The 57104-nt window shown below is 65.5% G+C and carries 53 protein-coding genes and 1 tRNA gene (1 of these 54 only partly in view); 33 read left to right on the top strand and 21 right to left on the bottom strand.

Annotated elements, in window-relative coordinates; genetic code table 11:
• Positions 1 to 434, bottom strand: the 5' portion of a protein-coding gene (locus OHB26_RS05900) for a purine-nucleoside phosphorylase (protein WP_330183213.1). 346 nt of this gene lie to the left of the window's left edge; 434 of the gene's 780 nt are visible here — the first part of the coding sequence; its start codon is at positions 432 to 434; the stop codon falls past the left edge of the window.
• Positions 435 to 606: 172 nt separating this feature from the next.
• Here OHB26_RS05900 and OHB26_RS05895 point away from each other — a divergent pair, with 172 nt between their 5' ends.
• The 3 genes from OHB26_RS05895 (at position 607) to OHB26_RS05885 (ending at position 4233) form a co-directional block, all read left to right on the top strand.
• Positions 607 to 1314, top strand: coding sequence for an enoyl-CoA hydratase/isomerase family protein (locus OHB26_RS05895; protein ID WP_330183212.1), 708 nt, complete (start codon positions 607 to 609; stop codon positions 1312 to 1314).
• Between the two features lie 340 nt (positions 1315 to 1654).
• Positions 1655 to 2842, top strand: a complete 1188-nt coding sequence (locus OHB26_RS05890; RefSeq protein WP_330185514.1) for a M20 family metallopeptidase — start codon at positions 1655 to 1657, stop codon at positions 2840 to 2842.
• 227 nt (positions 2843 to 3069) lie between these two features.
• The gene (locus tag OHB26_RS05885; protein WP_330185513.1) at positions 3070 to 4233 is read left to right on the top strand and encodes a M20 family metallopeptidase; all 1164 of its coding nucleotides are present in this window, start codon (positions 3070 to 3072) and stop codon (positions 4231 to 4233) included.
• An 80-nt stretch (positions 4234 to 4313) separates the two neighbouring features.
• On the opposite strand, the gene OHB26_RS05880 is transcribed toward OHB26_RS05885, so the two are convergent.
• Entirely contained in the window at positions 4314 to 4793 is a 480-nt protein-coding gene (locus tag OHB26_RS05880; protein WP_330183211.1) for a gamma-glutamylcyclotransferase, read from the bottom strand.
• A 365-nt stretch (positions 4794 to 5158) separates the two neighbouring features.
• Here OHB26_RS05880 and OHB26_RS05875 point away from each other — a divergent pair, with 365 nt between their 5' ends.
• The 4 genes from OHB26_RS05875 (at position 5159) to OHB26_RS05860 (ending at position 10628) form a co-directional block, all read left to right on the top strand.
• Complete coding sequence (locus OHB26_RS05875) at positions 5159 to 6562, top strand: NAD(P)H-quinone dehydrogenase (RefSeq protein WP_330183210.1); 1404 nt, start codon at positions 5159 to 5161, stop codon at positions 6560 to 6562.
• Positions 6563 to 6761: 199 nt separating this feature from the next.
• Entirely contained in the window at positions 6762 to 7877 is a 1116-nt protein-coding gene (locus OHB26_RS05870) for a hypothetical protein (RefSeq protein WP_330183209.1), read from the top strand.
• A 96-nt stretch (positions 7878 to 7973) separates the two neighbouring features.
• Positions 7974 to 9305 (top strand): hypothetical protein, encoded by a 1332-nt coding sequence (locus OHB26_RS05865; protein WP_330183208.1) that lies wholly within the window; start codon positions 7974 to 7976, stop codon positions 9303 to 9305.
• 138 nt (positions 9306 to 9443) lie between these two features.
• Positions 9444 to 10628, top strand: coding sequence for an aminotransferase-like domain-containing protein (locus OHB26_RS05860; RefSeq protein WP_330183207.1), 1185 nt, complete (start codon positions 9444 to 9446; stop codon positions 10626 to 10628).
• Positions 10629 to 10824: 196 nt separating this feature from the next.
• On the opposite strand, the gene glpK is transcribed toward OHB26_RS05860, so the two are convergent.
• Complete coding sequence (glpK, locus tag OHB26_RS05855) at positions 10825 to 12321, bottom strand: glycerol kinase GlpK (RefSeq protein WP_330183206.1); 1497 nt, start codon at positions 12319 to 12321, stop codon at positions 10825 to 10827.
• 184 nt (positions 12322 to 12505) lie between these two features.
• Between glpK and glpD the strand changes: the two genes are divergently transcribed.
• Positions 12506 to 14242, top strand: a complete 1737-nt coding sequence (gene glpD, locus OHB26_RS05850; RefSeq protein ID WP_330183205.1) for a glycerol-3-phosphate dehydrogenase — start codon at positions 12506 to 12508, stop codon at positions 14240 to 14242.
• Between the two features lie 14 nt (positions 14243 to 14256).
• Here the strand turns inward: glpD and OHB26_RS05845 are convergent, their stop codons facing one another.
• Together OHB26_RS05845 and OHB26_RS05840 are read right to left on the bottom strand one after the other, a co-directional pair.
• Complete coding sequence (locus OHB26_RS05845) at positions 14257 to 14466, bottom strand: DUF397 domain-containing protein (RefSeq protein WP_330183204.1); 210 nt, start codon at positions 14464 to 14466, stop codon at positions 14257 to 14259.
• Positions 14456 to 15361, bottom strand: a complete 906-nt coding sequence (locus OHB26_RS05840; RefSeq protein WP_330183203.1) for a helix-turn-helix domain-containing protein — start codon at positions 15359 to 15361, stop codon at positions 14456 to 14458. Before OHB26_RS05840 ends, OHB26_RS05845 begins: the two co-directional genes overlap by 11 nt.
• A gap of 156 nt (positions 15362 to 15517) precedes the next feature.
• Between OHB26_RS05840 and OHB26_RS05835 the strand changes: the two genes are divergently transcribed.
• From OHB26_RS05835 to OHB26_RS05825, 3 genes are all read left to right on the top strand, one after another.
• A complete protein-coding gene (locus tag OHB26_RS05835) occupies positions 15518 to 15766 on the top strand; it encodes a hypothetical protein (RefSeq protein ID WP_330183202.1) in 249 nt (82 codons plus the stop codon).
• Between the two features lie 372 nt (positions 15767 to 16138).
• The gene (locus tag OHB26_RS05830; protein ID WP_330183201.1) at positions 16139 to 16390 is read left to right on the top strand and encodes a hypothetical protein; all 252 of its coding nucleotides are present in this window, start codon (positions 16139 to 16141) and stop codon (positions 16388 to 16390) included.
• 164 nt (positions 16391 to 16554) lie between these two features.
• Positions 16555 to 17004 (top strand): hypothetical protein, encoded by a 450-nt coding sequence (locus OHB26_RS05825; protein ID WP_330183200.1) that lies wholly within the window; start codon positions 16555 to 16557, stop codon positions 17002 to 17004.
• Positions 17005 to 17213: 209 nt separating this feature from the next.
• Here OHB26_RS05825 and OHB26_RS05820 read toward each other — a convergent pair whose 3' ends face one another.
• Positions 17214 to 17768 (bottom strand): hypothetical protein, encoded by a 555-nt coding sequence (locus OHB26_RS05820; protein ID WP_330183199.1) that lies wholly within the window; start codon positions 17766 to 17768, stop codon positions 17214 to 17216.
• Positions 17769 to 17847: 79 nt separating this feature from the next.
• On the opposite strand from OHB26_RS05820, the gene OHB26_RS05815 reads away from it, so the two are divergent.
• The gene (locus OHB26_RS05815) at positions 17848 to 18138 is read left to right on the top strand and encodes a hypothetical protein (protein WP_330183198.1); all 291 of its coding nucleotides are present in this window, start codon (positions 17848 to 17850) and stop codon (positions 18136 to 18138) included.
• A 249-nt stretch (positions 18139 to 18387) separates the two neighbouring features.
• Here the strand turns inward: OHB26_RS05815 and OHB26_RS05810 are convergent, their stop codons facing one another.
• Positions 18388 to 18996: a hypothetical protein gene (locus OHB26_RS05810; protein WP_330183197.1), complete on the bottom strand. Its 609-nt coding sequence runs from the start codon at positions 18994 to 18996 to the stop codon at positions 18388 to 18390.
• A 302-nt stretch (positions 18997 to 19298) separates the two neighbouring features.
• Here OHB26_RS05810 and OHB26_RS05805 point away from each other — a divergent pair, with 302 nt between their 5' ends.
• From OHB26_RS05805 to OHB26_RS05795, 3 genes are all read left to right on the top strand, one after another.
• Positions 19299 to 19793, top strand: a complete 495-nt coding sequence (locus OHB26_RS05805; RefSeq protein ID WP_330183196.1) for a hypothetical protein — start codon at positions 19299 to 19301, stop codon at positions 19791 to 19793.
• Between the two features lie 288 nt (positions 19794 to 20081).
• Positions 20082 to 20714 carry a hypothetical protein gene (locus OHB26_RS05800; protein ID WP_330183195.1) on the top strand — a complete coding sequence of 211 codons (633 nt, stop codon included), beginning with the start codon at positions 20082 to 20084 and terminating at the stop codon, positions 20712 to 20714.
• 207 nt (positions 20715 to 20921) lie between these two features.
• The gene (locus OHB26_RS05795; RefSeq protein WP_330183194.1) at positions 20922 to 21227 is read left to right on the top strand and encodes a hypothetical protein; all 306 of its coding nucleotides are present in this window, start codon (positions 20922 to 20924) and stop codon (positions 21225 to 21227) included.
• Positions 21228 to 21295: 68 nt separating this feature from the next.
• On the opposite strand, the gene OHB26_RS05790 is transcribed toward OHB26_RS05795, so the two are convergent.
• Positions 21296 to 21490, bottom strand: a complete 195-nt coding sequence (locus OHB26_RS05790) for a hypothetical protein (RefSeq protein ID WP_330183193.1) — start codon at positions 21488 to 21490, stop codon at positions 21296 to 21298.
• A 553-nt stretch (positions 21491 to 22043) separates the two neighbouring features.
• Positions 22044 to 22466, bottom strand: coding sequence for a hypothetical protein (locus OHB26_RS05785; RefSeq protein ID WP_330183192.1), 423 nt, complete (start codon positions 22464 to 22466; stop codon positions 22044 to 22046).
• Between the two features lie 249 nt (positions 22467 to 22715).
• Here OHB26_RS05785 and OHB26_RS05780 point away from each other — a divergent pair, with 249 nt between their 5' ends.
• From OHB26_RS05780 to OHB26_RS05770, 3 genes are all read left to right on the top strand, one after another.
• Entirely contained in the window at positions 22716 to 23129 is a 414-nt protein-coding gene (locus OHB26_RS05780; RefSeq protein ID WP_330183191.1) for a hypothetical protein, read from the top strand.
• Positions 23130 to 23227: 98 nt separating this feature from the next.
• Positions 23228 to 23299, top strand: a tRNA-Val gene (locus OHB26_RS05775).
• Between the two features lie 143 nt (positions 23300 to 23442).
• Complete coding sequence (locus tag OHB26_RS05770) at positions 23443 to 24447, top strand: DUF6301 family protein (protein WP_330183190.1); 1005 nt, start codon at positions 23443 to 23445, stop codon at positions 24445 to 24447.
• A gap of 130 nt (positions 24448 to 24577) precedes the next feature.
• Here the strand turns inward: OHB26_RS05770 and OHB26_RS05765 are convergent, their stop codons facing one another.
• The 3 genes from OHB26_RS05765 to OHB26_RS05755 all read right to left on the bottom strand — a co-directional run bounded on the left by OHB26_RS05765 (position 24578) and on the right by OHB26_RS05755 (position 29001).
• Positions 24578 to 25504, bottom strand: a complete 927-nt coding sequence (locus OHB26_RS05765; protein ID WP_330183189.1) for a TY-Chap domain-containing protein — start codon at positions 25502 to 25504, stop codon at positions 24578 to 24580.
• A 525-nt stretch (positions 25505 to 26029) separates the two neighbouring features.
• On the bottom strand, positions 26030 to 26377 hold the full coding sequence (locus tag OHB26_RS05760) for a hypothetical protein (protein ID WP_330183188.1): 348 nt from the start codon (positions 26375 to 26377) through the stop codon (positions 26030 to 26032).
• A gap of 290 nt (positions 26378 to 26667) precedes the next feature.
• A complete protein-coding gene (locus OHB26_RS05755; RefSeq protein WP_330183187.1) occupies positions 26668 to 29001 on the bottom strand; it encodes a hypothetical protein in 2334 nt (777 codons plus the stop codon).
• Between the two features lie 817 nt (positions 29002 to 29818).
• Between OHB26_RS05755 and OHB26_RS05750 the strand changes: the two genes are divergently transcribed.
• On the top strand, positions 29819 to 29977 hold the full coding sequence (locus OHB26_RS05750; protein ID WP_330183186.1) for a hypothetical protein: 159 nt from the start codon (positions 29819 to 29821) through the stop codon (positions 29975 to 29977).
• Between the two features lie 112 nt (positions 29978 to 30089).
• Here OHB26_RS05750 and OHB26_RS05745 read toward each other — a convergent pair whose 3' ends face one another.
• Positions 30090 to 30995 carry a TY-Chap domain-containing protein gene (locus tag OHB26_RS05745; protein ID WP_330183185.1) on the bottom strand — a complete coding sequence of 302 codons (906 nt, stop codon included), beginning with the start codon at positions 30993 to 30995 and terminating at the stop codon, positions 30090 to 30092.
• Between the two features lie 210 nt (positions 30996 to 31205).
• A complete protein-coding gene (locus tag OHB26_RS05740) occupies positions 31206 to 31442 on the bottom strand; it encodes a hypothetical protein (protein ID WP_330183184.1) in 237 nt (78 codons plus the stop codon).
• Positions 31443 to 31732: 290 nt separating this feature from the next.
• Between OHB26_RS05740 and OHB26_RS05735 the strand changes: the two genes are divergently transcribed.
• Complete coding sequence (locus OHB26_RS05735) at positions 31733 to 33688, top strand: hypothetical protein (RefSeq protein WP_330183183.1); 1956 nt, start codon at positions 31733 to 31735, stop codon at positions 33686 to 33688.
• Between the two features lie 366 nt (positions 33689 to 34054).
• Here the strand turns inward: OHB26_RS05735 and OHB26_RS05730 are convergent, their stop codons facing one another.
• Entirely contained in the window at positions 34055 to 34852 is a 798-nt protein-coding gene (locus OHB26_RS05730) for a DNA-formamidopyrimidine glycosylase family protein (protein ID WP_330183182.1), read from the bottom strand.
• Between the two features lie 12 nt (positions 34853 to 34864).
• Positions 34865 to 39919 (bottom strand): ATP-dependent helicase, encoded by a 5055-nt coding sequence (locus OHB26_RS05725; protein ID WP_330183181.1) that lies wholly within the window; start codon positions 39917 to 39919, stop codon positions 34865 to 34867.
• A 179-nt stretch (positions 39920 to 40098) separates the two neighbouring features.
• Here OHB26_RS05725 and OHB26_RS05720 point away from each other — a divergent pair, with 179 nt between their 5' ends.
• Entirely contained in the window at positions 40099 to 40644 is a 546-nt protein-coding gene (locus OHB26_RS05720) for a histidine phosphatase family protein (RefSeq protein ID WP_330183180.1), read from the top strand.
• 108 nt (positions 40645 to 40752) lie between these two features.
• Here OHB26_RS05720 and OHB26_RS05715 read toward each other — a convergent pair whose 3' ends face one another.
• Entirely contained in the window at positions 40753 to 41352 is a 600-nt protein-coding gene (locus tag OHB26_RS05715; RefSeq protein WP_330183179.1) for a TetR/AcrR family transcriptional regulator, read from the bottom strand.
• Between the two features lie 69 nt (positions 41353 to 41421).
• Here OHB26_RS05715 and OHB26_RS05710 point away from each other — a divergent pair, with 69 nt between their 5' ends.
• Together OHB26_RS05710 and OHB26_RS05705 are read left to right on the top strand one after the other, a co-directional pair.
• Positions 41422 to 42381: a patatin-like phospholipase family protein gene (locus OHB26_RS05710; RefSeq protein WP_330183178.1), complete on the top strand. Its 960-nt coding sequence runs from the start codon at positions 41422 to 41424 to the stop codon at positions 42379 to 42381.
• The gene (locus tag OHB26_RS05705; protein ID WP_330183177.1) at positions 42378 to 43229 is read left to right on the top strand and encodes an SDR family oxidoreductase; all 852 of its coding nucleotides are present in this window, start codon (positions 42378 to 42380) and stop codon (positions 43227 to 43229) included. Before OHB26_RS05710 ends, OHB26_RS05705 begins: the two co-directional genes overlap by 4 nt.
• 318 nt (positions 43230 to 43547) lie before the next feature.
• On the opposite strand, the gene amaB is transcribed toward OHB26_RS05705, so the two are convergent.
• Positions 43548 to 45077: an L-piperidine-6-carboxylate dehydrogenase gene (amaB, locus tag OHB26_RS05700; RefSeq protein WP_330183176.1), complete on the bottom strand. Its 1530-nt coding sequence runs from the start codon at positions 45075 to 45077 to the stop codon at positions 43548 to 43550.
• A 58-nt stretch (positions 45078 to 45135) separates the two neighbouring features.
• On the opposite strand from amaB, the gene OHB26_RS05695 reads away from it, so the two are divergent.
• The 5 genes from OHB26_RS05695 to OHB26_RS05675 all read left to right on the top strand — a co-directional run bounded on the left by OHB26_RS05695 (position 45136) and on the right by OHB26_RS05675 (position 50222).
• Positions 45136 to 45588 (top strand): Lrp/AsnC family transcriptional regulator, encoded by a 453-nt coding sequence (locus tag OHB26_RS05695; protein WP_067562135.1) that lies wholly within the window; start codon positions 45136 to 45138, stop codon positions 45586 to 45588.
• A 64-nt stretch (positions 45589 to 45652) separates the two neighbouring features.
• Positions 45653 to 46993: an L-lysine 6-transaminase gene (gene lat, locus OHB26_RS05690; RefSeq protein WP_330183175.1), complete on the top strand. Its 1341-nt coding sequence runs from the start codon at positions 45653 to 45655 to the stop codon at positions 46991 to 46993.
• Positions 46994 to 47288: 295 nt separating this feature from the next.
• A complete protein-coding gene (locus OHB26_RS05685) occupies positions 47289 to 48929 on the top strand; it encodes an acyl-CoA carboxylase subunit beta (RefSeq protein WP_330183174.1) in 1641 nt (546 codons plus the stop codon).
• A 227-nt stretch (positions 48930 to 49156) separates the two neighbouring features.
• Positions 49157 to 49468 carry an acyl-CoA carboxylase epsilon subunit gene (locus tag OHB26_RS05680; protein WP_330185512.1) on the top strand — a complete coding sequence of 104 codons (312 nt, stop codon included), beginning with the start codon at positions 49157 to 49159 and terminating at the stop codon, positions 49466 to 49468.
• A 76-nt stretch (positions 49469 to 49544) separates the two neighbouring features.
• Positions 49545 to 50222 (top strand): Maf family protein, encoded by a 678-nt coding sequence (locus OHB26_RS05675; RefSeq protein ID WP_330183173.1) that lies wholly within the window; start codon positions 49545 to 49547, stop codon positions 50220 to 50222.
• Here the strand turns inward: OHB26_RS05675 and OHB26_RS05670 are convergent.
• Positions 50148 to 50924 carry a helix-turn-helix transcriptional regulator gene (locus OHB26_RS05670; protein ID WP_330183172.1) on the bottom strand — a complete coding sequence of 259 codons (777 nt, stop codon included), beginning with the start codon at positions 50922 to 50924 and terminating at the stop codon, positions 50148 to 50150. The two genes, OHB26_RS05675 and OHB26_RS05670, sit on opposite strands and share 75 nt — an antisense overlap.
• Before the next feature lie 166 nt (positions 50925 to 51090).
• Here OHB26_RS05670 and OHB26_RS05665 point away from each other — a divergent pair, with 166 nt between their 5' ends.
• The 4 genes from OHB26_RS05665 (at position 51091) to OHB26_RS05650 (ending at position 54780) form a co-directional block, all read left to right on the top strand.
• Positions 51091 to 51990 (top strand): sulfurtransferase, encoded by a 900-nt coding sequence (locus tag OHB26_RS05665; protein WP_330183171.1) that lies wholly within the window; start codon positions 51091 to 51093, stop codon positions 51988 to 51990.
• Between the two features lie 143 nt (positions 51991 to 52133).
• Positions 52134 to 53927, top strand: coding sequence for an ATP-binding protein (locus tag OHB26_RS05660; RefSeq protein WP_330183170.1), 1794 nt, complete (start codon positions 52134 to 52136; stop codon positions 53925 to 53927).
• A gap of 110 nt (positions 53928 to 54037) precedes the next feature.
• Positions 54038 to 54433, top strand: coding sequence for a DUF1707 SHOCT-like domain-containing protein (locus OHB26_RS05655; RefSeq protein WP_330183169.1), 396 nt, complete (start codon positions 54038 to 54040; stop codon positions 54431 to 54433).
• Complete coding sequence (locus OHB26_RS05650; protein WP_330183168.1) at positions 54433 to 54780, top strand: hypothetical protein; 348 nt, start codon at positions 54433 to 54435, stop codon at positions 54778 to 54780. The genes OHB26_RS05655 and OHB26_RS05650 overlap by 1 nt, the downstream gene beginning before the upstream one ends.
• A gap of 188 nt (positions 54781 to 54968) precedes the next feature.
• Here OHB26_RS05650 and OHB26_RS05645 read toward each other — a convergent pair whose 3' ends face one another.
• Positions 54969 to 55169 carry a hypothetical protein gene (locus tag OHB26_RS05645; protein ID WP_330183167.1) on the bottom strand — a complete coding sequence of 67 codons (201 nt, stop codon included), beginning with the start codon at positions 55167 to 55169 and terminating at the stop codon, positions 54969 to 54971.
• Between the two features lie 80 nt (positions 55170 to 55249).
• On the opposite strand from OHB26_RS05645, the gene OHB26_RS05640 reads away from it, so the two are divergent.
• Positions 55250 to 56050 (top strand): biotin--[acetyl-CoA-carboxylase] ligase, encoded by an 801-nt coding sequence (locus OHB26_RS05640; protein ID WP_330183166.1) that lies wholly within the window; start codon positions 55250 to 55252, stop codon positions 56048 to 56050.
• A 147-nt stretch (positions 56051 to 56197) separates the two neighbouring features.
• Here OHB26_RS05640 and OHB26_RS05635 read toward each other — a convergent pair whose 3' ends face one another.
• The gene (locus OHB26_RS05635; protein ID WP_330183165.1) at positions 56198 to 57091 is read right to left on the bottom strand and encodes a serine/threonine-protein kinase; all 894 of its coding nucleotides are present in this window, start codon (positions 57089 to 57091) and stop codon (positions 56198 to 56200) included.
• Positions 57092 to 57104 lie beyond the last annotated feature (13 nt).

Genomic DNA, 57104 nt, shown 5'->3' with positions numbered 1-57104 from the left:
ACGAAATTGGCTCCGGCGATGGGGGTGCGCAGGGTGAGGTTGATGTGGTCGCTGATCAGCACCGGCTCACCGACATGCAGGTCGTCGCGGATGCCACCCGCGGCATTGGTGAGCAGGATGGTCTCCGCGCCCGCCGCCAGCGCGGTGCGCACATTGTGCACGACCTGCGCGGGCTCATGACCCTCGTAGAGGTGTTGGCGTCCCATGAGCAGCAGCACCGGCGAGTCATTGACCGCGACCGAGTGGATGGTGCCCTGATGTCCCTGCGCCGTGGGTGATCCGAAGCCCGGAACCTCGGCCATGGGGATCGAGGTGGCCGGGTCGCCGATCTCCGCGGCGGCCTCCTGCCAACCCGATCCGAGCACCACCGCGACCCGGTGGCGCTCCACTCCCGTTCGTTCAGCAATAGCCTTTGCGGCCTGCTCGGATAGCATGTCGCCCACCCTAGTCCTCGGCGATCTCGCATGCTCGGTCACGCCGCTGACCGGCCCGGTTCGCCCGGATTTCGCTGTCCCGCCCGCGGTGTCGCCACACGGTTGCCGCGCCGCGAACCACACTCCCTACCCGTCGGTAGGACTTCGCGCGCGCCCCCGCTAATCTGCACCCATGCCGTATTTGAAGCGTGATGGGGACGTGTTCGTGCTGTACCTCGGTGCCGAGGGTCAGAACATCGACAGCGAGAACCGTTTCCACCCGGATTGGATCACCGAGGTGCACGCCCTGCTCGACGAGGTCGAGGCGTCCGAGGGTCCGGCCGCGCTGGTGGTCACCGCGAACGGCAAGTTCTTCAGCAATGGCCTCGACACCGACTGGCTGTTCGGCAATTTCGACCAGAACTGCTGGTACCTCGATCGCGTGCACTCGCTGTACACCCGCCTGCTGGCCTTCCAGATGCCCACCATCGCCGCGGTGAACGGGCACGCCTTCGGTGCCGGTGCCATGCTCGCCACCTCCTGCGACTTCCGTCTGATGCGCGCGGACCGCGGTTTCTGGTGCCTGCCCGAGGTGCATCTGGGCATGCCGTTCACGGTCGCGATGAACGCCCTGGTCACCGGCCGCCTCACCAATCAGGTCGCGGTGGAGGCCATGACCACCGGCCGCCGCTACGGCGCGGACGATGCCATCGCCGCCAAGATCGTGGACGGCAAGCTGGATGCCGAGGCATTGCTGGCCGGTGCGGTGGCCCAGGCCGACGCCCTCAAGAACAACCGCAAGCCCAACCTCCCGGTCATCAAGCGCGCCCTGCACCAGCACATCCTCGCGGGCCTCGCCGTCGAGACCACCCCGGAAAACCTGGGCTTCAGCCCGAGCTGAGCAGCCGAAAGATACGACCTGCCCCGCCCCCCGATACAGGAGGCGGGGCAGTCGGTTCTCCGGAACGCAATTACTGATCTCGTGAGATCGGGGTAACTCCCCGGGTACCCCCAAAATCGTCTTGATGCCCAACCGCGGGCCGCGTGCACAACGGTCAACGGCTCCCAGGCCGTGCGCCGAAGTTGCGGGGAGGCGGAGGGGTGTAAGACTGTGGGTTATGCCACCATCGCGCGGCGGCGATGACCGGAATTCATTTCCCCCGATAAGTCGGTACGGATTGCCCGTGCCGTCATGGAATGCTGCGTCGGTGAATGTCTCCGTCGCTCCGGCTGATCCGGCCCTGTTCGGTGCTGCTGACAGTGCGATCGAAGTAGCTCGGGAGCAGCTGCTCGCGCTGTCGCATTCGATTCATGCCGAGCCGGAGTTGGCTTTCGAGGAATTCCACAGTGTCGCCAAGACCATCGAGCCGCTGCGTGAGCGCGGATTCCGAATCGAATCCGGGGTGGCCGATCTCCCCACGGCCTTCACCGCCGAGTACGGCCATGGTGACCTGGTGGTCGGTATCTGCGCCGAGTATGACGCGCTCCCGGAGATCGGACATGCCTGCGGGCACAACATCATTGCCGCTTCGGCGGTAGGCGCGGCGCTCGGCTTGGCCGCGGTCGCGGACGCCTGCGATATCACCGTGAAGGTCTTCGGCACCCCTGCCGAGGAGAGCGGCGGCGGCAAGGTCCTCATGCTCGACCGCGGCGTCTTCGACGATGTGGCCATGGCGATGATGGTCCATCCCGGTCCGGAGGACATCGCGGGCGCGCATTCGCTCGCCCTCGCGGATCTCTCGGTCACCTACAGCGGTCGCGAATCGCATGCCAGCGCCGCACCGCAATATGGGCGAAATGCCTTGGATGCCGTGACTATCGCTCAGGTTGCGCTCGGTTTGCTCCGTCAACATCTGCTCCCCGGACAGCAACTGCACGGTATAGTCGGCTCGGGCGGCGTGGCCCCCAATATCGTGCCCGGACACGCGGAACTGCTGTATTACCTACGGGCAGTCGACTCCGCGACACTCGACGATCTGATGCAACGCGCATCGGCTTGTTTCGAGGCAGGTGCCTTGGCGACCGGATGCACACATGAAATCCGGAAGCTCGCGCCGACATATACCGAGCTCACTCCCGACAGCGCACTACTGTGTGCCTATCGCGAGCAGATCCGCGATCTCGGACGCGAGCCGATAGCCCCGGAACTCGAGGCCGCACGGCCGCTGGGCAGCACGGATATGGGCAATGTCACCAATGTCATCCCCGGTATCCACCCGGTCATCGGCATCGATGCCGGGGGAGCGGTGACGCATCAGCCCGCGTTCGCGGCGGCGGCGGTCAACGCCTCGGCCGATCGGGCTGTCATCGACGGGGCAACGGCTTTGGCCCGCACCGCGATACAACTCGCGGGCGACAAATTTCATAGGGACAGGTTGTCGGAACGAGTCATGCAACGGCAGTTTCTTCGACAGGAGGACATTCGGTGAGCACAACCGGCCGGTCCGCGGCGCGAGCGTCAGGCCCGGAGGCGGCAGCCTGCGTAACCACGCAGGGCCACGGGAGCGCCGTATTGGACACAGTGCGAGCTTCGGGACATAACGCCGCAGGCACCTGCCTAACGCAGGGGGCTGCGAGCGTCGCGACGGGCAGCTCGGTGGGGGTCGATATGGGCTTTGAAACGGGCATGGTGGACATGGTGGATTTACCGGAGGACATGATCGGCGGACGGGCGATCGTCGATGCGTGGCTCGCGGACCACGCCGATGATCTGATCCACTGGCGACGCCATATCCACGCCAATCCGGAGCTCTCCCGCACCGAGTTCGGTACCACCGAATTCATCGAGTCCTGGCTGGTGAAGGCCGGTCTCGAACCGCGCAAGCTACCGGGCGGCACCGGGCTCATCGTCGATATCGGCCCGGACACCCCGCGGATCGGCCTGCGCGCCGATATGGACGCCCTGCCGCTGCAGGAGTACACCGGCCTGCCGTTCGCCTCGACCGTTCCGGGTGTCTCGCATGCCTGCGGGCATGACGCGCACACCACGATCCTGCTCGGTACCGCGCTGGCACTGGCCGAGGTTCCGAACCTGCCGGTCGGTGTGCGACTGGTCTTCCAGCCCGCCGAGGAGGTCATGCCCGGCGGTGCCATCGATATGGTCGCCGCCGGCGCCATGGAGGATGTGTCGCGCATGTTCGCGCTGCACTGCGATCCGCGCCTGGAGGTCGGACGCGTCGGAATTCGGGTGGGGGCCATCACCTCCGCCGCCGATACGGTCGAACTGGTGTTGGATTCGCCCGGCGGGCACACCTCGCGCCCGCATCTCACCAGCGATCTGGTCTACGCCATCGGCACGGTGATCACCGGCCTGCCGGGCCTGTTGAGCCGTCGTATCGATCCGCGCACCAGCACCGTCATGGTGTGGGGTGCGGTGTCGGCGGGCAAGGCGCCCAACGCTATTCCGCAGACCGGCATGCTCACCGGCACCGTGCGCACCGGCGATCACGCCACCTGGTCCCTGCTCGAGCCGATGGTCCGCGAGATCGTCGAGGGTCTGCTCGCGCCGACCGGTGTGCGCTGGCAGCTCAACTACAAGCGCGGTGTGCCGCCGGTGGTGAATGACGAACTGGCCGTTCGCATGTTCGAGGACGCCATCCGCGAGGTCGGCCCCGATGCGCTCGCGGACACCCAGCAGTCCGGTGGTGGTGAGGACTTCTCCTGGTATCTGGAAGAGGTTCCGGGAGCCATGGCCCGCCTGGGTGTGTGGTCCGGTCAGGGCGAACAACTCGACCTGCACCAGCCGACGTTCGATATCGACGAGCGCGCGCTGGCGGTGGGCGTCCGAGTCATGACGAATATCGTCCTGAACGCCCACTGACACAGGCATTCGCGGCGAACAAAGCGCCGGGCCGCACCCTCAGGGTGCGGCCCGGCGGCGTATGAGCGAGATGACGGAGTTTATGGGCCGAAGGTGCCCGGACCCACGTTCTTGCTGTTGCGGGTGCGCAGGGCGTGTACGTATTCGCTTGGGGCGCCCGCTTTTTCGGCTCCCTCGGCGATAACGCCGATGTAGCGAGCCGAGGGTAGGCCGCCTTCGTAGGCGTCGAGGACGTAGAGCCAGGCCAATACGGGCTGGGTGGCGTTGCCCTGGTTGGGGGTTACCCGGAGGCGGATCTTCTTATGGATGCCGAAGTCCGAGCCCTCCCAGCGGTCCAGGCTCGCCTCGTCCTCACCCGGGACGTCGTAGAGGACGACGAAAACCCGGGATCCGGGCTCCTCGACCACGGTCGCGAGCGGTCCCTCCCAGCCGATGTCGTCCCCGGCGAAGGTCAGGCGCCAACCCTCCAGCCAGCCGGTTCCGTACACGGGGGAGTGCGGACAGCGCTTGAGCATCTGCTCGGGATCCATGTTGGATCCATAGGCGGCGTAAATCGGCACTGTTAGAGCCTATCGAACATTCCCGAGCAAGCTCCCCTGATCCCCCTGTGTCTATTTGCCTCCGCTCCGTTCGGGCGGTTGGTATCCAATTTGCCTCCGCTTCGCTCCGGCGGTTGGTATCCAATTTGCCTCCGCTTCGCTCCGGCGGTTCGCGGCCCTGTGACCCCGGTTCTTCCCTCCTTCCGCTCCTCCGCTTCGCTCCCCCGCTCCACTCGGTCCAGAACCGGGGGCGGGCCGCGAACTTCGGGGGATGTGAATTGTGGGTTTTGCCACGCTTGAGGCGGTACGAGCTGTATGGATACCGCCCGTTAAGTTTGTAGGGCGGCATCGGAGATCCCGATAGCCCACCAGAAGCGAGGGAAACAATGACCCGCATTGCGATCATCGGAGGCGGACCCGCCGGATACGAGGCGGCTCTGGTCGCCGCTCAGCACGGCGCGCCCGTCACGCTGATCGACTGTGACGGCATCGGCGGTGCGTGTGTGCTCTGGGACTGTGTGCCGTCCAAGACGTTCATCGCCTCCACCGGTATTCGCACCGATCTGCGTCGCGCCCGGGATCTGGGTGTCACCGTGCATCCCTCGCAGGCGCAGGTGCGGCTCTCCGAGGTGAACTCGCGCGTGAAGGCGCTCGCGCAGGCGCAGTCCGCCGATATCAAGGTGAAGTTGCAGACCGCGGGCGTGATCGTGCTGAACGGTCACGGTGAACTGATCGATCAGGCGCCGGGTCTGGCCACCCATCTGGTGAAGGCGACGCTGGGTAATGGCCAGCAGCAGGTCATCGAGGCCGAGGTGGTCTTGATCGCCACCGGTGCGAGCCCACGGGTGCTGCCGGGTGCGGAGCCCGATGGTGAGCGCATTCTCAACTGGCGTCAGCTGTACGACCTCAAGGAGCTGCCCGAGACGCTGGTGGTGGTCGGCTCGGGTGTCACCGGTGCCGAATTCGTCTCCGCCTACACCGAAATGGGCGTGCAGGTGAAGTTGGTCTCCAGCCGCGACCGCGTGCTGCCCGGTGAGGACGCCGATGCCGCGCTGGTGCTGGAGGACGCGCTCGCCGAGCGCGGTGTGGAGCTGGTCAAGCACGCCCGCGCCGATGCGGTGGAGCGCACCGCCGACGGCATTGTGGTGAAGCTGTCCGACGGCCGCACCGTGACCGGTTCGCATGCGCTCATGACGGTCGGTTCGATTCCGAATACTCAGAACCTCGGTCTGGATCGCCTGGGTATCGAACTCGACAAGGGCGGCTACCTGCGCGTGGACCGGGTGTCGCGCACCACCGCGACCGGTGTGTACGCGGCCGGTGACTGCACGGGTCTGCTGCCGCTGGCCTCGGTGGCCGCCATGCAGGGCCGGATCGCCATGTACCACGCGCTCGGTGAGGGTGTGCAGCCGATTCGCCTGAAAACCGTTGCCTCGGCGGTGTTCACGCGCCCGGAGATCGCGACCGTCGGTGTCAGTCAGACCGCCATCGACAATGGTGAGGTGCCCGCGCGCACGGTCATGTTGCCGTTGAACACCAACCCGCGGGCCAAGATGTCGGGCCTGCGTAGGGGTTTCGTGAAGATCTTCTGCCGACCCGCCACCGGTGTGGTGATCGGCGGTGTGGTGGTGGCCCCGATCGCCTCGGAGCTGATTCTGCCCATCGCCCTTGCGGTGCAGAACAATCTGACGGTGAACGATCTCGCCCAGACGTTCTCGGTGTACCCGTCGCTGACCGGCTCGGTGACCGAGGCCGCGCGTCAGCTCATGCGCCACGACGACCTGGACTGACGGGTTAACTTCCGGTGTAATGCCGCCCGGCGGGTTGCCCACAGTACTCGGGTGTGATTCACTTCGCGACGGGAAGCGATCGGCAGGGCGGTCGCGAGAACGCCGGGGGGTCAACCCTTTCCGACGCGGCCGGTGCACAGCTCGTACTCGCCCCGCACGCACGATCGCGGCGATGAGGGACGAAGGAATAGGGCGAAAAGTGAAGCACCGCAAGCCGAATCGGATCAAGGCCAGCACCTCCCTGTCGTTGGCCGGAGCGGCCGCCGTGGTCAGCCTGCTGGGCACACCGGCCAATGCCGCCCCCGCGGACCCGAGCGTGGTACCCACCGCACCGGGTCAGCAGCCGGGCGATGGTCAGCCCGACGGGTCGCAGCCGACCACCGAGCCCGCCCCGGAGAATCCGCAGGCCGTGGTGGTTCCGGGTGCGAAGCCGGAGAATGTGCAGCCGGGCACCACCAAACCGCAGCGGAGCCAGCCGGGTGTCACCACCCCGGGCTCGCCGCAGCCGGGCACCACCCAGCCCGGTACGACGCAGCCGGGTGCCACCGTGCCCTCCGGTGAATCGCCCAAGACCGATGACACCCAGCCCGCCGGTGTCGCGCCCAAGGACTCCAAGCCGACCCAGCCCGGTGTCACCGTGCCGCGTGTCGCGCCGCTGCCGGTGCCCGGTCAGCAGGCGCCCGCCATCCCGGTGCAGGTGCCGCCCGCGCCCTCGACCACCAAGCCCGATACCCAGGCGAACAACCCGGGGACGGTGCAGCCGGCGGTCACCACCGATCAGGATCAGCCGGACACCTCGCTGAACACCCTCACCGGTGAGCCGTCGGTGCAGAAGCCGCAGTGGCAGGCTCCGGCCGTGGAGACCGCCCCGGCCGCGCCCGTGGTCGAGATGACCGGTCCGCACACCGAAATCGGCGCGAATGTCGACGGTGGCGCGACGCTGCCCGGTTTCGCCGCCAACACCCATCACTTCAGCAATCTGGACGGGTACGTCGGCACCATCGGCTACACCACCCCGGGTGGCACCGGTGAGGCCGGTATGTCGCTGGACTTCACCCAGGTCAACCAGATCAAGGTGACCGCCTTCGCGAGTGCTGGCGCGGGCGATGACCGCAAGATGGAGTTCATTCTGGACACCACGGTCGCCAATGCCGTGAAGGCCGATACCGAGAACTTCATTCGCCTGATGCCGGGTGGTGCCACAATCCTGGACGCGGCGGCTCAGATTGGTAGGCTTCCGGCGGGCGACATCCCCGGGCAGACCACCGACCTCGGCGGCATGACCACGCAGGTGGGCGGTTCGGTCCAGTACTGAGAACGCGGGCACGTCACGGTGCCCGGCAAGAGCTGAGTTGTCGCGTGGGGCGGTCGTGAGCGACCGCCCCACGCGTGTGTGGCGAAAGGACGTGTGATGGATTCCGGCCAGGACGAGTCGGCGGACCGCCCCGCATCGGGTGCCGGCGCCGGAGCGCCGAGCCCGGGGACCGAGCACGACGCCGCGGGGCAGGCGGGCGCGCAGCAGGACTCCGAGTTCGGGCCACCGGTATCGGAGTTCGGGCCCTCGCTCAATGACTTCGGGCCACCGGTCTCCGTATTCGGTTCCGGTGCAGACACTTTCGGTCCGCCGAGCGCGGAATTCGGTGCGCCGGTAGCCGATTTCGGATCCGTCGAATCCGATTTCGGGCCGCCGACGGGGCAGTTCCGCCCGGAGCCCGACGCGCCCGTGGCGGGGTGGGCGCCCGCGCCGGTTCCGGCCAGTCCCGAATTGGCGTGGCGGCCCGCCGATTGGACCGGCGACGCGGATGCGTTGTACGGCAACGGAGTCGGCGATTCCGAGCAGACCGTGCGTTATGGCGCCGAGGAGACGGTGCGGTACGACGCCGCGCCCGAACCGCCCGCGCCGAAGAAGTCCGGCTGGGCGACCGGCGGCGGGATAAAGACCTCGCAGATCGGTCGCGAGTCGGCCTGGCTGCGCTCCGCCGAATCCGGTATGCCCGAGTCGGATTCCGCTGCGCCGCAACAGGAGTCGCTGTCGTGGGCGGATGACCCGCTCACCAAGATGCTGATGCCCAAGAAGGCCGAGACCGGTAAAGCCGGGACCGGTAAGGGTGGCTCCAAGCAGGATTCGCTGTCCTGGTCCGATGATTCGATCGCGCAGCGCCTGGCCCCGAAAACCGCCGCATCGCAGAGCAAGCCGAAGAAATCGTGGATGCCGATCGCGGTCGGCGCGGGCGCGTTGGTGCTGATCGCCGTGGTCGCCCTGGTGGTCGTCTCGCTCACCCGTGGTGACTCCGGTACGACCGATGAGACGCAGGCCGCGTTCGGGCCCGGCGGCACGGTCACCACGGCCGCGCCCTCCTCGATCGCCGCGCTCAGCTGCCCGGCGAAGCGGGATGGCGCGCTCACCATCGGCAATGGTCCGGGCGGCACCGATTCGGGTACCGCGGCGATTCTGGGCTTCCAGCACGCCTTCTACGCCGACCGTGATGGTGCGAAGGCGCGTTCGTTCGTTGCCCCCGATTCCCCGACCGTCTCACCCGCCGAGACCATTCAGCAGGCCATCAACGAGGTGATCCCGAAGGGCACCAGTTACTGCCTGCGCATTACCGATCTGGGTGCGGAGGCGTTCGACGCCGATCTGACCGAGCATCGCCCGGACGGGACCACCACTGTCTACCGGCAGCGCATCATCACCGTGAACAAGGACGGCAGGCACCTGATCTTCACCATCGACGAGCGGTAATCCCGTTGTGGGCGGGCCCGGCTCCGGGCCCGTCGCCTCTTTGGCGCATCTCACAATGCGGGAATGAAATTTCACATTCTGGTAGCCCTGTGACACAGTGGAATTTCGCATACCCCGGCGTTCCCTCGGAGGTGTTTCATGTCCGCGATCACTCCACCGCTGTCCCGGCGGCTCGATGGCCTGCAGAGCTCCGCGATTCGCGATCTGCTCAAGCTCACCGCGCGCGCCGAGATCATCAGCCTGGCCGGTGGATTGCCCGATGCGCAGCTCATGCCCCGGGATCGGATCGCGGTAGCCGCCGACGCCGCACTCGGTGATCGCGCGGTACTTCAGTACACCGAATCGCCCGGCTGGGGTCCGCTGCGCGAGGTGCTGGCCGCGCGCGAATCCACGCGAATGGGCCGCACCATCGCGGTGGACGAGGTCTTCGTCACGCACGGTTCGCAGCAGGCGCTGTCCCTGCTCGCCGAGGTGCTGCTGGATCCGGGCGCGCTGGTCATCGTGGAGGATCCGGCGTATGTCGGTGCGCTACAGGTCTTCCGGGCCGCCGGAGCGCGCATTCTGGCGGTGCCGCTGGATGGCGAGGGCATGCGCGTGGATGTGCTGCGCGAGTTGCTGGCGCAGGGGGAGCGCCCCGCGTTCGTCCACACCGTAAGCAATTTCCACAATCCGGGTGGCGTCACCATGAGCCCGCAGCGCCGCCGGGAGTTGGCGGAACTGGCTACCGCACACGGCTTCTGGGTGATCGAGGACGATCCCTACGGTGAACTCTGGTTCGACCGTCCCGCACCCGCGCCGGTAGCGACCTACTCGCCCAATGTGATTCGACTCTCCAGCGCCTCCAAGATCCTCGCCCCCTCGTTGCGGGTGGGTTGGATGGTGGCCCCTGATCGTGTCTGTCGCGCCGTGGAACTGCTCAAGCAGGGTGCGGACCTGTGCGGGTCCGCCCTGACCCAGCAGATCGCCACCACGCTGCTCTCGGATACCGATTGGCTTGCCGCTCACGTGGATTCGGTCCGGCAGGTCTACGGCGAACGCGCCCGCGCCCTGGTGAACGCGGTCCGCACCACCTTCGGTGACCGCATCACCACCACCGATGCGGCCGGCGGCATGTTCGTCTGGGCCGATTTCCAGGACGGCACCGACACCCGCGCGCTGCTCCCGCACGCCCTGGACGCGGGCGTCGCCTACGTCCCGGGCGCGGCCTTCGCCGTCTCCACCGACTACGCCCACTCCATGCGCCTGTGCTTCACCACCTCGGACACCCCCGTCCTCGAGGAAGCCGTAGCCCGCCTCGCCAAGGCGCACGCCGCCATCGGCTGACCGATGACCCCGCCTCCCCAGTCGGCCGCCACTCCCCGACCACTGAATTCGCCCGTCGCCCAACCCGGCAACTGATCTGGTTCCGGTCGGGGTAACTCCCGGGGTACGGGCTAGCCGCCCTCCTCGTGACCGCCGGCGGCCGGCGCGACTGTTGTCGCACCCAGGTCCGGCTCAAAGTCGCCGAGAGGGGGACAGCTCACGCCCAGTTGTAGGTGCGCTCCACCGCCTTGTTCCACTCGTGCAGCAGGTGTTCGCGGTCGGCTTCGGCCATGGTGGGGTTCCAGCGCTTGTCCTCGGCCCAGTTGGCTCGGATGTCGTCGGGGGAGGCCCAGTATCCGACGGCCAGGCCCGCCGCGTACGCCGCGCCGAGGGCGGTGGTTTCGGTGACCACGGGGCGCACCACGGTGGCGGCGAGGATGTCGGATTGGAACTGCATGAGCAGTTCGTTGACGACCATGCCGCCGTCGACCTTGAGGGTCACCTTCTCCACATCCAGGTTCTGTGCGGCGGCGTCGGCGCGCATGGCGTCGATGACCTCGCGGGTCTGGAATGCGGTGGCCTCCAATACCGCTCGCGCGATATGGCCGCGATTGACGAAGCGGGTCAGGCCCGCGAAGACGCCGCGGGCGTCGGGCCGCCAGCGGGGTGCGAAGAGACCGGAGAAGGCGGGGACGATGTAGCAGCCGCCATTGTCGGCGACGGTGCTCGCGAGGGGTTCGATCTCATCGGCATTGCCGATCATCCCGAGGTTGTCGCGCAGCCACTGCACCAGTGAGCCGGTGACCGCGATGGAGCCCTCAAGGGCGTAGACGGCGGGCTGATCGGCGAAGCGATAGCAGACCGTGGTGAGTAGTCCGTGCTCGCTGAAGACCGGGGTGGTGCCGGTGTTCATGAGCATGAAATTGCCGGTGCCGTAGGTGTTCTTGGTATCGCCGGGGGACAGGCACGCCTGCCCGAAGGTGGCGGCCTGCTGATCGCCGAGAATGCCGGCGACCGGGGTGCCCGCCAGCGCGGTGGTGGTGATCTCGCCGTACACCTCCGAGGAGCTGCGAATGGTCGGCAGCATGGCCATGGGCACCCCGAATTCCGCGCAGATCTGCGAATCCCATTGCAGGGTGCGCAGATCCATCAGCATGGTGCGGGAGGCATTGGTGACGTCGGTGATGTGCTGGCCGGTGAGATTCCACAGCATCCAGCTGTCGATGGTGCCGAAGCAGAGCTCCCCGGCCTGCGCGCGGGCCAGCGCACCGGGCACCCGGTCCAGGATCCAGCGCAGCTTCGGTCCGGCGAAGTAGGTGGAGAGCGGCAGTCCGGTGCGGTCGGCGTACCGGTTCGGGCCTTGCGAACCGGCCAATTCCACGGTCAGCTCGGCGGTGCGGGTGTCCTGCCAGACGATGGCATTGTGAATCGGCTTACCGGTGGCGCGTTCCCACACCACGGTGGTCTCGCGTTGATTGGTGACGCCGACGGCGGCGACATCGCCCGCCCCGATACCCACCGTCTCGAGCACCTCGGCGATGACGAGTTCGGTATTGCGCCAAATGGTTTCGGCATCGTGTTCGACCCAACCGGGTTGCGGGAAGATCTGCTCATGCTCGCGTTGTGCGACCCCGACGATGAGGCCCTGGTGATCGAAGACGATGCACCGGCTGGAGGTCGTACCGGAATCGATGGCAGCCACATATCGACGCATTCGAGCAGGCTACCCGCCGAGAATGCGCGCACCGGGCCATGACGCGCGCCCCGCCGGACACCAGGGTCTGTGGTCGCACCGGGAACGATTAGTGTGGACTACGGTTGCTTGGGAGTAGCTGAGCGTCGACATCGATACGAACCGCCGCGCCGAACCTTCGCGGCGAAGGCCGGAGGAGTCGAGCATGACGAAGAACCCACGATCGCAGTTTCTAGGCCCCGAGCAGCGCGAAGAAGCCTGGGCGCGCTTGGGTGAGGACGCCTTCGATGTGGTGGTGATCGGCGGCGGCGTGGTCGGCGCGGGTATCGCGCTCGATGCCGCGACCCGTGGCCTGGAGGTTGCTCTCGTGGAGGCCCGCGATCTCGCCTCGGGCACCTCCAGTCGCTCCTCGAAGATGTTCCACGGCGGTCTGCGCTATCTGGAGATGATGGAGTTCGGGCTGGTCCGCGAGGCCCTGCACGAGCGCGAACTGTCGCTCTCCAAACTCGCACCGCATCTGGTGAAGCCGCTGCGCTTTCTGTACCCGCTCACCCACTACGGCTGGGAGCGGCCGTACGTCGCGGCCGGGCTTACCCTGTACGACACCATGGGCGGTGCGAAATCCGTTCCGGGACAGCATCATCTGACCAAGTCCGGGGCGCTGCGGCTCGCGCCCGGGCTCAAGCACAACGCGCTCACCGGTGGGCTCACCTACTACGACACCGTCGTCGACGACGCCCGGCACACCATGACCCTGGCGCGCACCGCCGCGCACTACGGCGCGGTTATCCGCACCTCCACCCAGGTGGTGGGCTTCCTGCGCGAGGCCGATCGCGTGGTCGGGGTGAAGGTGCACGACAGTGAGGACGGTCGCCGCACCGAGGTGCGCGGCAGTGTCGTCATCAATGCCACCGGTGTCTGGACCGATGAGCTTCAGGCTCTAGCGCATCAACGCGGTCGATTCCATGTGCGAGCGTCCAAGGGTGTGCACATTGTGGTCCCGCGTGACCGCATCGCCAGCGATACCTCCATCATTCTGCGCACGCCGACCTCGGTGCTGTTCGTCATCATGTGGGGCACCGATCACTGGCTGATCGGCACCACCGATACCGATTGGAATCTGGATCTCGCGCATCCGGCCGCCACCAAGAATGACATCGACTATCTCCTGGAACACGTCAACGATGTGCTGGTCACCCCGCTCACGCACGCCGATATCACCGGCGTCTACGCGGGCCTGCGCCCCCTGCTCGCAGGCGAGAGCGATCAAACCTCCAAACTCTCCCGCGAACACGCCGTCGCCCGCATCGCCCCCGGCCTGGTGGCCATCGCGGGCGGTAAGTACACCACCTACCGCGTCATGGCCTACGACGCCGTAGACGAAGCGGCGCAGGACATTCCGCGCCGCGTCCCACCCACCATCACCGACAAGGTGCCGCTGCTGGGTGCCGACGGCTACCACGCCCTCCTCAACCAGACCCCGCACCTGGCCGAGAAGTACGGCATCCACCCGTACCGAATTCAACACCTGCTCAACAGGTATGGCTCCCTCATAGAAGAGGTCTTGGGCCTGGCCGAAGGTAAACCCGAACTCCTGCAACCGATCGAAGCCTCTCCCGGCTACCTCCAGGTCGAGGCCGTCTACGCCGCGGCCGCCGAAGCCGCCCTGCACCTGGACGATATCCTCGCCCGCCGCACCCGCATCTCCATCGAATACGCCCACCGCGGCGTCGACTGCGCCGACCAGGTAGCGCGCCTCGTAGCCCCCGTACTCGGCTGGGACGAAGCCGAAATCACCCGGGAGATAGCGACATACGCGGCCCGAGTCCAAGCGGAAATAGAATCCCAAACCCGCCCCGACGACGCCTCAGCCGACGCCCTCCGCGCCGCCGCCCCCGAACCCCGCCCCCAAATCCTGGAACCGGTCCCGGTCGAAAAGTAGTCGGCCCGCCGAAATCACCCGCGCCGGTAGAACTCCCCACCGGCGACACCGGCGGTGAACGCATCCCACTCGCCCGGCGCGAACACCAGCGCCGGGCCGGCGGGATTCTTCGAATCCCGCACCCCAACTTCGCCGCCGGGTAGGAATGCGACCTCGACGCAGTCCTGTCCACCTGAGCTGTAGCTCGACTTGAACCATGTGGCCAGGTTCGGATCAGCGGTCACTGTCGTGCTCCCTTGCTATCTCGCGGATCAGATCGCGGCTCGGTTGGACATCGAGGGTGGCACGTTGAACCTGCGTGAATGCCTCGCGATAGATCCGTACGTCGGTCTGACGCTCAAAATACATTGCACCAGTGAAACTTTCAGCGAATACCACGTTGGGTTCCGTCAGCTTCCCGCGGGCATTCTTACCGAATTGAAAGATGATGAACGGCGGTAGCGGCATGCCCACTGGGAATCCCGCGCGAAAGGGCAGCAGTCGCACTTCGATGTTCGCGTGCGTGCTCAGGTCTGCGATGTGCCGCAATTGCGCCGCCATCACGTGCCGGTCGCCGACGACGGTACGCAGCGCGGCTTCCTGTAGGACTACGAAGGCATCGGCGGGGTCGCGTTGTCGGAGGATCACGTGCTGGCGTTGTGTCCGCAGCTCGATGCGGCGATCCAGCTCCGCCTCCGAATCGTTCGGAAAGTACAACCGATCCATAGCGCGTGCGTAGTCGGCTGTCTGCAAGAGTCCAGGCACGATCAGTGGTTGGAAGATGGTCAAAACCTTTGCGCCCGCTTCTAACCCGACGAATAGATTCGATTGCGCCGGAATCAGATCTTCATAGGCGTGCCACCATGACTTCGCGGGCTTCTGGTCTGCCAGCGACTTCGCGGTGGCGGTCTTCCCTGGGTCGAGTCCGTAGACCGCGCAGAGACTCAGAACATCCCGGACCCTCACCTTTTCGGTGAGGCCGCGCTCGAGGCGACTCAGAGTGGACTTGTTCCACTCCATTAGTGTCGCGGCCTGATCCACAGTGAATCCGACCCCCTCGCGGGCCTCACGAAGAAACCGGCCAAGTTGCCTGCGGGGCAGGGTGCTTCCCGACTCCGCTGGTTCGTCCTCATCAGTCACGCCCGCTCGCCTCTCGTTGCATTCTGCGATCGAGTTTTGTTGCGGAATGCGTCAATGATAAGCCGCTTTACGCAACACGACCTGGGCTTTCACGCAACTTTTCGCACAGCATCGCTTCCGTGTGTTCGGGCACGGGCGCGGGTGCATCGTCTGCGCATGACCTTCACCAGCCGACTCGACCAAGCACAGATCGCGGTCCTGGAATCACTGGACCCCGGTGGGATTCTCACGGTGCGCAGTCTCGCCCAATCGTCCGCACTGACCATGTGGCGCACCAGAAATGCCGTCTCGAAGCTCTCCTCACGCGGCCTGATCGTGGGCCGCCGCCGCGCCGGGCACGCCACGTGGGAAATCACCGATCGCGGCCGCCGCACACTCGCCACGCGCGGCCGCTACCACCGGTAGGGGCGCCCATGTCCACCCTGACCGAATTCATCGCAATCACCTTGTCCTGCATCGGCATTGTCGCCACGGTGCGCTGGAGCATCTCCACCGACAGCTCCCACCCCTCATCCGCCTCCCCACCCCGCTCCTGCTCGCCAACGGCCATCCCTTCCACCGCATCCCCCTGCGCAACTGCCACCGCCTCCACGGCAGACACCGCGCATAGCCCGGACCCATTGCAATGCACCAGATCCCGCATCCCGCACGCAGGACCGAATTCGAATCACGTCGCGCCCCCACTGATCGGGGCACCGGAACATGTGGCTGGCTCCGGGACGGCGATCTTGGAACGGTAGGTAGCGCTTTCCATTCCAACAGAAGGGTTTTCACACGATGACGGCTGTTCGCTCCGCCTTCCGCACCGGCCTGGTGGCCACTGCCGCGGCCGCCGCGATCATGGCGGGCTCCGCGGTCGCCGCGGCCTCGGCCGACGGCCTTCCCCTGGAACTCACCTCGCCGGTGAGCCAGCCGACCGCCGCCCAGCCGATCTACACGCCGGACAGCGGCAGTGCCGTGATCAACATCCTCAACCTCCTCACCGGCAGCGCCGATCGCCCCTGCAACACCCCCATCACCTGCGGCTGATCCGATTTCACCGCTTCCCTCCGATGTCATACGGGTCGGCCATAGTTCGGGTGGCACAGCACGGCACTACTGCTGCACTGTTCTGACCGAATCGGCCATCGTGGTACCACGGAAGACCAGCCGGCCGAACCGGTCTGAAGTCGATCGAACATCCGCAACTGCCGATGAGCGCGAAGCCCAGGTCGGCAGGCGACCAGATTGTCCAGGACGTGATCCACAGCGACGATTGGATGGTGATCAGTTTGGATTACTGCTCCTCATCACCGGAAATGCCCTCTGTGACAGTCGGTATCGCTATCGTTCAGTTGAACGACGGGTTCTTCTCTGATGGGGAGCTGAATCGCTGGCGTCTCATTCTTCGGGGAACTTACGACGCACAGCTCGGATGGGTGGATGATCCCGGAGATCCGGAGATTGGTTCGACGCTTCGATTGATCATCGACGACACCGTCAGCTGCCTGTGGGACGTGTGGGCGGGTCATGTCGTAGATCTGCAGTGGGAGCTCGACGCCAGTGTCCGCGCGGCGGTCGAACAGCTGAACGTCAGCCTGCCGTCCCACGTGCACCTCACCAACGAATTCGCCTACGACTGTATTCGTGAAACGGAACGGTAAACAGGAAGTGTTGCGCCGGAATGTCTCTCGATGAATGCCCGATTTCTGAGGCTTCCGGGACGTGAATTTCTGCTCACGGCAACGGGATACGACCGGCGGTCTCTCGAATCGTCACAGATCAGGGTATGAAAAGCGGCTCGAGCCGGTGCCAACGGAAGCTGGCACCGGCTCGAAAGCGATGGTGAGGTGGGGTTTACGGCTCTCAGCGGTCAGTAGCAGTTCGCCAGGTTGGTGTTCGGGATGACGTAGCACGGCCGGGTGTTGCTCGGCGCGCCGGAGCCGCTGAGGCCGCCGATCATCGCACCGCCCAGGATCCCGGCGGGTATCGCCATGAACCCGAAACCGAGGCTGATGACGGTGACCACGAGACCGAGGATGCCCCCGATGAGCGCGCCGGCCGCCGCATTGGCGCTGCCGGTTTGGGCGGTGCCCGCCGCGACGGCGGTGGCGGTCGGGTGTGCGACCAGTGCGGCGCCGTCGTCAGCGATGCTGGGGTTCAACGAGAGCACCTGATCGGTGCCGTCGATGGTCACCGAGAGCGGCATCGTGGAAGTGACGATGCCGTATCCGTCGAGGATGTTCACCGCGGCGTCGGTGAGCTGGAACGTGCCCCCGGTCAGGGTGGTGGTGACGGTCTGGTCCGTATCGGAGCGAACCACGTCGTAGTGGATGCCGCCCTGGTCTCCGGACAGCTGCGAAACAGCCTTCACATCCTGTGCGTTCGATTCCGGCGCCGCATACGATGTGCCCCCCGTGATAGCCATGGCGCCGATGGTGAGCGCAGCTGTGGCGACGATCTTTCTCATTTTCACAAGACCATCTTAGGCCGCGCGTGGGATCACGATGCTTGACAACGAATTCACTTTCGGCGCTGGTGGTTTCGCTCGTGCGATCACCAATCACACCCATGCCGATTTCGACTTCCACCCCCACACCGTCACGGTCGTGCACTTCGATGGCGTGGATCTGTCGCTGCCGCCGGAGGAGGGCGGGCAGGTGCGTTACGACGAGATCAAGGTCGGTTACGGGCCGTGCAGTGTCTCGATCTGCGATACCTCGCAGATCAGCTATGACGCGGGCAAGTTGAACGAGGCCGCCGCCCGCCTGGCCGAGGACGCCAAAACCGGTGTCTAACTAGGTAATTGGTTCGGCACGTGCCGCAAGATCGCCGGGCCCAATCATCTTTGGTCTCCACCTGCCGCAATAGGTGCTCCGACGAACGCACGGTCATGGCGCTTCCCGCGCTGACCGAACCGGCCAGCGCGTCGAGGCGGAAGATCAAGCGGCAGTGTCGGTCCGAGGTCAGCCGAACGTCCCACTCTGCCGATGATGCGGCACTGCGCTCGCACTCGGACGGCGGCGGAGCTATCTGTTAGCCGCTGCCTACTGTTGTTCGATGACTGTTGGTAGCGGGGCTGTGGTCCCGGCTGCCGTGCGGGAGTAGCACGGGGATGTCCCGCCGATTATGAGGACGTCGGTGCCGACGCCGTCAGTTGCGTTGCCGTGGCGGACGATCAGTTGATAGCCGTCGGAGGTTGCGGCGATCGACTGCACGGTGAGTTCTGTCTCGGTGACGTTCCACCGTTGGTCAGCCCAGTACTTGCGTACAGCTATGAGGTATTGGCCTGCCTGCCCGGAAGGGATTCCCGACACGTAGTACACGACCTGTGTCTTCACAGGGCCAGCGGTGTCGTTCAGGTCGCCATCGCAGGGGGCTGCGGTCATGGGCTGTATCAGTTGGTCGGCCGAACGGCCTTCGGCCAGCCGGTCGGGAGTGAGAGTGAGACGGACCCCTCGCGGCAGTGCGTTCAGGGTCGCCGTGAGGTACGACTCGATGCGTTGACGCGCGCTGGACTCTGTCAATGTCGGCGCGTCCGATTCAGTGGCCTTTGACGTGCAACCCGCGGTGGGCACCAGCATCGCCGCAATCAGCGCCGCCGCCAACCGGCCGCGTCCGACCCGGCGGATCTTCGTGATCACCTCGTCTGACATGGTGCAAACCTAGCTATTCCGCAGTCCTGGTTCAGGGACGCCGAGCCACCTGCACGGGCGTGTCGAAACGTCCCCTATTGCCGCATGGCGCGCTGGCCGAGTCGGCCAGCCCGAGGCGTGGAAGATCAACTGGGCCAGCCGATCCGGGGCCAGCCGAACGCACCATATTGCTGATGAGCGATGGTCCGCAGGACCGATTGACCCTTTGGCAAAGTCGCTGCGTGTTCTACTGGCTGAGAACTTCGACAGCGGCTGGTGTGCCTTGACCCTTCGCTGTCCAACATCCATCCCGTGACACGCTGATGTCGCTGTTCCCGTCTGTCCTCAGCGCGATCGCGGCCACAGTGGCGGCCGTTCTCGCCGGATTGAACCTCTACCTGTCGGGTCGACGTGAGCAGCGCAAATGGATACGCGAAGCCTTGATCGACGCATACGTCCAATACCTTGGTGCCAGCTTCCGCGGAGGGAGCCGAAAGTTGCGTGGTCTTCGTTCAGCCGGGGCAGCTTCGGACATCCTCGAGCAGGCGCGGCAGAAGTTGGAAGAGGCGCACACGCTTCAGAATGAGAATCTGACACGACTACGGCTGATTGCGCCGGAAAACGTTGTCAGGGCAGCGGAAGCACTGCACACTGCTGACCACTTGGCATGGGACGTCGCGTCCTCGCCCGATCAATCGAATGACAGTGAATGGCGTCGATCCCGCGAAGCTCAACGTGAAGCTCGCCACCGATTCATCAATGAAGCCCGCCGCTCTCTCGATCTCGGTCCGGGAACATCGATCGCCCGCTACGAGTAACCGCACGGGCAGTCCCGTTTCGGGCGAAACAGGCGACCACAGATACCCCGACTGAGATCAGGAACGAGCTGCGCCCCTCCGCGAATGCGTTGCTCGGGCGGCAGCGATCCGAGGCCAGCCGGAACGCACTGAACTGCCGCATAGTGCACCGACAGGACCGGCGAGCGTCGGGGGCTCGGATGACTGGATCGCGTTGCAGCCGATACGATCCGGTTCGGTGTGCTGCGGGCACGTTTGTAGGTGGGGGGCTGGATTGTGATGTTGCGGGGACTGCGGAGTCAGTCAAATGTGCTCGCCGGTGTGCAGCGTCGGCGCAGCGTTAGGTCCGTAGGCGGCATCGATCTGGTACGGCAGTCGCTGCTGGCAGGGGCTGCCGCCCGATTCGGCTATGCGATGCGAGCCAGACGTGGTGTCATCCTGGTCGTTTCGGCGCTGGTCGCCGTGGTCGGCTGCTCTTCGTTTTCGGGTTCGTCGGTCCATCTCACTTCGCCCTCGAAGTATGACGGCGCGAGGCTGTGTGATCGTTACCGGACGTTTCTCCAGAGCTCATTGTCGATCACCGACGCCGAGGTGGAGACCCTCACCTTCGAAGAGGGCGGCGTAGTCGGCTGGTCGACCATCTGTAATGGCCGCCACTCCGGGCTCGGCGTGATCGGCGCGCTCCAGGTGCACAACCCGCGGATAGACGACGGCAAAATCGATGACATTCCTACCGACTACCGACCAGTTCCCGGATTCGAGGGCAAGGCATGGGTAGGAGTCCCGATGCGATATTGGACGGAAGTCCACGTCCAGGACGGACTTTGGAGCGCAGAAATGCGATTCGTGAAGACGAGCCCCGAACAGGAACTGCTCAAGCCCGCCGATGCCCAAGCGGTCACCACCTTCCTGGTTCAGATTGCACACGACCTCAAAGGCTGATCCGGGTAGCCGCGACTGGGTAAGGCACCGGGTTTCAGGGCGTGTCGCCGCCTCGCACCAGAACGCACTCTCCTGCCGCTTACAAGGCTGTTTGGACCGACCGCCGCGGCCGTGATCGGACACATGGTCTTGCCGCGGAGGTGCACTATCAGCTGGGTCGCGGAGCGGCATGAAGCTGCTTGGCCCAATGCCATTCATGATCGTTTCATGGCCGAAGAAACACCGTGCGACGAGCCGTTCCGCTTCCCGGTTGAGGACGTGTTCACGCTGACGGGCCGCGGGACTGCGGTCGCGGGACATGTCGAGTCGGGCACGGTGAGGGTGGGTGATCGGCTCAGAGTGATTCGCGCCGACGGTCGGCCGGGTCCGTCAGGCACGTGCTCGTGGGTCGATGTGCCGTGCACGATCGGTCGACGAGCTCCAGCATCTACATCCATCGGCCTCATCTTCCGAGACCTTCAGAAGTCAGACTTTGAGCCCGGTGACGTGATCGTCGGCGAGATCGAGGTCTAACAGGTCCAGCCCGCAAAACATCCTCCACCGGCCGCGTAGCGGGCTGACCGAACCGGCCAGCGGCGCGGTTAGGGAGTGATCTCGTCACCAGCGGAAGACCACACTCGCCATCGGCTCAATGGCATGTAGACGGTGATGCCTTCCTGATTGTGCTCCACATGAACGTCGTCTGCGAGGCCATCGGCGCTCTCGTACTCCACGATCATGTAGTCACCCGCTGCGAGTCGTCGCTCGTCGCCCTGGATCTCGAATGTCACGGCCATCGGCTTGCCGCCAGCTACCTATGGCACCGGAAGACGAACGCACACCGCATTGAGCGCGGTTCGAAACGGCCAGCACGGCGCCATGGATGGTGGCGGCGCTTGCGAAGCCTTGCACGATACCTCGTGCGAATGGTTCGGGTTACTACACAATTGCAGAAAACCCGCAGGTCGATGACCTGCGGGTTTGCCACTATGTGGTCCTAACGCTAATCAACCCGAACCACCCGACGACGAACGGGCCGACAATCCAGCTCAAACCGGTCGGCACACGCCGGACAACGACGAGGGATTGATCGGCTGCTGACCTGGCCTATCGGGTGTCAGTGGTCAGTGGCGGCTCCCCGCTGACTGCCAGTTACATCAGCATTTCGGGCCGCGACCGTTAGCTTTCAGCTATCCAATGGCAGCTGCACAGAACGGAGGATCGCTCACCGTCCTGCATGCTGACTTCAGCGGAGTGAAGTGCACGCAATTGCCGATGTGACGCCGTAATGGATGTCCCCGGCGCGTCTGCCGAGGTCGGTTGATCTGGCTACGAATGGTGGTTGGTGCTTCATTGCGTGCGTGGCGTCGGTGGATGTCCCCACCAATGAATGCCGCGGTCGTCGACTCGCAGATTGCCCGCTACGGTCCCCAGTGGTTCGCCTATATCGAAATCAGCGACATCGCGGCCGTACCGTTTCGGGTCAGGGGCTGTAGTCAACTCCGGGTCGAACATGGTCGAGAACGTGTTGTCCCGAGGGTCGTAGGTTGAGCGTCGCAACCCGAGCAGGCCGTCGAAATACGGCGATCGATAGACGACCACGAAGGTCCATTCATCCTCGACCCAGGCATCCTCCACAGCGATGAGGGCGGCTTCCGTGATCGTGCTCGACATGAGCCGTCTCAGGCATGCAGAAAGGGCCTGCTCAGCCCACCGCGGAGATTCCACCGCAGCGAAGTGCTCGCCGAGCCGACGATGAGTCTCGGTGATCACACGCGGCGGAGGCTCACACCGATGGCTGGGCTCGGGATCCATATGGTCATTGTGCTGCCTTGGCGCTCGATCTCCGTGCACCAGCCCTTCCAGTAATGCGAGGCGATTCGGGGCGTGTCCACCGAACGCACTACATTGCCGCGACCCGCGTGTTCCGGACCGGCCACAGCGCCGGATCCGACGACGGCGTGTCTGCCGGAGGTCGTGATACGGCTGGCCGGTCACGTGCCACTGTGGTGAAGTATCCGCATGCTGGAGGAAGGGTCTGGTGCCTACGGGCCCACACATCGGTTGATGGTGAATGGGCGCGAGATCACGGATGTGAACGAACTCAGCGAACGTGAGTACCTCCGGCTGTTCGCTAAACGACCCGGCATGTACATCGGCTACGAGTCCGTGCGCGGTGTAGTGAGCTTCCTCAACGGGTTCGACTACGCTGCCCGCCACCATGGTGGACAGGGTCTGGACGGCTTCCGCGAGTGGCTACTCACCAACCATGTGCGCCGTGAAAGCAGCCTTGCCTGGTGGGCCCTCATCGAGAATATTGCGCTGCCGGACAAAGAATTTGGTACTAAGCGAACCCCTGAACAGGAAGCGCACGTCCTGGCCGTTCTATTCGATCTGCTCGATACCTTCCTCGCCGAGCGCGAAACGGCGGCGTAAAACGTCCGCTTTGCCGCGTAGCGCGCTGATTGAACCGGCCGCAACCAGCGAGTGAGAGCCAGCGGATCCAGGGTCATGGCAGTAATCTCGTCGACGGCCATGGAGTAGATCAGCGGTAGATCACCGGCACGACACGGCGGAGGACGCGGGTTCGAACCCCGCCTCCATGGCCCCCAAACACGAATGCGCGGTAATGCCGATTACACGACATTTGTGCAGCCTCTCTCATCGCACACGCCCTTGCCACATCGATGAGGATGACCATGAGTCATCGAGAATGTTGGTGTCGGATGGCGGGGCTACGGTCTCAGCCATGCGTGTCGATCTCGACGGCGCCGTCCGCGTTGCACGGCTGGCGGCGAGCTTCCGGTGGACTTGGACGTTCGCGGATCTGGAGCCTTTTTGCGCGGTAGCTGGATGGCGAGTCGCCGAGAGCTGGGCGCTGGAAACAACTCTCACCACCGATCTGGATGTTGATCCTCCTCGCGCGGACGCTTCAACATTTCTTGGACTGCGGCGATGGCGGCGTGGTCGATCCGTCATGAATTCGCTGACAGTCTGGGTATCTGACATCAGTGCGGAGCCTGATGTCGATGCGCAGGTCAACGCGGGCATGACCGCGCTGACGGAGCGGCTCACCACGGAGATTGGCGCGCCCGACAGTCCCGACGACTACTCGGCGACAGCTGCAAGGTGGGATCTGCCCGATGTCAGGATCAGGCTGGTCAGACGCGCTCCATACCGATTCCCCGAAGTACAGACCGGTGCTATCGCCATGCATTTGTCCAAGCCGGTCAAGCTGACACTTATCGACACTGTTCTCCCTGACTCGGATCAAGACCAGGTGGACGAGGACGACTGGGAAGTCATCGCCGCCCCGCCACAGGACTGGTCGGAGCTTGCCTCGCGTCTGGCGGGAGTTCTCGCCGACATGCCCTCCGACGCGTACCTGACCCTCCGCACACCCGATGGCAGATATGCCCAGTTCGTCGGGGGTCCCGACGACTTTTATTGCGAGGTGGTGTCGAACCGCTCGCTGGCCCCGGGGCGGCGCATACCGCCCGACCGCGAATCCCTCCTTTCCGCTCGGGGCTGGTCCGAGCCCCCGGACAACGGCACCGAGAATTGGGCGAAAGAGCTGCGTTATCCGGTGACTCGGCTTGCGTGCACGCAGCTCGCCGACGACGTTGTGCATGCATTGTCAGTGGTCTTGGGGGTAACTGCGCCCTCCGAGCTGGAGGTTTGGGCATGGAGAGACGTACTCGAACAAGGATTCGGCGCTGCGGCACTCGGATTACGTTTCGCCCCAAGGCCGTAGGTTGATGGGAGTGTCCAAGGCTCACCGCCAGAACGCACTATTCTGCCGCGACCCGCTCTGACCGAACAGCCAGCGCCACATCGGTTCCTTGGCCGGTGGCGGTCAGGTCATCTCGTCCGGACTACTGGGTTTATGGTGCGTACGAGTTGATGCCGAGTTGCCGTGCGACATAGGACATGGAGATCTCGGTGCGATCGCAGAAGGCATGGACGAGCACCTCACGCGGGCTGTCGATCCCGAACACCGTCCGGAAGGTTTCGACAGTCCGTCGGGGAGCATCGCGTAGCCGGGGCTTGTAGCAGGTTCGCGCTTCGGGGGCCGACCAGATCGGAATCCCCGGCATCGAGGTGGTGTCGTATTCCCAACCCAGCTCGATCATTCTGCGTTGGAATTCCGCAGCGTCGAGCCCTGCACGGTCAAGGTCGTCACCGGCCTGGGAGATCAGGGTGTAGCCGTTGAGCGTGAATTGGATGGCGGCGCCCGGGTCGCGTCCGAATTCTCCAAGCGCGATGGTCGAGTGACGTGGGAGGGTGTGCAGGACCCAGTCGAGACGGTCGGCGAACTCGTCCCAGTCGGTGCACTGGGCCGACAAGCCCCGAGCCGTCGGCATGTCGTGAGTCGCCAGGTGAGTGTGAAAACTGTTAGGGCCGTTGTCATCCCAAGCGCGGCATCGAAGCTGGGCGGGGTTCATACCCAACCCGTCGCGCATGACCGCCACCACCGACGCGGCGATAGCCGGATCACCGTGGAAATAGCGCCACCCGGTCTGCCATTCCGCAGCCGCCTCGGGCCATTCCCGACGTGGTTGTTCCCATCGCATGGTTTCGGGTTGTGCGCGAAGGACAGCAAGCGTGCGTTGGTGAACGATCGGATCCGTGGGAACAGGAACCGTGATCGCCAGGCCTTTGTCCTCGGAGGTGAAGTTGACGAAGAAACCGGTCTCGGGGTCCTGCAGTTGGTAGTAGGCCCACTCGTAGATGATGTCGCCATCATCGGTGATGTCGGGTGAGAGAAAGTCGGGCATAGCTTTGAGAATCTTGGTCCAGTCATCGAGCACGGTGCCATCCTCGCCCGAACGACCAGCACGCTGGCAATGACCCCGGCGTGGAGTCGAAAACTCAGTGGCGATGCTCAGGCAGAACTAGGTCGTGGTCGCCCATCACCGGCATGACATGAACACACTATTCTGCCGCTTCCCGCGCTGTTCGAACCGGCCAGCGCGGGCGAGGCGACGATCAACGGGCCGAGTCGATCCGGGGCCAGCCGAACGCACCATATTGCGGATGAGAGTGCATTAGTCTGCCCTGGTTCTCCGATGAGACAGGGACATTCGCCTGAGCGCACGCTGGTAATTCGCCGCCACAGACCGAGGATTAGGCCAGTTCGTTGACAGCCTGTCGATCGCAAAGTCCTGAGACTTTGCCATCGACAGTTGAAAGTGATATCTCACCATTTCGAGGCAGGTGTTGGAGTGTCGTTCTTGTGCCCATTTTCATCGGCATTCGCATTTGAGATATGAGGTGGCGCCGACGGTAAACCTGCGGCCTTTTCGGAAACCAAGTGTCTCGCTAATATGAGACCGTCATGATTTGTACTGCGCCCATACATTAGATGGATTGCCATCCGACTTGAAATAATTCTCAATTCCGCTATCGGTCGGAATGCCGAAGTGGGTGGGGTCGCCGGGGTCGGTCTCCGAATTCAGCACCTCCGACATGGCGTTCAACACGGCAGCCAAACGCGGCTGGTTGACCGAGTAGAGGTCAGGCTGGGCGCGACCCATCAGATCATATTGCATCCAGGAATCCGAGAATGCCACAACGCTTGTCGTGATATAATCCCTATAGGCGTCCGTTGTCAACTGTAGCAGATTGTCGCGAATGAGTGCTTGGCTATTTTCATTGATCTGATCATACTCGACCGACGTCATTACCGATCCAATTTCTCCAGCTGCCCGACCTATGCTAACTCTATCTGCGAGTTGCGACGCAACTTCCCCTAAAGGTGCGGATAGATCTACGACGAGCTTTTCCCGGAAGAGAGAGTTCCTTGGCTTTCCTGCTTCGGATACCTTGATCAGAATTGTGACCCTTTCCGGCATTAGACGATGGGCAAGAAGTACGGAACATGCTTTCACCAGGTCCTGGATGCACAGACTGACAGTATCGATACTTTCGTGATCGCGTCCCCAAGTCCAGCGAGCGACAGGTATATCCGTAATCACAATTCTCCTTCTGGCATGAATTTTCCATTCGACGGTATGAATACTATCCCGTCGGGCGTGCGAATGATAACTTGCACATGATTATCTAGGAAATTTCTCTCGAGCCGCTCCAGGTACGGCGCCAGATCTTGGAGCGGTACCGGCGCGTCCACTACGAACGTCTGATAGTCGGCGTAGGACTCTATCAGCTGACGTTGCCCCTTGAATATCTTGCCGACGACGTTCTTTGGGCTAGTTGACTCGGCTACTTTGAACTGCCATCCGTGTACGTTTCCCGCGAAGTCTCTAGCCATGACATCCAAGTCGGTGTGCTCCTCGGTGAAGATTCCCGGTTTGATTTCGTATTCTTTTTTGATCTCGAAGCTGAGATCTGTGAAACCTTTGTCCAATAGACGGTCTGCTAGCCGGATCTGTTCCAACGCACCCGGAATCATCACCTCTCCAGGCTTTGCAGTACCCGCTATAAACGCGTCGGCGTTCTTTCTAATGCTTGCTATGACCTGTGAGAAATTGGCGAGTTCCCTGAATCTGTTGGATGCAATAGCCTCCGCAATCTCCTGGCCTGCTGGATGGACGGCCAGGACGTCAAGGACCGTCTCGACATCATCGGCTTTGACGGCGGTGCCTTTCAACCCGTCTCTGACCTTTTGATCCCAACTTCCGCCCCGGTCAATTGGTCGCGGAGGATTATTTGGCTGCTCCCAGGACGATAGCTCGTTCGATCCGGTCTGTGCTATCGGGTCGGCTTCCCGGAGCGCACTAGCGCTCGGGTAGTTTCCGCCGTCACCAACCTGGGAGGGTGAGAGCTTCAGGTCGTCGAATTTCGGGAGGGTGTTGGGATCGAAGGGCTGATCGAAACCTGGATGCGGCGTACCTGATCCTGGGATCGGTGGACCTTCGAGTTCGAACGTGGGTAGGACTGATAGATCGGGTGCGGGCAGGTTGTCGTCGATCGGAGGTGTGGGTGCCTCGGACTTGATGACTGCCGTGGGATGGTCGACCGCTTGACCGACGTCCTTTCCAGCCTGGATGGCGGCTTTTTCTGTTGCGGTTGCAGCCGCGCTGCCGCCGCGTAGGACCGCGGCGGTGGGACCGTCGAGTGCGATTCCGGCGCCGAGGTCGAGTCCGATTTTGGTTTGCCAGTACTCGGGTCCGTGTTCCTTGAGGTCGTCCCAGCGGATTACGCCGCTGCCGAGGTTGGTGAGTGCGTCGGCGCGGAGTTGCGGGTTCGGGCTCGACCAGGTTTGGCCGAAGCTGGTTACTCCGCGGGCGAGTGTGCTCCAGCTGTGGGTGAATTCGGACCAGCCGCCACCGCCGGTCAGGTTGTTCTGGAACCGGCTCGCGCGCAGGCCGAGCTGCCACATTTCGCTCACCCAGTCGCGGGTGGCTTGCGCTTTGGGATCGACGGGGTCTTGTGTCCGCAGTGACGACGACGGTGCCAGGACCGGACGCTGCATAATGCTGGTCCGGGTGTGCCCGTCGGGTCCGGTGATCGAGGTGACTGTGGTGGCTGTGTCTGCTGTGCTGGTGGTGTGTTGCTGGATCTGGGTATTGGTCAATACGCCCACCACCGCCGCGGTCGGGTCCGAGGAATTCTGACCCGCCTGCTGTATGGCTTGGCTCCCGGCCTGGATGTCGGCGGTGGCCGGTCCGAGTCCGAGGAGGGAGTTGAGCAACACCGCCGAACTCGACCCGCCCCGAGTGTTCGAGCCCGCCGAGGCAGGAGGTGTAACCCCTTGTGGCACAGGCGGGATCGCGGCTGTGGTGGTGGCGTCGACCTGGACCTGGGTCAATGCGCCCAGCAATGCCGCGTTCGGGTCGGGGGTGGTGCGGGCTGCCTGTTTCAGTGCTTGGGTGCCGGCTTGTATGTCCGCGGGGGCGGGCCCGGTTCCGGTGAGCGCGTTGAGCAATGCCGAAGAGCTGGTGATGGGCTGAGCCGCTGGCGAAACCGGTGCGGGCACTGGGGCAACGACGGGAACCGTGTCGTTCGGCTGCGGCACGGGGACCGATTCTGTGTCAGGACGGGGTTGCGGTACCGGGGCGGCTTGGGTATCGGGCTGCGGCATGGGAACGGGTTGGGTGTCGGGGCTGGGCTGCGAGTTCTGCTCTGGCCGTAGGTGAGCGCCCGGGTTGGGGACGCTGCCGGGCTGTGGTACGACGAAACCGTCCTTGTCGAGCGTCGCGCCGGCCTCAGGATCCGCGACCAGCTTGGCTTGCGGTATCACCGCGGGTAGGTCCTGTCGCGCGGAAACCAGAACCAAACCAGCAAGACTGGATCGCCGAGCTGCCGAATCGGCGGATGCCCGCTCGATCATGTCCTGGGAGGTCATGAGGCGGGCGTACGTATCGACCGCCTCAGCTGCGGACTTCACGTTGTACGAATAGACCCGGCGACTCGCCTGACCCGATACCGACCTCGGGCCTTGGTCGACCGCGGCGGTGGGAGCCAGACTCGCCATCCATGCAGCCCCCCACGACGGGTCATAGGGAGCACTCATCACGACCGGCTTTCGCTTGAACGCGTGTGCTGTTGTCCTGTAACGGCTTTCGGGTCTATCGAGTGAAGGTGATCGCTGCCGGAGTGAATGGGTGTGGTGTTTTCGTTGTCGGACAAGAGGTTCGACCGTCCTTCTGAATCTGGGCATGAAAAAACCCAAGCCCTGCAACGGGCTTGGGTTCGAAAATGATCGGATACTCGTCCCTGGAGGCAGGGACAAAAGCGGGTGTGCCGCTATTGCGTGTTACCCGGGAGTCCTTTGTGCGGAATCTGTGTCACGAACTCTGTGCACGGGACTGTGGATCCGTTCGCGTGGTGAACACGGGCGTGTCCAGCCCTAGCCCTTCAACGACCGAGTCCCGGTCCTGGGTAGGTTGGTGTCGAAGAGGGCGAACAGCAGTGTGCCGAATCCCGTGTCCGAGTGATGCCCCCGGATATTCCGCATGAAGGCGCAGTTATGGCACTGCGAAGAGCTTGACCTAAGAGACGGTCGACGTCAAGTCCTTGGGCGTAACTTCATTAGAAGCGGCAGGTAGATCACTACCTTCATGCCCGGGTCGTTGGGAGGTAGTCCGTCACGCAACTGCCATGGGAGCAAGTCCACTGCTATCGCATCGACCATCGCGACATAGGCAGATTCGTAGCCGCTGGTGACGCTGACCGAACCAGCCAGCCAGCCAGTGCTGGACCGTCGGAAGATCGACCAGCAGTATCGATCTGAGCCCGAATCCACACTGAACGCCACACGTCAGAGTAGCGGCAAGGACATCATGACGGCCAACGCACTATTCTGCCGCATGGCGCGCTGACCTAACCGGCAAACGTGGGGCTGTGATGCGCGGGAAGCGCTGCGGCACAGGCATGTCTGCCGCTAGCCGAATGTAGGACGTCGAGGCACAGAGCGCTCGGTGTTGGCCAGAGTCACCGCCATGGTGAGAGTTTCATCCCCATCGCGGAGGTGTCGGGCTGCTCACCGACGTGTTCGCTGCAGGCCGATAGCAGAAGTTCCTGCGGAGATGACACTTTGAGCACATCACGCAGCGCTGAGACTGTCGCGTCGGCAACGTCTCGACATTGTTCGAGGGTGACCGGGGGTCGGAGGTGTCGGTCCCAATATCCGTCTCTGGGCCCGTTCCATCCCAGCCGTCTAATGGTGACCTCGTCGTCCTCGGTTATCAGCCAATCGATTTCGAGGAATGTATTGGCGACGATGTTGCAGATGGTCACCCCTCTGGAATCGCCGAAGAAGCAGGCATGACGGTTTCCCGTTGTCCCCACCCGTATCCAGTCGCCATCGCGGATCTGCCCAAGTGTGAGCTGCAGTCGCGCAGCGAAGTTGTCCCAGGTCGTCACCGCGGAACCACTATCGACCATGGATTCGGACGCCGGTCGAGCGTGAACGCGTGGATAGTGGAGTCGTTGCTCGTGGATCAGAAGCCCGTGCGTCCAGTCTGCTTCGTCGGAGAACCGAACGTGCCCCAGCAGGACCGAGCCGTCCGAATTCGCCACTGCTGGATCCGATTTCGCTGCCAACCACCGAAACAAAGGTTCGAGCCGGTCGAGCTCGTCCGGATCGGGTTCTTGCCACGCTGTCAGAGTCCAGCCACCCCGCTCCCTCGGTGATAGCGCAACGGCCAAACCGGGTTGATCGTGGTGGTGTGCCGGTCCCCTGTAGAAGCGTGGCATCTCATCGGCTACTGGTATGCGCAGTGGCTGCATCGGATGTGGACCCAGCCTCAGATGCCAACGCAGCTCCTCGATCTCATCCGATGTCACCGCTGCAGACAGGGTGACCTCGAGCTGCATGTGGTAATACGCGTTCGTCACAGCCGCCACCGTAGCGACTGCCTCCGACTCGATCCGGCAGTGTTCCCGACCGAACAGCATTCAGCGCAGCGTCCTTCCAGATGCACTGACATGCCGCTTCCCGCGTTGACCGAACCGGCCAGTGCGAGGCGTCAGAAGATCAACTGGCAGTGGCCATCCAGCCCGGCTGGACGCACGTGCGCACATGCTGATGAGCAGCGGGTGAACGGGTCATTTATCGTCCAGCCGATATCGAGGAGACCGGTCGTCGTTGTCGACCTGTTCGATATAGATCTCAGCGGCTCTGCTTTCGGTCAGGTCATACCCCGGCAGCATCAGGTCCCCATACGTAATCGGGGGCGCGTTGGTCAATGCACCTCGCCGCTGCCTGCGCCGAACACTCCGGAACACCCACCAACACCCCGCCAGCACAGGGGCGATCACGGCGATCGTCAAGAGAAGTTCCATGATCATCGACCCTAACCCCGGGTCTGCCAAACATCCGGAACTGCCGCATATGGGGTCGCTTGAGCGCCGCCCCACCGGCGCAGACCAGATTCGGGCAACCTCAACCGACCCTGCCCGACGACCTTGAACGTACCGGCGGATGCGTTCGTGTGAAAGGCACCGGCTACCCCGCCGCAGTCTGGTCCTACACCACCTGAACGCGACGTCCGGAGCCTACGTCGGTCCTCTGTGACATCATCCCTTTCCGTGTCGCCGCCGAGACCGGCGGCAGCATACCGGAAAGGGAACCTGTGGACCCCAGCTATCGAATCTTGGAGGCGCTGGACGGCGTCAATGCCGCACCCTCCACCGGGCGCGGGCACGGCGGGATGCTGACGGCGATCCGCACCGTGTCGGATGCGCTGCACACCGGTTCCATTCCGGAAGTGGCCGAATGGAATCCGCACTCGCTGGGCAGCTTTCGCTGGGCGGCATTGATCGGCCGCATCGAGGTCGCCGCGGTACGGGCTATCTCGCCGATCGCCACCGATCTCGACCGGACTGCCCTGTTGTCCTTGCTCGAGACCTGGGCCGAAACGACATTCGCCGATCGGACAGCGGAGTTGCGGGTGGGCACGGTCGCGGCACAGGACGTCGTGGCCGGGACCGCAGGTGGATACAGCGTGCGGCTGGATCCGCGGGATTCCGAAACTTGGCTCTTCGTCGACCGCCGGACCGGCGAATCCGGCCCGCCACCATTGGGCGTGGTCGGCAAGGTCGCGCCCCGGCCACTGCATTGGGGTGACGCCGATCAGTTACGTGCGGTACTCGCCTTGGTCGACGAGCATGGGCCGGTCACCGAAGATCCCGACGCTGTCGAACTCCTCAGCCACAGAACTGGTTTGACATCGCGCGCGGCAAGACTCGCACTGTGGGGTCATATCGGGACCGCGCCCCGACACAAGTTCAAAAACGTTGTCCAGGGAATGACCACGGTCGAGGTGGACGACGCCGCACTCGATCTCTCGCAACTACACCGCCACCTCGGGCGTAGTGCCGTCCCGGCCCTCTACACCGGTCTGCTGCCCGCCGACCCGGCCGAACTCTGGAAACCTCACGCGATGCGGGACCTCGCCGAAAGGTTGGCCGATGCCTGGATCGAACAGTGCGGCCGACAACGGGCGCTCCCGGAATCCACCTGCAAAGCAGCCGTATCCGCGACAGCCGCTTTGCACGCTCCCGGTTCCAGTCAATGGGGCACCGCGCCGACCCGGCTCTGCCGGATTCTCGCTGCTCCTGACGAGCTCGCGACCCTGACTGTCGATGTGCGCACCGCACCCGAGTTCGGCACCGCCCACGACAAGCTCGTCACGACCACCGACGACATGATCTACGACGACCTGATTCGGCTCTGGCAGCCGCTGATCACCATGTGCCGCTGGGCATACGGCAATCTCCCGGCCGGCGATCCGGTCCGCGCCGGGATCCCGCGCACCCTCGAACTCCTGCGCGCCCGCATGCGCAACGAGGACCTACTCATACGGGCGAGTGGGGCGGACACCGAGCGAATCGAGCGGTTGCGGCATGCCGCAATGAGTTCGGGTCATCCGGACCCGCTGTCCGGCGACCTCTATGACGACGGAGTGCTGGTGGCTTGGCTGTTTCGGGACATTGGGAGGACCTTCTGGAATCTCACCTACCGGCCTGCACACCTCACCGAAATCGACGACGAGCTGACCCCGCTCGCCCCACGCGAGGGACGCCCGGCGCGCGAGTTCCTGGGCTGGTTGTTCGGCGAGGACGCCGACCAGATGATTGCCCGCTCCGCGCCGGACGCCCTCCCTGCCGGAGGCTACGAGGCCGATCCGACACTCAGTGCGCCACAACTGGTTTCCACCGTGAGCAAATCATTCGACATCGACTCCGACGCCGCTGCGCTCTATCTCCAGATCCTGGCCCTGCCCGCACCCACCGATCGCAATGTCCGCACCTGGAACCGGTGGAAACCCGCGCGACACCGCCAAGCCGTGGCGGTGCTGCTCGCCGCCGGGCTCGTCGTAGAGGACACCGGACGTAGAGCCGGGCGGACCGTGTTCCTGCCTGGGGCGTGGACCGCCAAACCCGGTTTCGAGACGTGGAAGCATCCGCTCTATCTGCCCGTGCACAAACCCAATCTGGCCGCGCCCACCCATCCGATCCCATGGGTCGCGATGCCTGCGCTGTTCGACCAGGCGTGGCGGCGCGCACTACGGGAGAACATGGCCTAGGTGTTGCTGGTCATGGCATTGCTGGCGTCATAGATTGGGCGCCCAAACCCGCACCTGGACGTTGCATTTCAGCTACCCCCACAGCCGGTTCCCGGCCGCCCGGACCCTCGGATTTCGGAACCCGCACGCTTACCCCGGACTTCAACTCCAACCGACGGCTGTGCCGAACGCACCATAATGCCGCCGACCGCGCTGACCGAATCGGTCAGCGCGGCGCAAGCGAAGATCGAGTGGCCGTTCCATCGACGCTGAGCCGCCACGGGCAGCAGGACAGAACGCACTCATCTGGCCGCGTATTCGCCGCGCACTTGAAAGGTACGTTTCTGCGCATCGGGCCGTATCCAGCGGTTGTGATGCGTCGTAGACCTATTGCAGATCCGATGGGGCGGGACTGTACGGGGTTCGGGCGGGTTGGCAGCTGGGGCAGAAGTAGATACCTCTGTCGGCGCGGGGTAGCGCGGGGTCGTCGGCTAGTAGATGGACGACCATGTTCGTGCCGCAGCGGCGACAAGGGCGGCGTTGGCGGCCGTATGCCAATGCGCGCCAAGGGGGTTCGTGAGCGGCTTTGGTGAGTACGCGGTGGGCTTCGGCTACCAGAGCGGGTAGGTCCTCGATTGCGCCGATGGGGGTTGCCGGGTGGATCTTGCGCAGGAAGCAGATTTCGCTGCGGTAGATGTTGCCGATGCCCGCCAGGTTTCGCTGATCAAGGAGGGCCAGGCCGATGGGTTGGTCCGGATGCTCCGAGAGGCGTCGAACCGCTTCTGCCGCATCCCAATTCGGGCCGAGCAGGTCGGGGCCGAGGTGGTCGGTGGCGGTGTGTTCGTCGGGGCGGGGGAGGACTTCGACCAGGCCGAGGGAGAAGCCTACGGCTTCGGAATCCTCGGTGGCGAGGATCAGGCGGGCGGTGAAACCCGGCTTGGTCCAGCGTTGGCCGGGGGCGTAGACGCGGTAGACGCCCTCCATTTTCAGGTGGGTGTGGATGCTCAGTTCAGGGGTGCGGATGAACAAGTGCTTGCCGTAGCTGCCTACGCTCTGCACCGGCTGCCCGCGCAGGTCGAGGGTGGCGTATTTGGGTACGCGGAAGTCGCTGCGGGTCAGCGTCTTCCCAGCCAAGGCGGTGCGCAGGCGCGCGGCTGTCAGGAAGACTGTGTCACCCTCGGGCATGGTCGTTCCCGGTCACGGGCGACCCCGGAGGCGGAAGCCTTTGGGGGTGGCGGCGAATCCGGCCCGGGTGAGGAATTCGGCGAAGACATTGCCGTGCACCGATTCACCGTTCACGCGATCGATGACGAGTGAATCGACTCGCCGATCATGGACCAGGCCCGCCAGGGCCGTGGCTCCGGCCGCCCGGGCCGTGGGATCCTCGGTGAAGGTCAGCAGCGTCTTACCGCCACGCTCCAGATAGAGCGCCAGCTCACCATCCACCAGCACAACCAGTGCACCGGCTTTACGCCCGGGTCGATGGCCCGCACCCGCTACCGCGGACTTCGGCCAAGGTAGCGCCGCTCCATAGGAATTCGCCGGATCGCAGGCCGCCAGCACGAGTGCGTTACCGGCCGGTTCCGCACCCGTGCGATCGGTCTCGAACGAGCGCAGCCGATCCACCACATCGGTTGTGGAGAACTGTGCACCGCCGAGCGAGTCCACGAAATACCCGCGCCGACAACGTCCTCGGTCCTCGAATTCGGTGAGCACCCGATACATCAGCGCGAACCCGCCGCGTACGCCCTCGCTCTGCACCGACCCGCGAGTCAGGACGCCGTACCGCTCCAACAGCACATCCGCCGTCGCGTGCGCCCGAATCGTATTGTCGGCCACCCGCTCCGGCAGCAGCGACCAGCGCCCGGCGGCACTGGGCGGACTCGTCCGGACCGGAACCCCTGTGCGCGGCAGGTACATCCGCCCCCGAGGAGCCCGCCGTGGCGTCCGATGCGCGGTACTCGTCCGTGCCGTCCCCGTCAGCAGCGCCCGCACCGGCGCGAAGGTATCCCCGGCCACATATCCGGCCCACGCCAATTCCCACAGCGCCGCAAGCACTCCCGCCTCATCCTCGAGCCCGGAGGCTTCGAAGAGCTGCCGGAAGAAGTAGGCCCCGCCCCCGGCCATGTCGACTACCTGATATCCGGGCGCATTCGGTGCCACCGCGTCGGAGACCGATCCGATCTCGGTCCCGCTCCGCTCCGCTGCCGCCTCGGTGGAGGTGTCGCGCACGGAGGCTTTGCCGTTGGAAGCCGACGGATCGGTGAAAGTGCTTCCCTTGTCCCCATCTGCCGCAGAGGCGCGCGGACCGCCGATCACGGTCGCGCCCAAGGCCATCAGCAGACTGATATGGGTTTCGGTGAGGTCCAGGTCATCCGGCGGGGGCAGGGTGAGGCCCGCCTGTTCGGCGGGGTGCAGGGCTATCCAGCCGTCCTTGGCGGTGATGGAGCCGTGGCCGGACCAGAGCACCTCGCCGGTGGCCATGAGCTCATCCAGCATGGCGGGGGAGTAGTCGCGGACACGGGCGGGAAAGATGAGCGACTCCCAGGCCGAGGCCGGAATGGGCACGCCCGCAAGCTGTTCCACCACGGCCGCCACGCCGTCCACCCCGCGCAGTTCACCCGTACCGATGTGCTGCCAGGACGGGAGGAAGCGGGCCAGGGCGGCAGTGGCCACCGGCTCCACCTCCTTGCGCGCCGCGGCCAGGGAGCGGCGGCGCAGGCGGCGCAGGACTTCACTGTCGCACCACTCGGATCCTGCCGAGCCGGGCGTGAACTCGCCTTCCACCACTCGCTTTTCGAGGGCGAGACGGTGCAGGGCCGTTGCCGCCACGGCGGTACCGAGCCCGAAGCGGTGGGCAACCCGGGTGAGCGTGAACGGGCCGTGCGTACGGGCGAAGCGGCCGACCAGATCGCCGAGCGGGTCGGCGACCGGTTCGATGAAGGCCGCCGGAACGCCGATGGGCAGGGGAACGCCGAGTGCGTCCCGCAGCCGGGCCGCATCCTCGACAGCCACCCACCACCGCGAGCCCGCGAAGGAAACCTCCAGGGCACGATGGGATTTCACCAGCTCCGCATGCCAGGGTCGCGGGTCTTCGGTGCAGCGCTCGGTCGCCTCCTCGGCCGTGATCGGCCCGAGCAGCCGCAGCAGATCGGCCAGCCCCTCCATATCCCGGGCCTGCCGCTCCGGAGTGAGGCGCTGCAATTCTCGCTCGGTCTGTTCCAGTACAGCGGCGTCGAGGAGCTCGCGCAGCTCCACTCGCCCCAGCAGTTCGGCCAGCAGACTGGAGTCCAGCGATAGCGCCGCCGCCCGCCGTTCGGCGAGCGGACTGTCGCCCTCGTACATGAACTGCCCGATGTAATCGAACAGCAGCGAATTCGCGAATGGCGACGGTGTGGCCGTCTCCACCTCGACCAGACGCACCTGCCTACGTGCCACCCGGCCCAGCAGCTCACGCAGCGACGGCAGGTCGTACACGTCCTGAAGGCATTCCCGCACCGTCTCCAACAGGATCGGGAACTCCGGGAATTTCCTTGCCACATCCAGCAATTGGGCCGCCCGCTGTCGCTGCTGCCACAGCGGAGCCCGCTTGCCCGGATCCCGTCGCGGCAGCAGGAGCGCCCGCGCCGCGCACTCGCGGAACCGCGAGGCGAACAGCGCCGACCCGCCGACCTGCTCGGTCACCAGATCGTCGATCTCATCCGGTTCGAAGACGAACAACTCCGCCCCGGGCGGATCATCGGTGGTGTCCGGCAGCCGCACCACGATCCCGTCATCGGAGGGGGTGGGCGCGGCGTCCACCCCGAATCGCTCGCGCAGCCGAGCCCCGACCGCCAAAGCCCACGGCGCGTGCACCGGCAGCCCGTACGGCGAATGCAGTACCACCCGCCAATCGCCGAGCTCATCTCGGAATCGCTCGACCAGCATGGTCCGATCCGTCGGCAGCTGCCCGGTCGCCACCTTCTGCTCCTGCAGCAGCGCAACCAGATTCGCGGTGGCATTGGTGTCCAGCCCGGTAGCCGCGACAACCCGCTCCAGCTCCGACTGCGTGGCGGCCGGTTGATCGGCAGCCTTGCCCCGGCCGGTGGATCTCTTCCCGCTCGCGTCCGTTGTGCGGCTACCGTTTGCCGCGGCCGGGCCGCTCACACTTCGGCCGGACGCCTGCTTCGCCGCGCCTTTCCGCTCCGCGGGAGTGGCGGACTCGGCGTCGCGCGCGAATTCCGCCAGCGCCGTGCTCAATTCGACTGGTTCGGCGGCCGCTCGCGCGGCACTTCCGGTGCTCGTCACCCCAGCGGACTGCTCGACCGCCTTGCCCGCGACGCGGACGAATTCGCCCAGGGCCGCACCCAATTCGGCGGGACGCCCCAGGGAATCGCCGTGCCAGAAGGGAAGTCGGCCGGGGAGACCGAAAGCCGGGGTGACCAGGACCCGGTCGAAGGTGATCTCCTCGATTCGCCAACTGGTCGCACCTAGCGCGAAGACATCACCGACTCGGGATTCGTAGACCATCTCCTCATCGAGTTCGCCTACCCGGGAAGCCTTCTCGCCGACCATGAAGACCGGGAAGAGTCCGCGATCGGGGATGGCACCACCGGAGGTGACCGCAAGGCGTTGCGCCCCGGGGCGACCCGTGAGGGTGCCCGCGTCGCGGTCCCAGACGATGCGGGGGCGGAGTTCGGCGAATTCATCCGAGGGGTAGCGGCCCGAGAGCAGGTCCAGCACCGAGTCGTACGCCGAACGGGGCAGTGCCGCATAGCTTCCCGTGCCGCGCACGGTCTCGAACCAGGTCTCGGCGTCCAGGGGTTCCAGGGCGCAGGCGGCCACCGTCTGCTGGGCGAGAATATCCAGGGGGTGCAGGGGAACCTTGAGTTCCTCGATCTGCCCGGTGGTCATGCGCTGTGCGGCCACGGCGCAGTGAATGACATCGGCACGGTGCTTGGGGAAGATCACGCCGCGCGAGATCTCACCGACCTGGTGCCCGGCGCGCCCGACCCGTTGCAGCCCACTCGCCACCGAGGGCGGCGCCTCCACCTGCACCACCAATTCGACTGCGCCCATATCGATTCCGAGCTCCAGGCTGCTGGTGGCAACCACGCAGCGCAAGCGCCCGCTCTTGAGATCGTCCTCGATGAGCGCGCGCTGTTCCTTGCTCACCGACCCGTGATGGGCGCGCGCCAGCAACGGTGCCGCACCGTGCACGACCTCGGTGGACGCACCCAGCTGCGCGGGCGGTTTGTGTTCGGTCTCGATCTCTTCGCCGATCCGCCCGGCGTACTCCTCATTCAAACGCGCGGTGAGCCGCTCGGCCAGCCGCCGCGAATTCGCGAACACGATCGAAGACCTGTGCTCGAGCACCAAATCCACGATGGCCTCGTCCACATGCGGCCAGATGGATCCGGGATGATCCGAATCCTCCGCTCCCGCATCGGGTTCGGTCATATCCGCGACCGGCACCCGCACGGACAGGTCGAAAGTCTTGGGCGCGGGCGGATTCACGATGGTGATGGGCGCGCTGCCCACCAGGAACCGCCCCACCTCCTCCGGCGGCCGCACCGTTGCCGACAATCCGATGCGCTGCGCGGGACGCTCGAAACCCGGGGTGCCGGCCCGCAAAGCATCCAATCGCGCCAGTGAAAGCGCCAGGTGCGCACCGCGTTTGGAGCCAGCGATGGCGTGTACCTCATCCACGATGACCGTATCCACCTCGCTCAGCGTCTCCCGCGCCGCCGAGGTGAGCATGAGGAACAGCGACTCCGGCGTGGTGATCAGAATGTCCGGCGGCGTCCGCAACAGCCCCCGCCGATCCGCCGGACTGGTATCCCCGGACCGCACCCCCACCGTGATCTCCGGTGCGGCCAACCCCAGCCGTTTGGCCGTCTGTGTAACCCCCACCAGCGGTGCCCGCAGATTCCGCTCCACATCCACCGCGAGCGCCTTCAACGGAGAGATATAGAGCACCGAGGTCTTGGACTCGGCCTTGTTCGCGGCTTCGGCCTTGCTTGCCGCCCCGTCCGGGCTCGCTGCCCGGGACGCCCTGGCCTTCGCCTTCGTTTCCTCGGCCACCGGCTCCCGATTGGCGAGCCGATCGATCGCCCACAGGAACGCCGACAGCGTCTTACCCGACCCCGTCGGCGCGACAACCAAGGTGTGCTGCCCCGCCGCAATGGCCTCCCAAGCCCCCAACTGCGCGGCCGTCGGCGCGGGAAAAGCACCGTCGAACCACTCCCGGGTAGCAGGTGAGAACCGATCCATCGCCCCAGTCTGCACCCGCCCACCGACACTTCGCCGACCCCCGCCGTCGAGTCGGGCCGCCCGCCCTCCGAACGACCCCGCATGGAAGCCGCCGCGAACAAGATCGCCCGGTCGCGCGTCGGGAGCGAAGGACGGGCAATCGGATTACGGCCGCGGGGGCCGCGCGTAGGCTGCGAACCGTGCAGAAGGTGCTCCGACTCGACTTGGTCAGCCATGGGATGACCGAGGCGATGCGCAAAGCACGATTCCCCGTCGACGAACCGCTGACCGAAGCCGGGCGGCGCGCGGTCTCGGCCTGCGGACGATTACAGGCGGCCCGAGTGCTCACCGCCCCGGAACGCCGGACCGTGGAGACCGCGGCGCTCATGGGACTGATAGGCGATGAAGACGACCGATTACGCGATCTCGATGCCGGAGCCTGGCGCGGCGGCGAACTCATGTCGGTGCCGAAGGAGGACCTGTACCTCTGGCTCACCGATCCGGGCTATCGCGGACACGGCGGTGAGTCGGTGGTCGACGTGCTCGAGCGGACCGGTGAATGGCTGGCCGATATCGCGGTCGAAGGCGAGCCCACCATCGCGATCACGCATCCGTCGGTGATTCGCGCCGCACTGCTCGTCACCCTCGACGCACCCGCGAAGTCGTTCTGGCGCATAGACGTTCCGCCGGTGAGCGTCACCCGGCTGCACTACCGCGGGGAATGGACCCTGCACTTCCGGCCGTGAGCGCGATGGCAGACCGGAATCCGCTGCGGTCGACCCGCCCGCTGCGGCCGCGCGGCACCGAATCGCCGGGTGCGGCCCGGTATCCCAGTGCGCGACCCGCTCACCTCGTCAGAGCGTCACCGACCCACTGAGCATCGCGCGCACCGCATCGGTGATCAGCCCGGCCGAGAGCCCGGGATCGATGGCGCGCAGAATGCCGAGTCCCACACCGAGACTCAGCACCGCGGTCGCCGCGTCCTCGGCGGGCAGCGGCAGGGTCAGCGCCGTGGCATCGGCGAGCCCCTGTAGTCGCGCGCCGATCATCCCGCGCACCACCGCGAGACTGGAGACGAGCGCGGCCTGCAGCGCCGGATCATCCCGGGCGACAATGGCGAACTCGAACTCCAGCATGGTCCAGCCGACATCGCCCAGCGTGCGTTCGGCCCAGTCTTGAAACCGGGCCAGCCGCTCCTCGAGCGTGCCGTCGCCCTCCAGCAGTTCGGCGGCCTCGGCGAATTTGGTCTCGTGAATCAGCCCGAGCACCTCCAGGCACAGTGCCGATTTGGTGCGGAAATTCGAGTACACCGCGCCCTTGGAGTATCCGGCCTCCTCGGCGACCCGCTCCAGGCTGGTCTTGGCGTACCCGTCGGTGAGGAACAGATCACGCGCGGTGGACAGCAGGTCCGCGCGGGTGCGGGCCTGGCTCTCGGTCCGGGTCAGTCGTGCCATGGGAGTGATTCTATGTACCGATGGATTTGGGATACCCACGGTATTTCAAAACTGCTAGTGTTCGAAACCATGAGTAACAGGAACGGGTCACAGAGGCGTGGCCTGGCCATCGGGTGCGGGGGGACCGTCGGCGCGGCCTGGATCGTCGCCGCACTGGCGGCCGCCCGCGATGTACTGGACTGGGATCCGCGCGCGGCCGATGTCATGATCGGCACCTCCGCCGGAGCCGAGATGCTGACCATGCTCGGCAGCGGAATCGGGGTGGACGAGCTGATCGCGATGCAGCGCGGCACCTCCACCAATCCCATCCTCACCGCCCATATGCGTTGTGAGCCGGGCCGATTCCCGCCGCTGCCGCGCCCGCGCCTGAACGCCCCCGGTCGCGCCGTACGAGAACTGCTGGCGCGCCCCGGAAATGGCCACGCCTTGCTCACCGCGGGCAGCGGCCTGCTCCCGCGGGGCAGCGGCGACGCGAGCTGGTTGCAGCGCCTCGCCGACCGCCTGAACCCCGGTCGCGATTGGGTCGAGCATCCCGCCACCTGGCTGGTCGCCATGGACGATGCCACCGGTGAGCGCGTCGCCTTCGGTGCACCCTCCGCCCCGGACGCGAGTCTCGGTGCGGCACTGCGGGCTTCGTGGGGCGTTCCCGGCTGGTTCCCGGCCGTGCCGATCGCGGGCCGCACCTTCATCGATGGTGGCGTGGCCTCGACCGCCTCGGCCGACCTGCTCATTCCGGCTCGGCTGGACGAGGTCGTGGTGATCGCGCCGATGGCCTCCACCGGCCGCATCCCGGCCGCGGGCCCGGGCCACTTCCTGGAGCGTCAGATGCGAAATCGCATGAGCGAGAAGCTCGATGCCGAAATCGCCCTCCTGCGCGCCAGCGGGACCAGGGTGCTGCGCGTCGACGCCACCGCCGAGGACCTCGCCGTCATGGGACCCAACTTCATGGACGGCCGCCGCCGCCTCGCCACCTTCGAGCACAGCCTGGTCAGCACCCGCAAGGCCATGGAACAGGGAGAATTCGCATGAGCATCCTCGGAAAGAACTATCCGGCAATCGATCTCGCCGGAGCCCGGGTGCTGATCACCGGCGCGGGCCGCGGTATCGGCCGGTGCACCGCCGAACTGTTCGCGAGCAAAGGTGCGGAGGTCGCCATCGCCGATGTGGACACCGCCGCCGCACAGACGGCCGCCGCCGCCCTGGGCGCCAAGGCATTCGAGCTGGATGTGCGCAATCGCGGGCAGTGGGACAGGGTGGTCGCCGACTTCGGGCGCATCGACATCCTGGTCAACAATGCCGGGGTCATGCCCGCCGGGGCGTTCCTCGACGAGCCGGACGCGGTGGGCCACACCACCATCGACGTGAACGTGTGGGGCCTCATCCACGGAATGCGCGCCGTCGCCCCCGGCATGGTGGAGCGCGGTAAGGGTCATATCGTGAATGTCGCCTCCCTGGCCGGGAAGATCCCGATCGCGGGCCTGGCCGTCTACAACGCCAGCAAGTTCGCCGCCGTAGGACTCTCCGCCGCAACGCGTTTGGAGTTCGAACCGTACGGCGTCAGCGTCAGCACCATCATGCCCTCGGCCGTGCGCACCCGCCTCTCCTCCGGCCTGGCCCTGGGCGCGGGGATGCCGACGGTCGATCCGGAAGACGTCGCCGCCGCGGTCGTGCAGACCGTGCGCACCCGTAAGGCCGAGGTCGCGGTCCCGAACTACCTCGGCCCCATCGACGTAGCCCTGGCCGCCGCCCCCGAGTCCGCCGTCCGCCTGATCCGCCGCATGTTCAACGGCGACCGCGCCCTGCACCCGTCCGACGAAACCACCCGCGCCGCATACGAAGCGCAGATCCGCGCGATTGCGGTCGAAGACCAGGATTGACCTGCGGGGTGTGGATCCCGGCCAAAAGCATGCCGGGATGACGGGGTTGGGTGCGCGCACGTGGATGACAACGTGCGCGCCCGGATAGCGGGTGGATTTGGCGCACGGTCCCGGAAAATCGGTTGGGGCCGTGCGCTTGTCCGGTTACCGTGGGTGGGGCGAGGGCCCGGTGCGCAGGCAGCGGATACTTCCCACCCTTTCGAGCGAGAGCTCTTGCGGGTTCGAATCCCGCCGTTGGTTCCGAGAAACCGGCGTGGCGGAAATGGCAGACGCAGAAGGCACCGTGCCGCAGCCGACTCCGATCTCGGGTTCTCGCCTCTACTCGAACCGAATGCCCTGCGCCAGCGGCAGTTCGGTGGAGTAGTTGACCGTATTGGTGGCGCGGCGCATGTACGCCTTCCACGAGTCCGAACCGGATTCGCGCCCACCGCCGGTCTGCTTCTCACCGCCGAACGCACCGCCGATCTCCGCACCCGAGGTGCCGATATTCACATTGGCGATACCGCAGTCGGAGCCGTCGGCGGCCAGGAACCGCTCCGCCTCCCGCTGATTCCGCGTGAAGATCGCCGACGAAAGCCCCTGCGGCACACCATTGTGCAGCTCGATCGCGGCATCGAGATCGTGATAGGTGAGCACGTACAGAATGGGCGCGAAGGTCTCCTCGCGCACCACCGCCGTCTGGGCGGGCATCCGCACAATCGCGGGACGCACGTAGAACGCATCGTCCCCGAAACCCTCGACGCGCTCACCACCGCAGATCAATTCGCCACCGTCGGCCTGGGCGCGAGCCAGCGCCTCCCGCATGGCGGTATAGGACCGGCCGTTGATCAGCGGACCGACCAGCACCCCGTCCTCGAGTGGATTGCCCACCCGCAGTTGCCGATACGCCGAGGAGATGCGATCCACCAGCGGCCCCACCACATCCGCGTGCGCGATGAGCCGCCGCAGTGAGGTGCACCGCTGCCCGGCGGTCCCGGCCGCCGCGAAGACGATCCCGCGCGCCGCCAGATCCAGATCCGCCGAGGGCGTCACCACCGCACCGTTATTGCCGCCGAGCTCGAGCAGGCATCGCCCGAAGCGCTCGGCCACGCGCGGTGCCACGATCTGCCCCATCCGCACCGATCCGGTGGCACTCACCAGCGCCACCCGCGGATCGCCGACCAGCTGTGCGCCGACCTCCCCGCCGCCCTGAATCAACTGGTGTACTTCGGGATTCACGCCCACCTCGAGCGCCGCGCGCTGCAACAGCGAATGGCAGGCCAGTGCCGTCAGCGGCGTCATATCGGAGGGTTTCCACACCACCGTGTCCCCGCACACCAGCGCGAGCGCGGTATTCCACGCCCACACCGCCACCGGGAAGTTGAACGCCGAGATCACCCCGACCACACCCAGCGGATGCCAGGTCTCCATCAGCCGATGTCCGGGGCGTTCGGAAGGCATGGTGCGCCCGTACAACTGCCGCGAGAGCCCGATGGCGAACTCGCAGATATCGATCATCTCCTGGACCTCGCCGCGGGCCTCCGCCCCGATCTTCCCGGCCTCCAAGGTGACCAGTTCGCCCAGTTCGTCCTGATGTTCGACCAGCAATCCCGCCAATCGCCGCACCACGGCGGCTCGTTGCGGCGCGGGTACGGTGCGCCAGTCCCGGAAGGCGGCGGCCGCCCGCTCGATAGCCGCGTCCACCTCCGCCTCCGAGCTGGGGCGCAGGGTCAGCAGTTCGCCGCCGGTGATCGGCGTGCGCACCGAGAGTTCGCCCGGTTCGGGTGTTTTCGCGCCGAGAGCGCGGAGCAATCCCTCGGTGCGGGCCCGTAGTTCGCGGGTCGAATCTTCGGTCTGGATGGGGTTCATCGGCAGCTCCAGTATGGGTTCCGGCCACGAGTTCGGTTCGCTGAGTTAGCCTTCGCTGATGGCGGATACACCGGCGAAACCACAACTCGACGACATCGATCGATTGCTGATCCGTGAGCTGATTGCCGATGGTCGCGCCACACTCTCCAATCTTGCCGAGAAGGCGAACCTTTCGGTGTCAGCGGTGCAGTCGCGTGTCCGGCGGCTGGAGGCGCGCGGCGTGATCCGCGGCTATACCGCGAATGTCGATCCGGAGGCGCTGGGGCAGATGCTGTCGGCATTTGTCGCCATCACTCCTCTCGACCCGTCGCAGCCCGATGACGCACCCGCACTGCTGCAGCACATTCCGGGCATCGAAGCCTGCCATTCGGTGGCCGGCGACGAGAGCTACATGCTGCTGGTGCGCGTGGCATCGCCGAGGCATCTGGAGCAGCTGCTGCAGGAGATTCGCGCCACGGCCAACGTCCGGACGCGAAGCACCATCATTCTGCAGACATTCTATGACAAGTAGGTCTCTCTCGTAATTACTTCGAAACTTACGGGCAAAACCGTAAAGATTCCCTTACGCTGGGGGAGTGACCCTCGAATTCGATCGGCTCGGGGCGGTTGCCGAAACGACACTGGTCACCCCCGCCCGGGTGCATGAGATCCTGTCCGCGAACATCCTCGCCGATGGTTTCGATCTAGTCCTCGACCTGCGCAGATCGCGCGGCCGCAGGCTGGTCGACGCCCGCGACGACACCGCATACCTGGATATGTTCGGCTTCTTCGCCTCCTCGGCGCTGGGCATGAACCATTCCGCGCTCATCGGTGACCGTCGCTTCCTGTCCAACCTCACCGCAGCGGCCCTGAACAAACCGAGCAACTCCGACGTCTACACCGTCGAAATGGCAAGGTTCGTCGACACTTTCGCGCGCGTCCTGGGCGATCCCCGGCTGCCGCACCTGTTCTTCATCGACGGTGGCGGACTCGCGGTCGAGAACGCCCTCAAGGCCGCCTTCGACTGGAAGTCCCGGCACAATGAAATGCGCGGGCGCGCACCGGAACTCGGCACCAAGGTGCTGCATCTGACCGGCGCCTTCCACGGCCGCACCGGATACACGCTCTCGCTCACCAACACCGATCCGGTCAAGACCGACCGCTTCCCCAAATTCGACTGGCCGCGCATCGACACCCCGTACCTGGGTGACGAGCACCCCGATATCGAGGCCGCCGAACGACACGCCCTCGACCAGGCCGCCCGCGCCTTCGCCGAAAACCCGCACGACATAGCGTGTTTCATCGCCGAACCCATTCAGGGCGAGGGCGGCGACCGGCATCTGCGACCGGAATTCCTGCGGGCCGTACAGCAGCTGTGCCACGCCAACGACGCGTTGTTCATCCTCGACGAGGTGCAAACCGGCGTCGGCATGACCGGCACCATGTGGGCCTATCAACAGCTCGGCCTCGAACCCGATGTGGTCGCCTTCGGCAAGAAGACCCAGGTCTGCGGAATCATGGCGGGCGGGCGCATCGACGAGGTACCGGACAATGTGTTCCACGTCAGCTCCCGGCTCAACTCCACCTGGGGCGGCAACCTCGCCGATATGGTGCGCGCGCGCCGCATCCTCGAGGTGATCGAACAGGAGCGGCTCGAGGAGCGGGCTCGCGAACTCGGCGAGCATCTGCTGCGCCGGTTGACCGAACTGGCCGCGGCGCATGCCGAAGTCACCGAGCCGCGCGGTCGCGGACTCATGTGCGCCATCACCCTGGAGACGGCGCATATGCGCGATGACGTGGTCACCAGGCTCCGCGAACAGGAGCATGTGCTGATTCTCGGCACCGGTGCGCGCGGTATCCGCTTCCGGCCCCCGCTGACGGTCACCGTCGCCGAACTCGACGAGGCCGTTGACGCCCTGGCCCGGGTATTGGGTTGAGCGGTACGCGTATTGGGTTGAGCGGTAAAGGTTCCGGGCGCGACACAGGTCCGCGCCCGGATCGCTCCCGCTCGTCATCCCGGATTGCCCCCGCTCGTCATCCCGGCATGTTTTGGCCGGGATCCAACTTTCAGCCGTAGATCCCGGCCGAAACCGCGCCGGGATGACGGGGGATTGGGCGGCTGAATCCATGCCTTGACCTGCCGTTTACTACTGGCGACCAGTCAATAACCGTACTCGCGAGTAGCCCCCGCGGTATTAACACGGCGCACTGGTACTGGTTACACTCCCGGGCATGACGAGTGTCCAGCAGCAGCCTTCGCCGGGGTCGGCGGGCGCCCCAGATATCCACACGACCGCCGGGAAGCTGGCTGACCTGCGTAACAGGCTGGAAGAGGCTCAGCACCCGATGGGTGAGGCCGCGGTCGACAAGGTCCACGCCAAGGGCAAGATGACCGCGCGCGAGCGCATCCTCGCCCTGCTGGACGAAGGTTCGTTCGTGGAGCTGGACGCACTCGCCCGGCACCGCAGCGTGAATTTCGGCCTGGAGAACCAGCGTCCGCTCGGCGACGGCGTGGTGACCGGTTACGGCACCATCGACGGCCGCGACGTCTGCATCTTCTCCCAGGACGTCACCGTCTTCGGTGGCTCGCTCGGTGAGGTCTACGGCGAGAAGATCGTCAAGGTGATGGATCTGGCCCTCAAGACCGGCCGTCCGCTGATCGGCATCAACGAGGGCGCGGGCGCGCGTATCCAGGAAGGCGTTGTCTCCCTGGGCCTTTACGGTGAGATCTTCCACCGCAATATCCAGGCTTCCGGCGTGATCCCGCAGATCTCGCTCATCATGGGCCCGGCCGCGGGTGGCCACGTCTACTCGCCCGCCCTGACCGACTTCGTCGTCATGGTCGACCAGACCTCGCAGATGTTCGTCACCGGCCCGGACGTGATCAAGACCGTCACCGGTGAAGAGGTCACCATGGAGGAGCTGGGCGGTGCCCACACCCACATGGTCAAGTCCGGTGTCGCGCACTACGTCGCCTCCGGCGAGCAGGACGCCCTGGATTACGTCAAGGATCTGCTGGGCTACCTGCCGAGCAACAACCGCGCCGAGGCCCCGCGCTTCCCGGCCACCGATCCGATCGACGGCGCCATCGAGGAGAACCTCACCGAGGACGACCTCGCGCTGGACACCATCATCCCGGATTCCCCGAACCAGCCGTACGACATGCACGAGGTCATCAAGTCCCTCGTGGACGACGACGAGTTCCTCGAGGTGCAGGCCGAGCGCGCGATGAACATCATCGTCGGCTTCGCCCGCATCGACGGCCGCAGCGTCGGCTTCGTGGCGAACCAGCCCTCGCAGTTCGCGGGCTGCCTGGATATCGACGCCTCGGAGAAGGCCGCGCGCTTCGTGCGCACCTGCGATGCCTTCAACGTCCCGATCATCACCCTGGTCGACGTTCCGGGCTTCCTGCCCGGTACCGGCCAGGAGTACAACGGCATCATCCGCCGCGGCGCGAAGCTGCTCTATGCCTACGGTGAGGCCACTGTGGGCAAGATCACAATCATCACCCGCAAGGCCTACGGCGGCGCCTACGACGTCATGGGTTCCAAGCATATGGGCGCCGATGTGAACCTGGCGTGGCCGACCGCTCAGATCGCCGTCATGGGCGCCTCGGGCGCGGTCGGATTCGTCTACCGCAAGCAGCTCAAGGATGCCGCCGCCGAGGGCGCCGATGTCGACGCGCTGCGCTTGGAGCTGCAGAACGAGTACGAGGACACCCTGGTCAACCCGTATGTGGCCGCCGAGCGTGGTTATGTCGACGCGGTCATCCCGCCCTCGCACACTCGCGGCCAGATCGTCTCCGCGCTGCGCCTGCTGGAGCGCAAGATGGTGACCCTGCCGCCGAAGAAGCACGGCAACATTCCGCTCTGATCGGACGATAAGCGCGTTATGGGGCGCACACTGAGGTTGGGACTCCGGTACCACTTGTGCCGTGGTTCGCATACCGCGCAGGAACGCCCCATCCGAGCAAAGATGGTAGGAACGGGCCCTCGAACTCGAGGGCCACACATTACCGTTTGCGGTTTCGATCCCATATTCCGCGAACAGCCGCGCCACCCGTGCGGCAATTGGACAGGAGGACTGGCGCTGTGACGACCATGGCTGACGAAGAAGTACTGCGCGCCGCCGAACTGGATCTGGCCGTCGATGAATTGACGGAAACGGTCGAACCGGCTGTAGCCGAGACTGAACCGTCGAGTGCGGGTCCGCTCATCCAGGTTTTGAAGGGCAACCCCAGCGATGCCGAGCTGGCCGCCCTGGTCGCGGTTTTCGCCGCCGCGGCGAGCGCCTCGGGCGCTGCCGCGGATAATGGCCCGGCCGATATGTGGGGTCGCCCGACCCTGCTGCACCGCGGCTCCTCGCCGTTCTCCCCGTACGCCTTCCCGGCCCTGTCGCACCTGCGCGACTGATCCGGCCCGTTCCCACCCGGCCACTGCACTACCCGGAGTGGCCGGTCACAGCGCGGGGGCGGTACCTTCAGCGGCTGTGACCACCTTCGTGCTGGCATCCCAGTCTCCGGCCCGGCTCGGCGTACTCCGCAATGCGGGCGTCGAACCGGTGGTTCGGGTATCCAATGTGGACGAGGACGCGGTGGCCGCCGCCCTACCGGCGGGCACCACACCCGAACGGATCGTGATCGAACTGGCCCGGGCGAAGGCGCGCGATATCGCGGTCGCCATCGCCGATCAGGGCCGAGCGCTCGCCGACGCAGGCCGCGCGCTGTCCGGTGAATTCACCGATTCCGTTGTGGTGGGCTGTGATTCGATGCTGCTCGTGGGCGGGCAGCTGCAGGGCAAACCCCTCACCCCCGAGGTGGCGCGGGCGCGCTGGGCCGAAATGGCCGGGCGCAGTGCCGATCTGCTCACCGGGCACAGCGTGCTGCGCCTGCGCGATGGCGAGATCATCGCCGAGGCGGCCGATTGCAGCTCCACCACAGTGCATTTCGCCAAACCCGAACCCGAAGAGCTGGACGCCTACATCGCCACGGGTGAGCCGCTCCAGGTGGCCGGATCCTTCACCCTGGACGGTATGGGCGGCTGGTTCGTCGACCGTATCGAGGGCGACCCCTCCAGCGTGATCGGTATCGGCCTACCGCTGGTTCGTCGACTGCTTGCCCAGGTGGGCGTCGGGGCTACGCAGCTGTGGAGCGACCCGGCTCGTTGAGGGTGCCAGCCGGGGTTCCTCGGTATCGCTCTCCACGCCCGGAATGGCGTCGGTGGTGTTGCGGGCCGCTGCGATCAAATCCAGTCGGGCCACGCACAATTCGGGCTCCACGAAGGGGTGCAGCCGCACCGTGACGGTGTCGCGCGCCCCATTGTGGTCCAGTACCTCGCGCATGAGCCCCAGGTGCACGCCGCAGACCACCTCGGAGTGCGTGCGCGCGAGTTCGCGCAGCGGGCAGGCGGTGAGCCGGACGAGTGAATGCTCCTCGGTCTCCCCGGCGGGATCGCGTTCGGGTGCGAAGCCGAGTTCGGAGGCGACGGTGACGGTGAGATCCCGTGCGTCCTCCAATGTTTCGACCGGCTGGTCCACCGATTCCAATTTGGAACCCCAGACCCGTCCCGCGGCAATGGCGGCATCGGAGCGCCGGCGCGGATCACTGCCGAGCTGATCGGCCAGCACCTGTGCCAATTCCTGATAGCCGACCGATCGCTGTACGGCCGTATAGCCGATGCGCGGGCGACCGCGTCCCCGCGGCGGCTGCTGGAATTGGCGGACCAGTGATTCCCGGGTGAGTACATCCAAATGGAAACGCACCGTTGTCACATGTTGGCCGGTAACCCGGGCCAGTTCCTGCGCGTCGAGAGGCTCGCTGGCGCCACGTAGGATCGCGAGCAGTCGTCGTCGCGGCCAAGAATCGGACATAGCTCACCCCTCCTCTCGAGAGACTTTATCGGATGAAGCTGCGCTTAATTCGCTCAATCATCCGATTCGTGATCTGAAACGAGTTTCGTTACCGCCACTTGCCTACGATCGGTGCTGAGATTCGAACCGCCGATACCCAACCCCACCACGCGTGAAGGACCACACCGTGCCCGTTGCCCCGGATCCGCATCCCTCGTTCGGTTCCTACGCACATCCTCACCGACTAGTAACCACAGAATGGCTGTCGGCAAACATCGGCGCGCCGGGACTCAAGATCATCGAGTCCAACGAAGACATATTGCTATACGACATCGGCCATGTCCCGGGGGCCATCAAGATCGATTGGCGAAACGAGTTGATCGATACCCGCACTCGCGATGTCGTCGATGGTGAAACCTTCGCCGCGCTCATGCGCGCCAAGGGTATCGGCAGGGACGACACCGTTGTCATCTACGGCGATCGGGCCAATGGCACCGCGGCCGCCGCCCTGTGGGTGTTCGACCTCTTCGGACACGAGGATGTGCGCCTGCTGGACGGCGGCCGGGATGCCTGGATCTCCGAGGCCCGCGACACCACCTTCGAGGTGCCGTACCCGGTCCAGGGCGAATATCCGGTGGTCGCGCGCGATGACAAGACCGCCCGCGCCTTCCGTGCCGATGTCATCGCCCAGCTCGGCGGCCCGCTCATCGACGCCCGCGTCTTCGAGGAGTACATCGGCGAACTCGTCGTCCTGGACCGCCCCGAGGAGCAGGCGCTGCGCTCCGGGCACATTCCCACCGCGGTGAGCATCCCGTGGAGCGCCTCGGTATCGCCGGATTCCCGATTCCGGCCGCGCGGCGAGCTGGATGTCATCTACGGTGGGGTGTCCGCCGGGTCCGCGCCCCTGGTGTACTCCCGCATCGGCCGTTGGTCGGCGCTCACCTGGTTCGTCCTCACCTACCTCGTCGGTGTGGAGGGTGTGCGTAACTACGACGGCTCCTGGACCGAATGGTCAAATGCGGTCGGCGCTCCGATCGTCACCGGCGACGAGCCGGGCGAGGTGCCCGCCACCCCGCCACGCTTGTAAGGTTCCGAGCCGAATACCGGACGTGAGAGTCGATCCCATCACTCTCCCGGGCCTACCCATGGGTAGCCCTGGCCCGGTGTAGCAGTTGTTGGCAGACTGCCTACACTGCCCAAGACGAAGTTATCTCCAGCACAGGAGGCTCAGTGCCCAACCATGCCAACGCGCAGATCACGAAGGTCCTCGTAGCCAACCGAGGCGAGATCGCCGTGCGCGTGATCCGGGCTGCCAAGGACGCCGGTATCACCAGCGTCGCGGTGTACGCCGAGCCGGACGCCGATGCCCCGTTCGTGAAGATCGCCGATGAGGCCTTCGCGCTCGGTGGTCAGACCTCGGCCGAGTCGTACCTGGTGTTCGACAAGATCCTCGACGCCGCCGCGAAGGCCGGCGCGGACGCGATCCACCCCGGTTACGGATTCCTCTCCGAGAACGCCGATTTCGCGCAGGCCGTGATCGATGCCGGTCTGATCTGGATCGGTCCCTCACCACAGTCCATCCGCGATCTCGGTGACAAGGTCACCGCCCGCCACATCGCCGAGCGCGCCCAGGCGCCCATGGCCGCGGGCACCAAGGATCCGGTCAAGAACGCCGACGAGGTCGTCGCGTTCGCCAAGGAGTACGGCGTTCCGGTCGCGATCAAGGCCGCCTTCGGTGGTGGCGGTCGCGGTATGAAGGTCGCCCAGACCATCGAGGAGATCCCGGAGCTCTTCGAATCCGCCACCCGTGAGGCCATCGCCGCCTTCGGTCGCGGTGAATGCTTCGTGGAGCAGTACCTGGACAAGGCCCGCCACGTCGAGGCGCAGGTGCTCGCCGACAAGCACGGCAATGTGATCGTGGTCGGCACCCGTGACTGCTCGCTGCAGCGCCGCTTCCAGAAGCTGGTCGAGGAGGCCCCCGCGCCGTTCCTCTCCGATGAGGTGCGCGGCAAGATCCACGAGTCCGCCAAGCGAATCTGCAAGGAAGCGCACTACTACGGTGCCGGCACCGTCGAGTACCTGGTGCAGGGCGAGACCGTGTCCTTCCTCGAGGTCAACACCCGCCTGCAGGTCGAGCACCCGGTCACCGAGGAGACCGCCGGTATCGACCTGGTGCGTCAGCAGTTCCGTATCGCCGAAGGCCATGAGCTGGAGCTGAAGTCGGATCCGACGCCGCGCGGGCACTCGTTCGAGTTCCGCATCAATGGTGAGGATGCCGGTCGCGGCTTCATGCCCGCCCCGGGTCCGGTCGTCGTCTACTCCGAGCCCGCGGGCCCCGGTGTGCGCGTCGACTCCGGTGTGGTCGAGGGTTCGGTCATCGGCGGCCAGTTCGACTCCATGCTCGCCAAGCTGATCGTCACCGGCGAGAACCGCGAGCAGGCGCTGCAGCGTGCCGCCCGCGCCCTGGCCGAGTACCAGATCGAGGGCCTCGCAACGGTTCTCCCGTTCCACCGCCACATTGTCGAGAACCCGGCGTTCGTGGGTGACGGCACCAAGTTCGACGTCTACACCAAGTGGATCGAGAACGACTGGACCAACACCATCGAGCCGTACACCGGTGGTGTGCCGATCGAAGAGGACGAAGAGGCTCCGCGCCAGAAGGTGGTCGTCGAGGTCGGCGGCCGTCGCCTCGAGGTTTCGCTGCCCGGCCAGTTCTCGGTCGGCGCCGCGCCGGCCGCCAATGGCGCGGGCGTGGTCCGCAAGAAGCCGAAGCCGCGCAAGCGCGGTGGCGCGGCCGGCGCCGGCGCCTCCGGTGATTCGGTCACCGCTCCGATGCAGGGCACCGTCGTCAAGGTCGCGGTCGAAGAGGGCCAGACCGTCGAGGTCGGCGATCTGGTTGTGGTGCTCGAGGCCATGAAGATGGAGAACCCGGTCACCGCCCACAAGGCCGGCGTCATCACGGGTCTGTCGGTCGAGGCCGGCGCGGCCATCACCCAGGGCACCGTGCTCGCCGAGATCAAGTGATCTCCCGCCGGATCTGAAACTCCGGCAACAGCTTTCCCGTGTGGGCCGTTCACCTCGGTGAGCGGCCCACACGTATCGGCCCTCTCGAGTTACCGCGCTAAGGTCTTTGCATGGCTGAACCACCGGACATTCGCATCGGCACCGCGGAGCGGGAAGAGGCCATGAAGCGGCTTTCGGACAATTTCGCGGCGGGGCGATTGAGTGTCGCCGAATTCGATGAGCGCAGTGGGATTGTCGCGGCGGCGATGACGCGCAGGGATCTGGAACCGGTGTTCGCGGATCTGCCCGCCTTGGCCGGTGATAAGCCCGCGCCGGTGAAGGCTTCCCGATTCGGGCAGAATCTGCCCGAGCGGATCATGCCGGTGGTGCCGATCCTGTGCGTGATCTTCTTCTTGATCACCCATCAGTGGTGGGTGTTCCTGTTGATTCCGCTGGCGGGCGCGGTGTTGTTCGGCGGTCGCGATCAGCAGCGGCGCGGGCGCCGCGATCGCAGGCGGGAGCGCTGATGGAACCCATGGAAATCAATGCCGGCGGTTGGTATTTGCGGGCTATGCGCGCGGATGAGCGTATCGACGACCGCCCGGCGCTCGCCGACGGTGGTATTACCGATCCGGAGTATGTGGCCCGGCGCAACTCGGAATGGGCTGACGAGACCCACTATTCGTGGGCGGTATGCGTCCCCACCACCGCCGAGATGGTCGCGGAGATCGGCGTGACGCCCGGTCCCGACGGCACCGCCGCCGTCACCGGCTGGGTGCGCGAGGGTTATCAGCAGGCCCTGGACGACGGTCTGGAGGCGGTGCGCCGCTTCACCTCCGGATTCCTCGGTCTGCGGCCGCTCGACGTCTCCTGAACTCGTTTTCCGGACCGCCCGTCCTGTCCGGTCCGGAACATTTATCCGCCCCTGAATCCCCAGCTCAACGCCCTTTCACCTGCCCTTTCGCGGTAAAAAGCATTGGTGCCCCGCCCCTTTCCGCGGGACCCTGGGAGGGCATCCGAAGCCGACTGCAGGGGAGCGGTTATGTGGGGCTGGAGTACACATCAGGCAGAACGAGCGGCGGCCTCGGCCGTGACGAGCTGGACCGTCACCGAGCCGGAGCCGACCATCACCGAGCGTGAGATCACCACCGAGACCCGGGGGGTCGAGGATGGCGCACCCGCTGTCGCCAGCGGGTGCGCCGTCGCACCCGGTCTCCGCGCGCAGGACGAGCGACTCGTGGTCGCGGCCGACCTGATGCCCATGCCCACCGCAGTCTCCGTCGCCGCACTGCCGCCGGTCGGCGGTGCGTGGCCGGGTCCGGCCCGTGGAGTAGCCTGCGGGCATGGACAGGCCAGCCTTGGATATCGATCGGCTGCGGAGCACTCTCGCCGCATCGCCGCGGGGATCGTTCTTCACCGGGATCGACGTGGTGACCTCGACCGGGTCGACGAATGCGGACCTGGTTGCGCGTGCGGCCGATCCGAGCACCGATCGTCTGGTGCTGATCGCCGAGGCGCAGGAGCGCGGCCGCGGTCGGCACGAGCGCTCCTGGGTGAGTCCGCCACGCGCGCAGATCGCCATGTCGGTGCTGGTGCGGGCGCGCGGTATCGATCCGGAGGTGCTGGGCTGGCTGCCCCTGCTGACCGGGGTGGCGGTGGTGGACGCGGTGCGCGCGTCGACCGGCGTGAAGGCAATCCTGAAGTGGCCCAATGACATTCTGATCGAGGGTCGTAAACTCTCCGGCATTCTGGCCGAGCTCGCCGCGGTGGGCACCGATCCCGCGATCGTGGTGGGCGTCGGCTTGAATGTCACCCTCACCGAAGCCGAACTGCCTGTCCCGCACGCGACTTCACTTCTGCTGGAAGGTGCGGGCGATATCGACCGCACCGACCTGGTGACGGCCATCCTGAGTGAATTCGCCCAGCGCTTCATCGCCTGGGAGCACGCGGGCTGGGATATCACCGACCTCGCGGCCGCCTACCGGGATCGCTGCTCCACCATCGGTTCTCGAGTGAAGGCCGAACTTCCCGGCGGTGAAGTCCTCACCGGCATCGCCACCGGCGTCGACGAGAACGGTCGCCTGCTGATCGGCGACCGCTCCGTCTCGGCAGGCGATGTAACCCACCTGCGCGCCGAATACTGATCCGCGCGACGACCTCGGCATCGCGACCGGATTCGCGTTACTTCTTCGGCTTCCCCGGCTTGTGATCATCCGGTTTGCCGCCGTGATCATCCTGGCCGCCGTGCCCGGGCTTGTCTCCTTGCGGCGCGGGAACCCGCACGGTGGCGATCATTCGCGTCGATCGACGTCGGTCATCGTCGCGCTGGTGGCCGGGGGGAATTCCACCGTTCGCGCATCGGAGTCCGGGGCTTTCAGCGCGGCTCGGGCGGCTTCGGCGAATTCGCCCGCGCTGGAGTACCTTTGCGCGGGATCCTTGGCCATGGCGCGGGCGATGACCCGGTCGAGGGCGGCCGGGACGGCGGGGGACAGGTCCGCGGCGAGAGGGACGGCGGCCTCCAGGTGGGCGCGCATGAGCTGCGCGGGGCTGCGGGTTCGGAATGGGCGCTGACCGGTGAGGCACTCGTAGAGGACACAGCCGAGTGAGTAGATGTCCGAGCGCGGGGTGGAGTCGCCGGAGAAGCGTTCGGGGGCCATATAGGCGGGGGTGCCGGCGAACATGCCGGATTGGGTGATGGCGGTGCGGCCGTCCTCGAACGCGGTACCGAAATCGATGAGGTAGGCGGTGTCTTCCGGATCGACAATAATGTTCTGCGGCTTGACATCCCGGTGGATCAGCCCGGCCGCATGCGCTTCGTCGAGTGCGGATGCGATCTGTGTGATGAGGGTGACCGCGTCGGCGGGAGCCATCGGCCCCCGCCATTCGATCAGCGACTCGATATCGAGCCCGTCGACGAAATCGGTTTCTATGTACAGACGTTTCCGGACCTCACCGAAGGATCGGACCGCCAGCACATGCGGCCCTTTCAGCAGCGCGGCGACCCGGGCCTCCCGTTCGAAGCGCCGCCGGTACTCCGGGTCGTCGGTGACCGCCGGGGACAGCACCTTCAGTGTGACGGTCCGATCGGCTTCGGTGTCGTGCGCCCGCCACACCTGAGCCGAACCGCCACTGCCGAGTAGTTCGTCCAGGCGATATCGGCCCAGGTAGCCGTCCCGCAACTTCACAAACCTCCCGTTT

Origin of the sequence: Nocardia sp. NBC_01503 (assembly GCF_036327755.1) — a bacterium.
In the GTDB taxonomy this organism is placed as follows: domain Bacteria; phylum Actinomycetota; class Actinomycetes; order Mycobacteriales; family Mycobacteriaceae; genus Nocardia.
Note: the sequence above shows the minus strand (reverse complement) of the source record. Positions and strands in the feature narration are given on the sequence as shown.

Excerpts from the sequence above, each read along its gene's own strand:
- OHB26_RS05895 (WP_330183212.1), top strand. The coding sequence starts at position 607 with ATGCCGTATTTGAAGCGTGATGGGGACGTGTTCGTGCTGTACCTCGGT.
- OHB26_RS05885 (WP_330185513.1), top strand. The coding sequence starts at position 3,070 with ATGATCGGCGGACGGGCGATCGTCGATGCGTGGCTCGCGGACCACGCC.
- OHB26_RS05875 (WP_330183210.1), top strand. The coding sequence starts at position 5,159 with ATGACCCGCATTGCGATCATCGGAGGCGGACCCGCCGGATACGAGGCG.
- OHB26_RS05865 (WP_330183208.1), top strand. The coding sequence starts at position 7,974 with ATGGATTCCGGCCAGGACGAGTCGGCGGACCGCCCCGCATCGGGTGCC.
- OHB26_RS05860 (WP_330183207.1), top strand. The coding sequence starts at position 9,444 with ATGTCCGCGATCACTCCACCGCTGTCCCGGCGGCTCGATGGCCTGCAG.
- glpK (WP_330183206.1), bottom strand. The coding sequence starts at position 12,321 with ATGCGTCGATATGTGGCTGCCATCGATTCCGGTACGACCTCCAGCCGG.
- glpD (WP_330183205.1), top strand. The coding sequence starts at position 12,506 with ATGACGAAGAACCCACGATCGCAGTTTCTAGGCCCCGAGCAGCGCGAA.
- OHB26_RS05835 (WP_330183202.1), top strand. The coding sequence starts at position 15,518 with ATGACCTTCACCAGCCGACTCGACCAAGCACAGATCGCGGTCCTGGAA.
- OHB26_RS05830 (WP_330183201.1), top strand. The coding sequence starts at position 16,139 with ATGACGGCTGTTCGCTCCGCCTTCCGCACCGGCCTGGTGGCCACTGCC.
- OHB26_RS05825 (WP_330183200.1), top strand. The coding sequence starts at position 16,555 with ATGAGCGCGAAGCCCAGGTCGGCAGGCGACCAGATTGTCCAGGACGTG.
- OHB26_RS05820 (WP_330183199.1), bottom strand. The coding sequence starts at position 17,768 with ATGGCTATCACGGGGGGCACATCGTATGCGGCGCCGGAATCGAACGCA.
- OHB26_RS05815 (WP_330183198.1), top strand. The coding sequence starts at position 17,848 with ATGCTTGACAACGAATTCACTTTCGGCGCTGGTGGTTTCGCTCGTGCG.
- OHB26_RS05810 (WP_330183197.1), bottom strand. The coding sequence starts at position 18,996 with ATGTCAGACGAGGTGATCACGAAGATCCGCCGGGTCGGACGCGGCCGG.
- OHB26_RS05805 (WP_330183196.1), top strand. The coding sequence starts at position 19,299 with ATGTCGCTGTTCCCGTCTGTCCTCAGCGCGATCGCGGCCACAGTGGCG.
- OHB26_RS05795 (WP_330183194.1), top strand. The coding sequence starts at position 20,922 with ATGGCCGAAGAAACACCGTGCGACGAGCCGTTCCGCTTCCCGGTTGAG.
- OHB26_RS05790 (WP_330183193.1), bottom strand. The coding sequence starts at position 21,490 with ATGGCCGTGACATTCGAGATCCAGGGCGACGAGCGACGACTCGCAGCG.
- OHB26_RS05780 (WP_330183191.1), top strand. The coding sequence starts at position 22,716 with ATGCTGGAGGAAGGGTCTGGTGCCTACGGGCCCACACATCGGTTGATG.
- OHB26_RS05770 (WP_330183190.1), top strand. The coding sequence starts at position 23,443 with ATGCGTGTCGATCTCGACGGCGCCGTCCGCGTTGCACGGCTGGCGGCG.
- OHB26_RS05760 (WP_330183188.1), bottom strand. The coding sequence starts at position 26,377 with ATGACGTCGGTCGAGTATGATCAGATCAATGAAAATAGCCAAGCACTC.
- OHB26_RS05755 (WP_330183187.1), bottom strand. The coding sequence starts at position 29,001 with ATGACCTCCCAGGACATGATCGAGCGGGCATCCGCCGATTCGGCAGCT.
- OHB26_RS05740 (WP_330183184.1), bottom strand. The coding sequence starts at position 31,442 with ATGGAACTTCTCTTGACGATCGCCGTGATCGCCCCTGTGCTGGCGGGG.
- OHB26_RS05730 (WP_330183182.1), bottom strand. The coding sequence starts at position 34,852 with ATGCCCGAGGGTGACACAGTCTTCCTGACAGCCGCGCGCCTGCGCACC.
- OHB26_RS05725 (WP_330183181.1), bottom strand. The coding sequence starts at position 39,919 with ATGGATCGGTTCTCACCTGCTACCCGGGAGTGGTTCGACGGTGCTTTT.
- OHB26_RS05715 (WP_330183179.1), bottom strand. The coding sequence starts at position 41,352 with ATGGCACGACTGACCCGGACCGAGAGCCAGGCCCGCACCCGCGCGGAC.
- OHB26_RS05710 (WP_330183178.1), top strand. The coding sequence starts at position 41,422 with ATGAGTAACAGGAACGGGTCACAGAGGCGTGGCCTGGCCATCGGGTGC.
- OHB26_RS05705 (WP_330183177.1), top strand. The coding sequence starts at position 42,378 with ATGAGCATCCTCGGAAAGAACTATCCGGCAATCGATCTCGCCGGAGCC.
- amaB (WP_330183176.1), bottom strand. The coding sequence starts at position 45,077 with ATGAACCCCATCCAGACCGAAGATTCGACCCGCGAACTACGGGCCCGC.
- OHB26_RS05695 (WP_067562135.1), top strand. The coding sequence starts at position 45,136 with ATGGCGGATACACCGGCGAAACCACAACTCGACGACATCGATCGATTG.
- OHB26_RS05685 (WP_330183174.1), top strand. The coding sequence starts at position 47,289 with ATGACGAGTGTCCAGCAGCAGCCTTCGCCGGGGTCGGCGGGCGCCCCA.
- OHB26_RS05680 (WP_330185512.1), top strand. The coding sequence starts at position 49,157 with ATGGCTGACGAAGAAGTACTGCGCGCCGCCGAACTGGATCTGGCCGTC.
- OHB26_RS05670 (WP_330183172.1), bottom strand. The coding sequence starts at position 50,924 with ATGTCCGATTCTTGGCCGCGACGACGACTGCTCGCGATCCTACGTGGC.
- OHB26_RS05655 (WP_330183169.1), top strand. The coding sequence starts at position 54,038 with ATGGCTGAACCACCGGACATTCGCATCGGCACCGCGGAGCGGGAAGAG.
- OHB26_RS05650 (WP_330183168.1), top strand. The coding sequence starts at position 54,433 with ATGGAACCCATGGAAATCAATGCCGGCGGTTGGTATTTGCGGGCTATG.
- OHB26_RS05645 (WP_330183167.1), bottom strand. The coding sequence starts at position 55,169 with ATGGGCATCAGGTCGGCCGCGACCACGAGTCGCTCGTCCTGCGCGCGG.
- OHB26_RS05640 (WP_330183166.1), top strand. The coding sequence starts at position 55,250 with ATGGACAGGCCAGCCTTGGATATCGATCGGCTGCGGAGCACTCTCGCC.